Here is a 49627-nt window from a genome sequence, read left to right as displayed (position 1 = left end):
CTCGCGCAGCGGGCCGCCGCCCCCGGTCGGTTCGGGTGCGCCGGAGTCCGCCGCCGAGGCGAGCACCGCGGCCAGTTCGGGCAGCACGGGCAGCCCGGGGTCCGGGGCGGGCGGTCCGTAACGGACCGGTCCCCGGTCCTCGCGTACGGAGCGGTCGTCGGTCCGCCCGGTCCGCCGCCGCACCATCCGGTCCTCCTTCGCCGCCGCGCCGTCATGTCGGGCCCTTTGCACGTCAGGCCCTTTATACGAGGGATCGGGCGAGCGCGCCCGACGGGCGGGCGCCCCGCGGTGTCAGCCCGCGAAGGCCGTCTGGGGCAGTCCGCGCCCCGCGTCCGGCAGCACCAGCAGCGCACCGGAGAGCGGGTGCGGGGCGGTGAGTCCGGTGCGGGCGGTCGAGATGTAGAGGTCGGTCAGGGCGGCACCGCCGAAGGCGCACGCGGTCGGGCGGCGCACCGGCAGCGGGACGATGCGGTCCAGGGTGCCGTCGGGTCCGTACCGGCGCACCGCGGCACCGTCCCACAGGGCGACCCAGACGGCGCCCTCGGCGTCGACGGTCAGCCCGTCGGGGAGGCCCGCGCCCTGCTCGACGGTGGCGAACGGGCGCCGCCGCACGGCCTGTCCGTCCTCGACGTCGAGGACGTCGATCCGGCGTGTGGGGGTGTCGATGAAGTACATCAGCCGCCCGTCCGGGCTCCAGCCCATGCCGTTGCCGCACGACACGGCGGGCAGTATCTCGGTCGCCGTGCCGTCGGCCGCGACGCGGGTGACGTTTCCGCCGCCCTCGGCCCCGTCGTAGCGCATGGTGCCCGCCCACAGCGATCCGTCCGGGGCGACGGCCGCGTCGTTGCCGCGCCGCCCGGGCACCGGGTCGTGGACCAGCCAGCGGAACGTCCCGTCGGGGTCGTAGAGGCCGATGCCGTCGCGCAGGTGGACCGCCAGTCCGCCGCCCTTGCGGGGTTTGGCCGCGCCGACGTGCTGCTCGGTGGCGAGCACCGTACGGCGGTGGTCCACCGGGTCGTAGGTGTGCACGCGCGCGGAGAGGATGTCGACCCAGATCAGCCGGCCGGTGGCGGCGTCCCAGGTCGGGCCCTCGCCGAGCTCGGCCCGCTCGGGCACGGCCACGTCCAGGTGCGGTGCGTTCACTTCTGCCTCTCGTGGGCCCGGGGATGCCCGGGTGGACGGCGGCCGGAAGGCCGAACACAGCGTAATCACGTGCCTTCCGGCCCGGCAACGGCCCCTCGTCCGCATCGCAAGACACCTGTCTCAGAGTGCGACACAGCGGCGTACGGTGGCCGTACCGATCAGCGCTTCGCGACCGGTGCCCCGGCCGACGCGCGCCGGACGCCCGGCCGCGCTCCCGGAAAGGACGCTCCGTCATGCCGAAGGAGACCGCCGTCTACACCCACGGTCACCACGAGTCGGTGCTGCGCTCGCACCGCTGGCGCACCGCCGCCAACTCCGCGGCCTATCTCATCGACCGGCTCGCTCCCGGTCTGTCCGTGCTGGACGTCGGCTGCGGGCCGGGCACGATCACCGCGGACCTGGCCGCCCTGGTCGCCCCCGGCCGGGTGACCGCCGTCGACACCTCGGCCGAGGTGCTGTCCGGGGCTGCCGAGGCGACGGCCGAACGCGGCCTGGACAACGTGGAGTTCACTGTCGCCGATGTCCACGACCTGGATTTCCCGGACGACTCCTTCGACGTCGTCCACGCCCATCAGGTCCTCCAGCATGTGGGCGACCCGGTGCGGGCGCTGCGCGAGATGCGGCGCGTGTGCCGCCCCGGCGGCATCGTCGCGGCCCGTGACAGCGACTACGCGGCGATGGCCTGGTACCCGGAGGTTCCCGGTCTTGACGACTGGCTCGGCCTGTACCGCCGGGTGGCCCGTGGCAACGGCGGCGAGCCGGACGCGGGCCGCCGCCTGCTCTCCTGGGCCCGGCGGGCGGGCTTCACCGACATCACCCCGTCCGCCGGGAGCTGGTGTTTCGCCACCCCGGAGAGCCGGGCCTGGTGGAGCGGACTGTGGGCGGACCGCACGGTCGGCTCGGCGTACGCGGAACGGGCCGTCTCCGGCGGCTTCGCGAGCGCCGGGGACTTGGCGGCGATCGCCGACGTGTGGCGCGAGTGGGGCGCCCGGGAGGACGCCTGGTTCATGGTCCCGCACGGCGAGATCCTCTGCCGGGCCTGAGCCTGCCCGAGCACGCACCGGACCCCGCCGGAACCGATCTCATGGCGCGGGTCCGCCAACTACCCTTGGCGGCATGGACATTCAGGGAACCACTCTCCGGATCTGTGTCGACGACCTGGAGGCCGCCGCGGCCTTCTACCAGGAGCTCACCGGCAGTCCCGCGCTCCGCTTCGAGCGCGGCGGGGTCTCGGTCGCGGCGATCGGCTGCTTCCTGCTGATGAGCGGTCCGGAGCCGGAGCTGGAGATCCTGCGCAAGGTGACGGCGACGATCGCGGTGAAGGACGTCGACGAGGCGTACGCCGATCTCACCCGGGTCGGCGCCCGCATCCTGGCGGGGCCGGTGCCGACCCCGGTCGGCCGCAATCTGATCGCCGTCCACCCGGACGGTTCGGTCTTCGAGTACGCCGACCGGAACCCGGCGCCCGGCACGGGCCACTGAGCCCGGCCGGGCCCGTGTTCAGCGTGTGGGGCGCATCCGGAAGTCGTACGCGTCCGGCAGCGGCTCGTCGGTGATCCGGGCCCACACCTCGCCCAGGATCTCCGCGCCCTCGCGCAGGTCGGCGACCTCGAAGCCGGCGTCGAAGACGGCCCTGGCCGCGGCCCGGTCGCCCTCGGCGATCAGCAGCCGGGCCTCCAGCAGCCGGAAGCGGCCGCGCCGCCGGACCTCCGGGGGCAGCGCGTCCCACACCGTCCGCGCCGCGGCCGCGCGCCCGGCCGCCAGCAGCGCCTCCGCCGCCTCCCGGCCCAGCGCCGCCGCGGCCGCCGTCCACTCCTCGCCGCCCTCGCGCCGCGCGCACAGGTCCTCGAACGCCTCGGCCAGCAGGTCCGCCGCGCGCTCCCGCTGCCGCCCGTCCCCGGCGGCGACGCCCAGGCACCGCAGCAGCGGCCAGCGGGACGGGGCGAGCGCCAGCCCGCGCTCCCAGCTGCGTACCGCCTGGGCGCGGTCACCGGCATGCCACTGGGCGATGCCCAGGTGGTACTCGGTGAGCGGGTCGGCCGGTGCCGTCTCCAGCATGTCGCGCCAGTGCGGGGAGACCAGGGAGGGACCGGGCACGGCAGAACCGTCCGGGGTGGGGAAGGCGCCCTGCTCCAGCAACTCCAGCCAGGGGCCCTGCTGTTCACCGAGGGTGGACGCGTCGAACGGTGTGCCGGGCAGCTCGTGGCCGCCGCGCCGGACCTCCAGCGCGCCCCAGCCCGAGCCGGTGGCGAGCGACTCGCCGGGGGGCGTGTCGGCGCAGCGCCGCCAGGCGGTGTACGCGGCCTCGACGTCGGCGCGCGGCAGCACCCGGGCAAGCTGCTCCTCGGTCTCGGCACGGGCGGCCGCCCAGTCCTCACCGTGCACGGTGTCCGGGTCCGCGGAGAGCGGACCGTACGACTCCAGCCAGCTGAACTCACCGCCCGGTTCGAGCGGGACGTGCTCCAGCTGGGTGCGGGCGAGTCCGGCCTGGATCTCGGCGTAACCGGTGGTGCCGGGCTCGGTGAGCCACTTCTGCCAGCGTCGCCCGCCCGCGCCGGTGCCCCAGACGAACAGCTTCCGGCCGCGCAGCAGATCGGTGGAGGTCTGGACGAGCCCGTGGCCGTGCTCGTCGAGCGAGGCTATCCAGCGGCGGGCGCCGTCGGGCACCTCGTAGAAGTAGTCGGCGGGGAAGTCGCCGCGCAGCGGGTACGTACGGTCCACTGATCCGGAGACGGGGACCGGCACCCGGGCCAGGGTCCGTTCGTACCCGAAGTGCCACGCCTCGTCGGCGGGGGCCAGGACGCGGGTGCGTTCCCCTTCGGGCACGGCGATGTTGGACCACCAGTACACGGGCGCGGTCTGCTCGTGCGGATTGCGGACCCGTACGCCGACGTGCAGGAAGTCGGAGTCCCCGGGCAGCCACAGGTCGACCTGGAACGGCAGGTCGCGCAGCCGCTCCCACTCCCAGAGGCGGACCATCTCACCGCCGTCCGGCGCGGGGACCCGGGCCGCGTGGACGGGGGCGCAGGAGAGGGTGGTGTGGCCGGTGGCGCCGATGTTCCACTCGATGCCGCCGGAGAACCAGGCGCCGTTGAGCGCGAAGTCGGCGGGCTGGAGGACGGGGTTGGTGTAGAGCAGTTCCCGGCCGGTCGGCTTGTGGTGGAGGGAGTGGACACGGCCGCCGAAGCCGGGCAGCACGGTGGCCCGCAGCCGGTCGTTCTCGATGACGATCGTGTCGATCGCGGTGGGGGTGCGCTCGCGGCCGTAGCCGTCGAGGATGCGCACCGGCAGCACGGTGGTCAGGGGCCGGTAGCCGATCTGGCGCGCCATGTCGCGGGGCAGCGCGGCCCGTTCGCGCTCGTCGATCGTGTGCGTCCGATCGAGCGGCCGCAGCGCGGGCAGCGGATTCTCCGGGCCCGGCGGTGCGGCGGGCAGAGTCAGTACGGCACGTCGTACGGTCGTGGCCAAGGCAACCTCGCTCCCTCGCGCGGGCCGCCGGGGGTCCGGACGTCCCGATGACCATGGAACACGCTGGGCAACACCCTGACCAGGGGCACCGCTGTCAGACTTCGGCAAAAGCGGCCACCGCCCCGGCGCCCCGGAAATTCGGATGCGCCGCGCCCGTACCGCCGTAACCTGGCCCCGACCCCGTGCGCGCCACGAGCGGCGCGGCACACGTACCGGAACGCGGAGTGGAAGACGATGAGCACGCAGCACACCTACCGAGTGATCGTGCGCGGCACCTGGGACGGCCTGACGGACGCGGCCCGTGACCGGCTGCTCGCGGAGGTGGACGACCACGGGCTCAGCGCCATGCGGTTCACCGAGGAGGGCACGCTCACCTACGACCGGGTGCTCAAGCACTTCAGCTTCCGCTACGTGGTCGTCTCCGACGCCGCGGACGGCGAGGAGATGGCGGGCGCCATCGCCGAGGACCGTGCGGAGACCTTTCTGGACGGGCAGGGATACGGCCACGGCCCGCTGCGCTCCTCGGTGACGGACATGGACACCATGAAGGTCAACTACAAGGGGCGGTAGGCGTCGGGGCGGCGTGGCAGCGGACCGGGGGCCGCTGAAGGCCGCACCGGACGGGCGTTTCCCTGCTTTCAGCTCTGTCACGGGCCGGGCAGTCGGTTCATCGGCGACCCGTGACCGAGACGCGGGCGACGGAAGCCGTCCGGGCGTGCCGCACGACCGGACGACGTGCGCTTCCATGGGCGGGCTGACAGTGATCAGGCACGGCCCGGACCGAGCGGAGCCTGTCGGGCCCACACGCGGGACGGGCCGATGGCCCGCAAGCCGCCTGCTCGGCCACCCGCATCCGGGCACTCCCGGCTTCCTGGCCACCGGGAACGGATCCGCACCGCGGCGGCGCCCGCGCGAGCGGGGGAAGTTCTCGGACCAGCGTTCGTAGCGATGATGCGGCCGTCGGCATCCGGCGAGCCGGTCCGGGGGGTGCGCGTACGCCCCGCTCCCACGGACAACGACAGAGTTCGCACGATCGGCCACCTGACCGGAATGACGGTCACCGACAGCCGGGTGCCTCCCGGTTGACGCCCCCGTCGGAGCCTTCCTCGGCAGCTGGCCGGCCACCACATACGATATCCGAACCCCGCTCCACGCCTCCGCCGCCCTCCTCCTGGCGATGACCGCCGTCACGGCGTCCATGACCGGCAACCGCCGGGTCGAGGCGGCGCTGCGCGCCGCCGCACCGGCCGACGGTCCGGATCACCCGGAGTCCAAGGGCTCGGCACGGGAGAACGCGCCCGAGTCGTCGTGACGCCTGCCGCGAAGGCGTCACGACAGGTCAGGTGCCGCCCGGCGAAGCAGGACGAACGGCCGGGCGTCCGCGCGCGGGGCGGACGGTCTCGTCCAGTACGCCGGAAAGGCGGTCGAGAACGTGATGCCGGCCCTTGCCCATGCCGTCGTACGCCTGTCGGCCCGTCGGGGGGTCGAGACCGAATCCGGCATGGGTGACAACAAGGAGTGTTCCCCCGCCCTCCGGCCGAAGGGTCCGGGTGAGGCCGACGGGACAAGGACCGACGGCACGGCCGCCCTTCAGTGGGGCTGCCACGGCGCTCCGAACCAGCAGCGGGTCATGGAGCAGGGGGTCCTGGGGACCGCTGCGGTGACCGCAGGACCAGCAGAGTGATCTCGCTGGGCGCGAAGACGCGGAACGGCGGGCCCCAGAAGCCGGTGCCGCGGCTGGTGTAGAGAAGCGTGCGGGCGCCGTGGCGGCAGAGGCCCGCGACGGCCGGCTGGTCCATGCGGACGAGGTGGTGGAAGGGCCAGATCTGGCCGCCGTGGGTATGGCCCGACAGCTGGAGGTCGACGCCGCCCTCGGCGGCCCGGTCGATGAACTTGGGCTGGTGGGCCAGGAGGAGGACGGGCAGGGCGGGATCGGCGCCGTCCAGGGCCCCGGCGAGATGGGCGCGGTGACCGGCAAGGCCGGAGGACTCGGCGGTGACGTCGTCCACTCCGGCGACCACCAGGGTGTCGCCGCCGCGTTCGAGCAGTATGTGGCGGTTGCGCAGCGGCTCCCAGCCCAGCTCGCCCATCAGGTCGACCCAGCCCTGGGCCTCGCTGTAGTACTCGTGGTTGCCGGTGACATAGACGCGGGCGCGGGTGGCTCGTACGGTGCCGAGCGGCGCGGCCTGGGCGCGACGGCGGGCGGCCGTGCCGTCCGCGATGTCGCCGGTGTGGCAGACCAGGTCGGCCTCCAGGGTGTTGACCTTCTCGCAGACCCGTTCCGACCAGCGGGCGCGGTCGAGCGGCCCGTAGTGGGTGTCGGTGACGAGGACGACACGGGTGCCGTCCAGTCCGGCCCCCAGGCGCGGGAGCGGTACGTCGATCCGGCGCACCCGTGGCACCCGGCGGGCCTCGGCGTACCCCCAGGCGAGCAGCGCGGCGGTCACGCCGAGGACCCCCCAGGTGACGATGCGGGACCGGTCCTGTCCGTCGCCCACGTCGGCCGCGCCCAGGGCGGGGTACAGCAGGACGCCGAGCAGGACGGACCAGGTGAACAGCACCCAGCTCGCCCCGAGGAGGGTGTCCCCGACGACCGCCGCCCGGTCCTGCTGCCGCCTGCCGTGGCCGCGGACCATCGCGATCGGCATGACGGCCAGACCGAGGGCGAACAGGGCGCTGCCGCCCACCGCCACGGGGAGCGGCCAGTCCTGGCCGGCGTGCAGCAACACCCAGCAGGGCACGGCCCACAGCAGCACGGGGGCGATCAGAGGGATGTAGCGCATGAGGCTGCGCAGCCGGGTCGCGTGCGCCGCACCGTCCGCGGACCGGGCCTCGCTGGTGTCGGTCACGCTTTCCCTCCCTGGACAACCGGACTCCCGCCGCGCGCACTGTACCCGCTCGCCCCGGCGCCCCGGCGCGGAGCGGTGTCGGGGCCGCGTCGGCTCTCGGAATGCTTCCCCGGCCGGGGCAAGGGTGAAGCCGTCGGTGCCGGCGGCGGTCCGCCGGACCGTCCGGACCGCCGGGAAGACCCGTTGCGGTGCCCCGCGTCGGATGTCCGACGGACCGGCCGCCGTCGGGAGAGGAAACATGCGGACAGCGCCGCCCACCCCCTCGTCGCACACCGCTCGTCTTCGGCTGCGTGCCTTCGAGGACGCGGACGGTCTCTTCGCGCTGCACGGCGGCGCCCATGTTCTGCGCCACCGGGACTCGCCGCCGTGGACCGACCGCGCACGTGCCGGGAAGTTGCTCACGGGGTGCCGGCAACTGTCGCGGGAGGGCGCCGGGGCGCGGCCGGCCGTGGGCCGTGTCCTGGTCAGCCCAGCGGGTAGCCGACGATGCTGTGGGTGGCGGCCGGGCTGTCCTCGGTCGTGTAGTAGTGGCTGACCCGGCCGTCGAAGCGGGCGCTGTCCCCTGCGTGGAGGTCGTAGGGGACCTCGTCGACGACGAGGGTGACCCGGCCGGAGACGACCATGACGTACTCCACGGAGCCCGTGCCGTGCGAGCTGAGCTGGCTCTGGGCGTGCGGGTGGAGGCGGGAGCGGTAGACCTCGAAGCGGCTGTGGCCGTGGGCGGCGAAGAGGAGGTTGACCGCGCTCTCCCCGTCGGGCTCGTCGATCTCGCCGGCGCGCAGGATCTCCGGTTCGCGCAGCGATCCGCGCAGCAGGTCGGCGGGGTCGGTACGGAGCACGGTGGCTATGCGGGTGACGACGTCCAGCGTCGGATTGGCCTCGCCGCGTTCGATCTGGGAGAGCAGCCCCTTGCTGATCCCGGTCTCGGCGGACATCTCGCGCAGGCTCCACCCCCGGGCGAGGCGGCGGCGGTTGAGGTTCACCGACAGGGCGTCCCGTGCGAAGTCGCCGGTCGCCCGGCGGTCCGTCACCGGCTTCGGGCCGGGCGCGGCCGGCAGCGGGCCTTCGGGCACTGGCATCGCGGATGTCTCCTTCTGCCGGGTGGCGGTCCCGGTGAGCGACACCCCTGCTCCTCCGGCTCGTCGGTGCGGTGGCACGGGCCCGTGCGGGCGTCAGTTTAGGACCTGGCGGCGGAGGGGTCCAAGTCCGGTACGGCGTCGAGCATCCGGCGGGTCCACGGGTGCCGGGGGCTGTCCAGGACTTCGGAGACCGTGCCGCGTTCGACCAGCTCGCCGCGGACCATGACCGCGGCCTCGTCGGCGATCTGGCGCACCACCCCCAGGTCATGGGTGATGAACAGCACCGCGAACCCCTCGGCGCGCTGCATGTCGGCCAGCAGGTTGAGCAGTTGGGCCTGTACGGAGACGTCCAGCGCGGCCACCGCCTCGTCGCAGATCAGGAGCCGGGGCCGGACGGCGAATGCCCGGGCCAGGGCGACGCGTTGGCGTTCCCCGCCGGAGAGTCCGGCGGGGCGCCGCCCGGCGTAGGCGCGCTCCAGGCCGACCTGGTCCAGCAACTGCCCGACGAGTTCGGTGCGCCGGGCGCGGCGCTCGGCCCGCGAGTGACCGGGGACGCGTCCGGCGGCGGTCAGCGCCTCGGCCAGGGTGGCTCCGACGGTGCGCAGTGGCGGCAGCGAGGAGAACGGGTCCTGGAAGACGATCTGCACCTGCGAGGCGAGCCGCGCCCGCTCCGCGCGGGTGGGCAGCCGGCCGGCGGTCAGCGGGATGCCTCCGACGTCGACCCGCCCCTCGTCGAAGGTCTCCAGGCCCACGGCGATGCGGGCCAGAGTGGTCTTCCCCGAGCCGGACTCCCCGACGAGCGCGGTGATCCGCCCGGCGGGCACGGTCAGGTCCACGTCCCGGACGGCGGGGTCGCCGTCGTCGCGGAAGCTGCGGCGCACGCCGCGCACCCGCAGCGCCGGTACGGGGTCCTCGGCCGGGGCGGGTGCCGCTTCGGCCACGGCGTCGGCGGTCGCCGCCGGTCCGGGCGGCGGGGCGAGGTCGGCGCCGATCTCGTCCAGCCGTACACAGGCGGAGAGCCGTTCGCCGGTGTCCCGCGTCCCGGCGGGCGTGGGCGGCACCCGGAGCGTCACGGCGGTGGTGCGGCACTCCGGGGCGGCGTGCGGGCAGCGGTCGGCGAACGGGCAGCCGCCGGTGCGCGCGCCCGGCGGGGGTACTGAGCCGGGGACGGTGGGCAGCCTCTCGTACCGGATGTGCGCCGACGGCTCGGCCGCCAGCAGGGCGGCGGTGTACGGGTGGCGGGGCGCCCGGCGCAGATCGGCCGCCGGGCCCTGTTCCAGGACGGCCCCGGCGTACAGCACGTAGACCCGGTCGCAGGTGGCGAAGGCGACGGAGAGGTCGTGCGTGATGAGCAGCAGGCCCATGCCGCGGCGGTCCAGCAGGCCGCGCAGGAGTTCCAGGACGGCCCGCTGGTTGGCGGCGTCCAGGGCGGTGGTGGGTTCGTCGGCGACGAGCAGGTCCGGGTCACCGGCGAGGGCGGCGGCGGTGGCGACGCGCTGGCGCATGCCGCCGGAGAGTTCGTGCGGGTAGCGGTCGGCGACGTCCGGGGCCAGTCCGACCTCGGCGAGCCGTCGTACCGTCTCGGCGCGCAGGGCCGCGCGGTGGGCCCGCCGTCCCCGGGCCGCGGCGAGGGCGGGCAGGTCGGCGCGGAGCCCGTCGGCGATCTGCCGTCCGCAGGTGAGCTGCGGGTGCAGCATCGTGAACGGGTCCTGCATGAGCAGGGAGATCCGGCGCCCGCGCAGGGCGTGCCGTGCGGCCCGGGACAGCTCCCCGGTCTCCTGGCCGGCCAGCCGGACGGTGCCGCCGGTGACGGCGACGCCCTCGGGCAGCAGTCCGGCGACGGCGCGTACGGCGAGGGACTTGCCGCTGCCCGATTCCCCGACGACCGCGACGCACTCCCCCGCCGCGACGGACAGGGCGACCCCGTCCAGGACGGTGGCGGGTCCGGACGCGGCCCCGGTGGCGGCGATCCGCAGGCCGGTGACCTCCAGAAGGGGCGCGGCGTCGGTGTGGACCTCGGTCATCAGGGCCTCCGGTCGGAGAAGTGCTCGAACAGCCGGTCGCCGAGCAGGTTCACCACGACCGCGGAGACGATCACGGCGACGGCCGGTGCCAGGGCGGCGGCCGGGTTGTCGTACAGGAGGGTGCGGTTCTCGGCCAGCATCCGGCCCCAGTCCGGGGCCCCGGGCGGCACGCCCAGGCCGAGGAAGGAGAGCGAGGACAGGGCGACGATCGCACCCGCGAAATTGAGCATCGTGTTGGCCACGACGACCGGCAGGACGGTGGGCCAGATGTGCCGCACCATGATCGTCCGGGCGGGCAGGCCGAGGGTGCGGGCCGCCTCCACGTACGGTCGGTGGCGCTGTTCCAGGACCGCCGAGCGGACCAGCCGGATGTCCCCGGGCGAGGTCAGCACGACCAGGACGCCGACCGCGAGCGCGTACCCGCCGCCGCCGATCCCGGCGACGACGATGGTCACGAGCAGGGCGGGCAGAGCCAGCAGCAGATCGGCCAGGCGGCGTACGACGGTGTCGGCGGGCCCGCCGAAGTAGCCGGCGGTCAGTCCGAGCAGGTTGCCGACGAGCATGGACCCGACGGCGACCAGCGCGGCCCCGGCCAGGGTGCTGCGCGCCCCGGCGACCAGCATGTGCCAGACGTCGCGGCCGAGTTCGTCGGTGCCGAGGAGGTGCCCGTCGCCGGGCATGGCGCCGGTGGCCAGCAGGTCCTGCCGGTTCCAGTCGGGGAACACCCACTGTCCGGCGACGGCGGCGGCCACCAGGAGGGCGGCGAGCACGGCGCAGACAGTGGTGAGCGGGCCGAACAGCCGCCGCCCGGTGCGCTTCGCGGGCGTGGTGGTCACGGTGGCGGTCGGCGTGGTCATGCCTTCACCTCGGCGGGTTCGTCCGGCGTGCTCCGGCCGGGGCGGGGGTGACGGGTGCGGCCGGTGCGCAGCCGCGGGTCGACCAGCGGGTGGGTGAGGTCGGTGACGAGGGTCGCGAGACAGATCAGGGCGGCGAGCAGCAGCGCCTCGGCCTGGACGACGGGCACGTCCTTGAAGGTGACGGACTGCACGAGGAGCTGCCCGAGTCCCGGCAGCGCGAACACCTGCTCGACGAGCACGGTGCCTGCCAGCAGGTAGGCGAGGACGAGCCCGATGCCGGTGGTGACCGGGACGGCGGTGCCCCGCAGCACGTACCGGAAGAGCACGGTGCGGGTGGGTACGCCGCGGGCCAGGGCGAAGGTGACGTGTTCCCGGGCCAGTTCGCGGATGACGGCGGCCCGGACGAGTTTGATCAGCACGGCGGTCACGGCGAGGCCGAGGGTGATGCCGGGCAGCAGCAGATGGAGCAGCCGGTCGGTGCCGCCCGTGCCCGGGCCGTACGCGGGCAGCCAGCCCAGCATCAGCGAGAAGACGTAGATGAGGAGCAGGCCGCCGGCGAAGGCCGGGGTGGACAGGGCGAGGACGCCGAGGCTCTGTACGGCCCGGTCGACGGGCCTGCGGGCGCGCAGGCCGGCCAGTACGCCCAGCGGCAGTCCCAGCAGCAGGGCGACGGCGAATCCGGCCAGCACGAGCTGACCGGTGACCGCCAGCCGCTCGCCGAGCGCGGCGGCGACGCTCTCGCCGGTTCGGATGGAGGTGCCGAGGTCGCCGCCGAACGCGCCGGTCAGCCATCGCGCGTACTGCGTGACGAACGGTTCGTCCAGGTGGTGGGCGGCGCGTACGGAGGCCAGGGCCTCGGGGGTGGCGCTCCGGGTGCCGAGGAGGGTGCGGGCGGGGTCGCCGGGGGCGAACCTCAGCAGGGCGAACACGGCCGGTGAGAGGACCAGCAGCAGAGCGGCGGTGCCCGCGAGCCGTCGGATGACGTAGCGCGGCGGCAGGGCGTCGCCCAGCCGGGTGTGCCAGGGCGGTGGCGGGTCGGCCCGGAGGCGGCCGGGGTCGGTCACGGTGTGTCCTTCGTGCCGTGGTGGGCCGCCGCCCCGGATGCGGCGTACCGGGCGAGCCATCGCTCGGCGCGGGCGGTGGCGTCCAGCAGGTGGGCGGGGTCGGTGAACTCGTGTCCCTCGGCGGGGTAGACATGGAGCTCGACGGGGGCGGTGGCGCGGCGGGCCAGGGCGCGGTACAGCTCGTGCGCCTGGCCGGGCGGGGTGATCCGGTCGTGCTCGCCGTGCAGGACGAGGACGGGGGTCGCGGTGCCGGCGCCTTCGGCGAAGAGCGGGGAGCGGGCCAGGAGGGCGGTGCGTCCCTCGGGGGTGCGGGCGTCGCCGATCGCGTACGTCTCCTCGTAGCCGCCGCCGATCACGGAGGTGTGGGCGAAGCTCAGCCAGTCGGTGGGGGCGGAGACCACGACCGCGGCCCGGAAGGCGTCGGTGCGGGCGGCGGCGAGGGCGGCGAGGAAGCCGCCGTAGCTGTGGCCGAGCACGGCACTCCGGCCGGGCAGTGCCTCGCCCCGGGCGACCAGGTGGGCGACGCCGCCGAGGACGTCGTCGAGGTCGACGTCGCCGCAGGCGCCCACGACGGCGCGGGCGTGGTCCAGGCCGTAGCCGCTGCTGCCGCGCGGGTTGGGCAGCAGCACCAGCCAGCCGGCCGCGGCCAGGGCGGGTGCCAGGCCGAGCACGTCGGCCGGGGCGTATCCGGCGGACCACTGCCAGGAGGGGCCACCGTGCAGCAGTACGGCGAGCGGGCGTGCGCCGGGAGTCGCGGCGGGTTCCGTGTCAGATCCTGCGGCGGGGTCGGTGCCGGGGCCCGTGGCGGGTTCCGTGCCAGATCCTGCGGCGGGGTCGGTGCCGGGGCCCGTGGCGGGTTCCGTGCCGGGGGCGTCGAGCAGCAGGCCGTGCACCGGGGTGCCGTCGGACGCGGTCCAGGCGGTCTCGCGGGTCCTGACCCGGGCGAGGTCGCCGTGGCCCGCCTCCCGGCGAGCGGCGGACGGGTCCGGGGCGGTGACGGGCCGCCAGTTCCAGGCGCCCGGTCCGGAGGTCGCCGCGACGACGGCCCGGGGCGGTTCGCCCGGGGCCTCGCGGACGGTCGCGGCCCTCAGCCCGTCGGCGCTGAGGCTGAGGGCGGGCTGGGCACCGGCCCCGCTGAGCACGGCCCGCTCCTCGTGGAGCACGGCGGGAGCCCCGCCCCGGATCTCGGCGACCCGGCTTCCGGTGCCGCTCCAGCCCGCCGTCAGGAGCCGGTCCCCGTCGCGCGGGTGGAATCCGGTCCAGGTGACGTCCTCGGCGCCCGGGACCTCCGCGACCGTCGCGGCACGGCCGTCCAGGTCCACGAGGAGCGGCCGGCCCGCGACGATGGAGATGCCCTCGCAGACCGCCGCACGGCGTCCGTCCGGGCTGAGCGCGGGCGCCGCGAGCTGGCCGCGGGGCCGGTGGAGCGGGACTGTGCGGCCGTCGGCGAGATCGATGCGGACCAGGCGCGCGTGGTAGTAGCCGGCGGGCAGCGGGTCGTCGGAGACGGTGGCCACGACGGTACGGCCGCCGCGCCAGGCGGCGTTCCAGACGGTCAGCGCGGCGGGCCCGGCGTCCCGCAGTGCGACCGGCGCCGGCAGAACGGAACCGTCCACGCCGTCCGCGGGTCGCAGCGGCGCGTGGAGGAGTCGGCGCCGTCCGGCGTCCGGGCGGTGGGAGACGGGGGCGGGGGCCGGGCCCAGCCGGACCGGCAGCCCCAGGTTCATCCCGTCGCGCTCGGCCCCGTCGTCGGCCGCCAGCACCAGGACCTCGGTGCCGTCGTCGGAGACGTACAGCTCCTCCACCGCGCCGGGGACCACCGCGAGTTCACGGCGGTCGCCGGTACGGGTGTCCCAGGCGGTCAGCACCGGCGGGCCGGGCTCGACCGGTTCGGTGACCAGCAGGACCGTCCGGGAGTCCGGCAGCCAGCGCGGGGTGTGCCGGGTGCGTCCGGCCGGGTCGGACGGGCCGGTGGGCAGCGGGAGTTCGGGGCCGTCGGCCGGTGCGATCACGACGTCGGCGCCCCAGGGCCCGAGGACGGTGACCGCCACGCCGCGCCCGTCGGGGCTGATCCGGCTGTCCGACGGCGCGGTCAGCTCCGACATGGCCGTACGGACCCGGCGGACGGCTGCGGACGGCTCCGCGGCGGCGCCGGGTACCGGAGGGGCGGAGTGCATGGGCGTTCCGTTCGTGCTGCGGGCGTGGGCGGACCGGTGGTCCAGGAGGGGGGCCGAAGGGATGCGTGCCGGGCGGGCTCGGGGGATCGAGGGGGCGTCCGCCCGGCACGCGGTCTCAGGCTGCCGTCTTCTTGACCCTGGTGGCCCAGGGGCCGACGAGGGCGAAGGGGCCCGGCTCCTCGAACACGAGGTCCTTGGTGACGGCCGTCGCGGTCTGCGCCCACCACAGCGGCAGGTACGGCAGATCGGCGGCGGAGGCGGTGACGGCGGTCATCAGGTGCGCGCCGCGCGCGGCCGGGTCGACGGTCTTCCGGGCGGCGGCCAGTGCCCCGTCGACGGCCGCGTTGTCGTAGTGCGGCAGGTTCGTGGGGGTGGCACCGCTGTCCAGATAGGCGTTGGTGAGCTCCGCCGGGTCGCCGGTGACGGGGTAGTACCAGAGGAACTGGAGGGGCTTCTTGCCGGGCACCAGACCGGCGATCCACTGCTCCAGCGTGGCCTCCTTGACGTTCAGCGTGATGCCGAGTTCCTTCAGCGAGGCCGCCAGCACCAGTGCCGCCTTGCCCAGCTGGGGTCCGCTGCTCGGGTACGTGAGGTCGAGGGTGAAGCCGTCCTTGTGGGCGGACTTCGCGAGTTCGGCTCTGGCCAGGTCGAGGTCGAAGTCCCAGGCGGGAAGCTTGTCGTAGGCCGCGTCGACCGCGTCGGCGGTGAGCAGGTCGCCCCACATGTCGGGCGAGACGAGGGTGGACGCCACCTCGGCCCGGCCGTGCAGGATGCCCTTGGTCATACCGGCCCGGTCGGCGGCGTGGGCGAACGCCTTGCGCACGTGTACGTCGTCGAAGGGCGCCCGCGCGGTGTCGAAGGCGAGGGCGACCACGGAGCGGTCGCCCGTGTAGGTGACCCGGGCCTCGCGCTCCCAGCCGCGGGCCTCGTCGGACGGCAGGTTCAGCGCGCCGTCGACGGAGCCGGACTTCATGGCGACGAGCCTGGTTCCGGCGTCGGGGATGAACGACAGCTTCAGCGACCGGACCGAGGGGCGCTCGCCCCACCAGTGGTCGTTGCGCTCCAGGGCCACATGGTCGTCGGCGGCGAAGGACGTGACCCGGTAGGGACCCGATCCCAGCAGCAGCGTCCCGGGGGTGCCGACCTTCCCCTTGTTCCGCGCGAGGAAGGCCTTGCTGCTGATCAGCAGTGTGCCGGGGGTCGGCGTCCAGGCGAAGGCCGCGTCGGGGTGCTTCAGCCGTACGGTGATCTCGCGGGCGCCGGTGGCCTTGACGGAGGCGACGTCGGCCCAGGCGTAGGCCAGCCCGCTGCCGGTGTCCCGGGCGGCCTCGACGGAGGCGAGCACGTCGTCGGTGGTGACCGGGGTGCCGTCGGAGAACTTCGCGTCACGGCGCAGGGTGTAGACGTACGTCCTGGCGTCGGGCTGCTTCCAGCTCTCGGCGAGACCGGGCCCGAGCTTGCCGGTGGGCCCGACGGAGAGCAGCGACTCCTGGGCCAGGCAGGCCACGACGTAGTTCAGGATGCCGGACTCACGGCTCACGTCCAGGGTCGACAGGGACGAGGGCAGGGCCAGGGTCAGCGTGTCGATCGGGGTGTCGGAGCCCCGGGCCGCCGTCCCGTCGGACGCCTCGGCCCCTTCGGGCCGCTGCGGCGCGCAGGCCGAGAGGATCGCCGAGACGGCGAGCACGCCGATGCCAGCTCCCGCCGCGCGGAGTACTCCCCGCCGCCCGATCCGGCCGTACTGCCCGTTTGGTTCCGCATGCATGGGAACGACCCCTTCATCCACCCCGAGCGTCCATTGAGAATGCCCAACTGGGCATGGAAGCTATACGCGAAACTTTGAGAGTGTCAAAGGAGTCCTAGGATTCGGTCACTCCCGATCCCGCTTGGGAAGGTTTTGTCCCTGTATGCCGGGCGCAGTCCGCTCGCCCCGGGCGCCGTCACCGCCTCCGATCCGGCCAAACTCCCGGCGCACCGAGGCCCGCCGGGCCCGTGCTCTGCGACCATGACCGCCGACCACCCCTGCCGAGGAGCGCAGCGTGCCCAAGCCCCACGTGAGTTCGGCCGTCATGACCCATCCCGTGCGCCTGGCCCAGGCCCAGGACCTCGCCGACCGGCTGCGGCTGGACGGCCTCGCCCTCGACCCCGACCCGCAGGGCCCGCCCTCCGCCCTGCGTACGGCGCTGGTCGCCTGGTCGGCCGTGCGCCCGGGGGCCGGCCATCATCTGGTCGTGCAGGACGATGTCGACGCTCCGGCCGAACTGCTGGAGATCGTCGGCCGGTCCGCCGTCCGGTTCCCCGACGAGGCCCTGGTCTTCTACACCAACTGGCACGCCCGCAATGGCGCCGCCGCCCGGCTCGCCGCCCTCGCGGGGGCCTCCTGGGTGCGGGCCGTGCCCGACGAGTTCACGCCGTCCCTCGCCCTCTGCCTGCCGGTCGCGAGCGCGGCCGCGTTCCGCGCGTACGCCCGCGACAGCGCCGAACGCCACGACGACGAACTGCTCTCCGCCTTCTTCCGGGGGCGCGGCCGGATGAGCCTGCTCGCCGTGCCGAACATCGTCGAGCACATCGGCACGACGAGCATCAACGACCACGCCGCCCAGGGCATCCGGCTCGCCGTCTGCCCCACCTCCGCCGCCGACGCCGCACCGCTGCTGGACCGGGGGCGGGTCCTGGAGGAGCCGGGCTGGATCCCGTACATGCGGTACGGGGAGGGCTTCGTCCGGCTCGTCGGGCAGGAGAACGGCGCCGACGGCGGGCGCGGCCACCACCCCTGGCGCGACGCCCTCCCCGCCACCGGCCTGACCGAGGAAGCGGTACGGGCCGCGCGGCTGCCGCGGCACCTCGCGGCGGAGGTGGCCCGGACCTTCGGCGACGCGTTCGCCGAGGAGCTCTGGATCCACTGCCTGCTGCTCGGGCACCAGGCGGCCCGCGCCGCCCGGAGCCTGGGGCCGCTACCCGACGGTGTCCCCCCGGACGCGCTGGACCGGCTGCGGCACTCCGCCGTCGCCACCGCCGGACCGGCCGGACTCCCGCCCGAACGCCGCCCGGAGGCGGGCCCGGACGAGGCCCGCGCGATGACCGCGCTGGCCTGGGCGGCCGTCCGCGCGGGCGGGACCCTCGGCCAGGCCTTTCCGACGGGTCGCGCAACTGTGTCCATGGACGCGGAGTCGTCCCCCGACGGGTCACGACCGCGCGGAAGCTCTTGAGCCGGCCGGCCGGCCGCCGCGTTTCGCCGTGGCCGACCGGCCACCGCGTTTCGCCGCGCCGCCCGCGGCGGTCCCTGCCGAAATCCGCGCGGCCGCCCGCACCGCTCAGGCCAGCTCCCGCAGGAGCACCTCCGGATCCGCGAGCAGGAACAGGTGACCGCCGTCGGGGACGGTACGCAATTCGGCGCCCGGGATCTGTGCGTGCGCCCAGCGCGCCACCTCGACGGGGACGTTGCCGTCCGCCTCGCCGTGGAGGAAGAGGGTCGGTACGGAGACCGAGCCCAGCGGGTCCGGCAGCGGGCGGGAGTAGCCGGCGAGATCGGTGACGGCCGCGTGCACGCCCTGGCGCTGTCCCTCAGACGTGTCCACGTCGGACAGTGCCCGGCAGGCGGGGTCGGTCATGATCAGCCGGTCGGACCGGGGCCAGGCGTCGAGGTTCGGCTCGTTCCTCGCCCTCTTGAAGACGCCCTTCCCCGCAAGCATCCGCCGGGCGACCGCCGGAGCCCGCACGGCGATCAGGTTCACGATCTTGACCAGCGGGATCCGGCGCGCGTACGCCTCGCGGGGAGCTCCGGGAACGGCGGCACAGGCGAGGACCAGTCTCGTCACCCGCCCGGGGAGCCGCTGCGCCGCCGAGAGCGCGTACCCGCCGCCGCCCGAGATCGCCACGAGTGCGGCCCGCTCGTGGCCGAGGTGGTCGAGCAGGGCCACGAAGTCGTCGTTCCAGCGGTGGAAGCCACGACCGGGCACGGGGTCGGTCTCGCCGTACCCGGGACGGTCCGGGAAGACCAGACGCAGGCCCGCCCCCTCCGCCGCCCGCCCCAGCGGGAGGCCCTCGTACCGGCTGCCGGGGGTTCCGTGGAGCACGATCACGGGCGGGGCGGCGGGGTCGCCGTACGAGCAGTACGCGATCCGGCGCCCATCGGGGGCCGTCAGGCGGTGCGTCTCGGGCAGCTCGGTCTCCGGCAGGCCCGTCGGGGAGGGGGTCATCGCCGCACCTCGTGGGATGTGGGGGTTGCGGCAGCGGCGGCGATCCCGCCGATGACGAGGTCAAGACCGAAGGAGAACCGGCGGTCGTAGTCGTGGTGGTCCGCGAACACCGACGCGGCCCGGCGCTCCGGCGGGAGGTGATGGAGTTCCAGATCGCCGCGGCCGAGGCGGATCGCCACGTGGCCGGTGACGAAGTCGTGCACGGTGCCGTACGCGTACGCGGCGGCCTCCTCGTCGAGCCCCGCGCCGCGCAGCGCCGCCACGACCCGGAACGCGGCGTCGTCGGCACCGGGCCCGACCAGCGGGGCGCGGCGGTGCGCCTCGAGGACGACGGGGTGCCGCATGAGCAGGTCGTGGAGCGTGTCCGCGAACAGCCGGACGGTGCCGCGCCAGTCCTCCGGCCATTCCACCGCCCGGGTCGCCTCGCCGACGATGCGGGACACCAGCGCGCGCTGGAGCGCGTCGACGCCTCCCGTCGTGCGATGGATCGCCATGGGTGACACGCCCAGCCGGTCCGCCAGCGCGCGGAAGCTCACGGCGTCCAGCCCCTCGTCGTCGGCCAGCTCGGTCGCCGCGTCCAGGACCGCGTCGAGCGTGACCGCCCGGGGGCGGCCGTTCTTCGGAGTGCTTGCCTTTTCGGTCACCATGCCCGCACCATATCGATACGCGTAACGAAACTTCAACAGGAGTGCGCATGACGGAGCTGCACGACCTCACGGCGCTGGAACTGGCCGCCGCCTACGCATGCGGTGACACGAGTCCCACCGAAGTCGTGGACCATCTGCTGGCCCGGATCGAGGGCGGCGACCGGGTGGGGGCGTTCACCACCGTGTCGGCCGACCGGGCCCGCGCCGCGGCGGCCGGGGCCGAACGCGTCCTGCGGTCGGCGGACCGCGCCGGGCTGCCGCGCCTGTTCGGCGTGCCCACCGCGGTCAAGGACCTGGAAGCCACCGCGGGTGTACGCACCACGCTGGGTTCCGCACTGTTCCGCGACTGGATTCCGGAGCACGACGACGAGATCGTCGACGTCATGGCCGACGCCGGGCTGATCAGCCTCGGCAAGACCACGGTTCCCGAGTTCGGGGCCGCCTGCTACACCGAGCCCGAGGTGTCCGCCCCGGCACGCAGCCCGTTCGAACTCCGCCGCAGCGCGGCGGGCAGCAGCGGCGGGGCGGCGGCCGCGGTCGGTGCCCGGCTGGTACCGATCGCGCAGGGCAGTGACACCGCCGGTTCGATACGTTCACCCGCGAGCGCCTGCGGCGTGGTCGGGCTCAAGCCCAGCCGGGGACTTGTCACCGCGGGCCCGGCGGGCAACGACGGGATGGGGCTCTCGGTACGGGGGCCGATCGCCCGTACGGTGCGCGACGCCGCGGCGTTCCTCGACGCCCTGACCGGCCGCACCGGGGCCGGCACCGTGCATCCGCCCCGGGCCGACGGCTACGAGCGCGCGTGCGGCGCACCCGTGCCACGGCTCCGGGTCGCGCTCGCCCAGGGCTCGGTCTCCGGCGGCCCCGTGGATCCCGAGGTCGCCGCGGCCGCGGAGCTCACCGCCCGCACGCTGGCCGGGCTCGGCCATGACGTGTTCGCCCGGGACCAGGCGCCGGACCCCGAGCTGACCGAGGGCTTCCAGGTGATGTTCACGGCACTGGTCGGGTCGAGGACCATGGCACTCGACGAGTCGCCCCTGCGGCCGATCGTCCGCCATCTCCGGTCCCGCTCGCGGAAGTTCACCTCGGCCGAGCTGGCCGCCTCGATCGGTGTCGTCCAGGCCCGCGCCCGCGCCTGGGCACTCCGCCACGCGGACGCGGACGTGGTGATCACTCCGACCGTGACGAACCCGCCGACGCCCGTCGGCAAGCTCCGCAACGATGCGGACCCGGCGGCCGAGCTGGCCGCGATGACCGCGTTCACGGGCAACACCGTACTGGCGAACGCCACCGGCTTCCCGGCCATCAGCCTTCCGCTGGGCTGGAGTTCGCAAGGGCTGCCGCTCGGGGTCTCGCTGACGGCCGGATGGGGGCGCGAGGACCTTCTGCTCGGCGTATCGGCCTCACTGGAGGAGGCCCTGCCCTGGGCCCACCGCTACGGCGAGCAGGGCGGGGCATGAACCTGGTGCCGCTCCCGGCAGCGCTTGCCCCGTCACACAGTCCGGCACACACGCTCGCGGCGTTGGCCAAAAGCCCACGTATCACGTTCTTGTTTCCCCGAGCGTTGTCCACCAGGCACCTCTCGGTGGACAACGCTCGGGCAGACTGCTTCGTGGGGCGGAAACGAGATACGTTACGGACTGCGGGAACTCCCGAAGCCCCCGATTCTTCTGTCGAGGGTTCGCCCGCAGGTCAGGAACGCGGGACAGCTTTCGTGAAACCCTGAGCAGGGCAACGAGGTTGGACGACCACCGGTCAGCCGCCGCAGAAGTCGCGCACAGCCCTGGGCCGCGTACCGGACGCTTGCCCGCTACTTGAGGGGGAGAGATTATGGCACCCATGTCCCGTATGCCGGATTCAACGAAGTTGGACCAGAACAGCATCCTCGCTCGATAAACTCGCAGGTCACGAAGAGTGTTCCCCGCGCGTGCGGGGGTGGTCCCGTGTACCAGCGGCCCTTGTAGGTGCTCAGGACGTGTTCCCCGCGCGTGCGGGGGTGGTCCCCGACACGGTGGCCCCGCCCCTGCACCACGGGGGTGTTCCCCGCGCGTGCGGGGGTGGTCCCGAACGGCACCACGGCGCCGGGCGCCGAAGTCGGTGTTCCCCGCGCGTGCGGGGGTGGTCCCATCAGCCACGGGTGCGTGTACCCGTCGCCGAGGTGTTCCCCGCGCGTGCGGGGGTGGTCCCGCGCGCGGCCCACCGCGCGGTTGCCACGACAGGTGTTCCCCGCGCGTGCGGGGGTGGTCCCGCGCGGACTCAACTTGGCATTGATGCCAGCAGGTGTTCCCCGCGCGTGCGGGGGTGGTCCCCGTCGGTCCCGTAATGGGCTCGCAGCAGGTCGGTGTTCCCCGCGCGTGCGGGGGTGGTCCCGCAAGGCACATACCAACCTTGGCTAGACAGGGGTGTTCCCCGCGCGTGCGGGGGTGGTCCTCCGGATCGATGGTGCGGACTGCGGCGCCGAGTGTGTTCCCCGCGCGTGCGGGGGTGGTCCCAACGGGAGCGCGCAGCACCCGGACAAGCGCAAGTGTTCCCCGCGCGTGCGGGGGTGGTCCCTGTTTGCTGTGGTCGGCGTCGTACCCGACGACCTCGTAGCCGTGTTCCCCGCGCGTGCGGGGGTGGTCCCAGGCCGCTGCCCTTGATCTCGCGACCGTCAGCGTGTTCCCCGCGCGTGCGGGGGTGGTCCCTCAGCTCTCCGGCGGGTCTCTCGTCGCGGCCGGTGTTCCCCGCGCGTGCGGGGGTGGTCCCCGGCAGGCCCTGCGGACGCTGCTGCGCGTCGCGCGTTCCCCGCGCGTGCGGGGGTGGTCCCCCGGGCCCCGACGTTGCGATGCTCGTCGGCCGGTGTTCCCCGCGCGTGCGGGGGTGGTCCCCGCAGAGCAGCAGCGGCCGAGGGGAACGGGGGGTGTTCCCTGCGTGTGCGGGGGGTGGTCCCTCGTCGTCGCCGTGGTGGTCGCAGTACGCCGTGTGTTCCCCGCGCGTGCGAGGGCGGCCCGGCCGCACAGGTAGGCCTGCTGAGGGCCGGTGAGTGTTCCCCGCGCGTGCGGGGGGGGTAGCCCCGGGCCGCCGGCGTTGCATCGTGGCCCCGCCGGATTGCCGCGGCCTCGCGGGGCCACCCCCGGTGCCCGCCTACCGGACGGCGTGCGTGATCCACACGCCCGGTTCCCAGTACGCGGCCACGTCCCGCGCCCGGTCGACGCGGAGGGGCGCGAGGCCGCCGGGGAAGACGTACTCCCCGTCCTCCGGGAGGGCCAGGCCCGTCCAGCTCTCCCACTCGGCGACCGTGCCGGTGATCCGCGAGGAGTGCGCGGAGGCCGCCGCGAGGGTGCCGCCCGCGCCCACCTGGGTCCGGATCCACGGGTCGAAGGGGGCCCCGTCGTCCCGGGTCCACGCCGCGTACCGCTCGATCGGCACCAGGGGGTAACGGTCCTTCCAGGTGGGGCGCACCGGCACCAGGACCGTCCCGAGCCCGGCCCGTCGCGCCGTGTCCGTCATCGCGTCGAGCAACACCTTGGACAGGCCCCGGCCCTGGTGGTCCTCGGCCACCTCGATGCCGAGCGCGACGAGCGCGTCCGGGGCGCACCCGGCGTCGCGGTCGGCGAAGGCCCGCGCGATCGAGTCGTCCAGCCCGGGGCCGAGGTCCGCCGCGGTGCCGTCCCAGGTGCGCGGCAGCGAGCGGCCCGCACCGGCGATCACCTCGTCCTCGTCGTCGTACAGCAGGAACTGGTACTCCGGGAAGTCCTCGAACAGCCGGTTCCAGTAGTCGCCGTTGATGTCGCCGTGCAGGTTGTACTCGGGCACCACTCCGGCGAACCGCTCGGGGATGCGGTCCCACAGCTCGGGCCGCTGCGAGTGGCGTACCAGGTCCAGGGGCATGGTTTCTCCTCAGGAAGCGGGGACCTCGACGTCCCAGACGACGACGATCGGGAGTCCGTCCCAGGCGGCGCGGGCCGCGTCCGCGATGAACTCCTCGTAACCCCCGGGCGCCAGGCTCCCGTTGAACAGGGGTTCGTGGCAGCCGCGCACCCGCAGCCCGGCCCGGCCGAAGGCGTCCAGATAGTGGCTCGGCAGGTGGACGTGGTTGCGGACGAAGGCCAGTTCCTCGGCGCCGTGCACGAAGAGGCACTGGCCCTGGAGCGCGATCACGAAGGGGTGCATGTCCGTGACGACGATCCGCCCGCCCGGCCGGACCACCCGGGCCAGTTCCGCCACGGCGGGCGCGGTGTCCGGAAGGTGTGTCATGGCCAGCGAGCAGACGGCGAGGTCCACGGAGTCGTCGTCGAGCGGCAGCCGCTCCAGACGGCCCACGCGGTAGTCGGCGTCCGGGGTGTGCTCGCGGGCCTTCTCGATCATGTGGGGCGACTGGTCGACGCCGATGACGCGGTGTCCGCGCGCGGCCAGCGCCCGGGTCTGGCGGCCGGTGCCGCAGGCGGCGTCGAGCGCGGTGCCCGGGGCGAGGCCGTCGAGGATCGCGGCGACGACCGGCTCCTCCACCTCGATGTACGAGCTGGGCAGCGAGTCGTACACCGCCGACCACGACGCGTAGCCCGCAGCCGCGTCCAGTTCGCTGACCTGGGCACCGCCGTCCGGAAGCTTCTCCTCGTCGAGGACGAAGCGGCGGATGTCGGCGACCCGCTCGCTCAGGAATGCCTCGTCGCCGTCCACGGCTCGGCGCAGCAGTGCCAGCCCCTCGATCCCCAGCACCAGTTCCCGTACACGGAATTCACCGCGGAATTCTTCACTCATGCAAGCCTCTCACCGGTCGTCGGACGGCCCGTGCCATTTCCGGATTCCGCCCTACCCAGAAGGAACGACGGAAAGTCCCGCCCGGCCACGTGTGGCCGAAAACAGCGGACCGGATGGCCTGTTGATGGTGGCGTTGTCGTCTCCGGGGCGGCTGCCTAGCATGTGCGGCATGATTGAGGGATATCTCGGCCGCGAAAGTGTCACCGTCGGCGACGAAGTGACGTTCCATCTCTCCACCGATGCCCCCCGTTTCCGTCTTCGTTTCTACCGGCTCGGCAGTGAACTCGCTCTCGTCGGGGAATCCGAGGAATTCCCGGGCACCTTGCATCAGCCACCTGTCCATCCCGACGGAATACCAGGCCTCGTCTCACCCTCCGACGACTGGGGATGGCCACCGCTCACCCTCCCGGTGCCCGAGGACTGGGAGCCGGGAATCCATCTGGCCGAATTCATCGAATGCGGGCCCGGCCGTCCGGAAAACCCTCCCCCGCTCACGACCGAGCGGCTGGAGGGGAACGCCCGGGAGTTCTTCGTCGTACGCCCCCGGGTGCCCGGCAGCCGCTCCCGCATCCTCTACAAGAAGTCGACGTTCACCCGGCACGCCTACAACCGCTCCGACCGGCCGGGGACCGACCGGGGCGCCAGCCTCTACGACCACCCCGTCCACCGGTCCGGCGGCGGTGAACCCCGAGGTCACAGGGTCAGTCTGCACCGCCCGGGAGGCGTGATCGACCTCGCCTACTGGGACGCGCCGTTCATCGCCTGGCTGGAGCGCAGCGGCTACCCCGTGGAGTACTGCACCGACCTCGACCTGCACGAGGACCCCGCCCTGCTCGACCCGTACCACCTGCTGCTCAGCGTCGGCCACGACGAGTACTGGAGCGCGGCCATGCGCGAGCACGCCGAGCGCTTCGTCCGCGACGGCGGGAACATCGCCTTCCTCAGCGCCAACACCTGCTGGTGGCGGGTGCATCCGACGGACGGGAACACCGCTTTCGTCTCCGACACCGATCACCACGTCGGCGAGGAATACCCCCATCTGCCGGCCACCGACCAGTGGTGGACGCCCGAGCCGGACGGAGTCGGCCATCCGGAGAACACGCTGACCGGGGTGAGTTTCCGCAACGGCGGAATGTGGCCCGCCACCGAATGGCCGGGCGACCGCCCCCGTGCCGGATACACCGTCCAGCACGCCGATCACTGGATCTACGAAGGAACCGGCCTGCGGGACAATTCCGGCGGCGGAACGGCGGACCGGCTCGGTGCCGGAACACCGCTCATCGGATATGAATGCGACGGGGCCGCCTTCTCCTACGACCCGGACGGAACAGCCCGTGCCACCGGCGAGGACGGGACTCCGGATTCCTTCCTCATTCTCGGGATATACGTCCTCGACCCGGTGCACGAGAATTTCCACGACGCCAAGTGGGGGCACTGGAACGTTCCGGTGCGTGAGCCGTCCATCAGCAGCCCCCGGGCCGCCACCATGGGCCTCTTCACCGCGGGCGGCACCGTCTTCACCGCGGGCACCACGGACTGGCCCGTGGTCTGCGGGCACGAACAGGACCCCGGCGTCGTCCGCGTCACCCGCAATCTCCTGGACCGGCTGCGTCACCGCGGTCCAGGAGCCGGATGAGCCCGGGAAGTCCGGTGATCCGCGCCGCCCCCTCGGGAAGGGGCGGCGCGGCCCCCCGTACCGCCCGGTCGGGCCGGTGCAGATGGACCGCGCGCATCCCCGCCGCCAGTGGACCGAGCACATCGGGCGTCCACATGTCACCGACGAACAGCACCCGGTCCGCGGGCAGCCCGCACTTCTCGGTCACGGCACGGTAGATCAGCGGATGCGGCTTGCGGACGCCCGTCCGCGCGGAGCCCACCACCACGTCCACCGCCCCGCCGATGCCGGTCTCCGCGAGGCAGTCCTCCAGGTTCCAGAACCAGTTGGAGCACACCCCGACCAGCAGCCCCCGCTCCCGCAGCCGCGCGAGAACGCCGGGCACGTCCGGGTAGAGGGCGAGGCGGACCGCCTTCATCGCCCGGTCCAGCTCGGCGACCAGCCCGTCCAGCTCGGCCTCCGGCACTCCGCAGCCCCGCGCCCGCCGCCGCAGCCGGTCCCGCTCCCAGGTGACGTAGGCGGTCTCGTCCGCCGAGTGCGCCAGGTGCTCCTCGCCCTCGGCGGGGCCCACCGACCACTGGTCGCCCCAGAGTTCGCCCTGGGCCGCCAGGCCCCGGCGGGCGAAGACCGCGCGGTGGTCCGGGGGCAGCGGCTCGACCATCCGCACCAGCGTCCCGTAGAAGTCGAGGACGACCGCACCGATCCCGCCCACCGCTCCCACCGCTAGAACCGACCGTAGCGGCGCGGGAAGTAGTCCTGGAGGCCGCCGTCGCGTTCGATGTCGACGGTCGCGCAGTGCAGCCCGCCGCCGAACGGTCCGACCGCCCGGAACGGCACCGGCACGATCTCGAATCCGTAGGAGGACAGCTGGTCGGCGAGGCGCACCTCCTTCTCCTCCACGCACAGGGTGTTCTCGTCGAGGTTCAGCATGTTCCCGGCGAGCCACGGGCTGCAGAACGACAGCTTCGGCGGGTGGTCCCAGCTGGCCGGCTGCACCGCCTCCACGATCTCCCAGTCGTTCAGTTTGAAGAACTCCATCAGCTCGGCGTCGGCGAGCCGCTCCCCGCAGTGCAGCACGAGACCGGGCCGCAGCGGCACCCAGGTCGCGTCGATGTGCAGCGGGTGGGTGTTGGTAGAGGTCACCGCGTGCACCCGGTGGTCGGGGAAGTGGCGGCGCAGCCAGTCGTAGCCGCTCCGGTTGGTGACGAACGACAGCTGCACGAAGAGGTCCTTGCCGAACCGGGCCACGTCCGCCGCGTCGAAGAGCGGCTCCGCCTCGGTGAGCACCAGGTCGTAGTCGCGGACCCGGGCCAGCTGCACATCGGTCGGCAGGTCGTTGTACGTGTCCCAGAACCCGGTCTTGTACGAGGCGTCCGTGAGCCGCGGCTTGGGCGCCGCCTCCCAGCGCATCCGGTCGTCGGCGTCGAACAGGTTCTGGAGCAGCGGCCGGTAGCAGAGGTATTCGAACCAGCGGCTGCGGTACGACATGGTCGCTTCGAGGACCTCGTTGCCGACGGTCAGCAGCAGGTCCCTCGGCGGCATGCAGCCGAACATCGAGTCGTGGGTCCACTCCGGCGTGGACACCGCCCGGTCGAAGTCGACGGGGGTGGGGCGGTCCACCCGGATGCCGCGCCGCCGCAGCATCTCGGCGAAGTCGTCGAGCTGCTGGTCGGCCTCGGCCACCATGTCGTCCGGCATGGGCCCGTACGTGCCCAGCGGGAAGCCGTCGTCGGGGTAGTCGCGGCGCACCGCGTGCTCGGGGGCCTGCACCACGGTGCCCTCCGCGCGGCCGACGATCACATGGCGCAGGGGGTCCCAGCCGTTCCAGGCGTTGACCCGGACGGGGCGTTCGGCGCCGTCCGGGGCAGCGGCGCCAGAGGCGGGGGTGGCGGACGCGGTGGTGCTCTGCTCGGTCACGTACAAGCCCTTCGATCGGGGTCGTGGGGTGCCGCAGGGGCCAACCTGCGGGCAGGGCGCCGTCACCGTCAAGAGCCGTCCGGCTACCGAACGTGCCATTCGCGTCAACGTGGCCGGAGTGCGGCTACCGCCTCCGGGGCATGAGCGGGCATCGGCGCAGCACAGCCGGGAAACGCTCGGCTCTTCGTGGGAATCGCACCGTTGTCTTCCGGCCGAAACTCCGTGCCGTGGCGGGGAGCGGCGGTCCCCGGGGTAGTGATGAAGACCGTCGCAGCAGTCCCGTACGTCCCCCACGAACCCCGCACGGAGGAACTCATGACAGCTCGTCTGCCCCGCCGAACCGGGATTCTGGGTGCTCTGTTGCTGCTGACCCTGGCGGGCTGCTCGGGCGGGGGCGACTCCTCGGGCGGGCCGGAGGGCGGCGGCGATCTGACGGTGTGGCTGACCGTGGACGCCCGCGAGAGCTGGCCGGGGATGGTCGCGTCCGCCAACAAGCGGTTCACGGCGAAGCACCCGGGCGTGAAGGTGAAGGTCCAGTACCAGCAGTGGACGACGAAGAACCAGAAGCTCGACGCCGTCCTCGCGGGACGAAACGTTCCGGACGTGGTCGAGATGGGCAACAGCGAGACCACCAACTACCTGGTGAACGGGGCGTTCGCGCCGCTGGACCCGAAGAAGTTCGAGCGGTCCGGGCAGTGGCTGCCCGCACTGGCCGACGCCTGTCGTCTCGACGGCCGGACGTACTGCGTGCCGTACTACGCGGGGGCGCGCGTCGGGGTCTACCGCACCGACTACTTCAAGGCCGCCGGCATCACCGGCGCCCCGCGCACCTACCCCGAGCTGGTCTCCGCCCTCGACCGGCTGAAGGCGAAGTACGGGGCCGACGACCCCCGCTTCTCGGCACTGTACCTGCCCGGCCGCTACTGGTCGGCGGCGATGGCCTTCGTGAAGGACGCGGGCGGCGAGATGGCCGTGGAGAAGAACGGGCGCTGGCAGGGGGCGCTCTCCTCGCCGAAGTCCGTCGCCGGGCTGACCACCTGGAAGAAGCTGATGGACGACTACTACGTCGGCGACCGGTCCAAGGACAACGGTGACGAGCCGGCCGTGGTCGGGCAGGGGAAGGTCGGGGTCTTCTACGGCAACACCTGGGAGGCCCAGGCCGCCACCGATCCGCGCTCCGGCGGCGATCCGGCGCTGAAGGGCAAGTTCGCCACCTTCGCCTTCCCCGGCCCGTCCGGGAAGCTGCTCCCGCCGTTCCTCGGGGGCTCCACGCTGGCCGTGCCCGCCAAGTCGAAGAACCAGGAGCTGGCGACCGAGTGGATCCGGCTCTTCACCGACAGCGATTCGCAGAAGAAGCTGATCGCCGCCAACACGCTCCCCAACAACACCGTGCAGCTGGCCGACGTCGCCGCCGGGGGCGTCAACGGCCCGGCCGCCCAGGCCGCCACCCGCGGCTGGGTCACCCCGCTCGCCCCCGGCTGGACCTCGGCGGAGAAGTCCAACGTCCTGCCCGAGATGCTGGAACGCATCGCCACCGGGAAGGCGTCCGTGCAGGACGCGACGCGCGAGGCGGACCGCAGGATCGACGCGGTGATCAATGAGCACTGATCCGGGCGGGCGAAGGCCGCGCCGCCACCTTCCCTATCTGCTGATCGCTCCTTCCTTCCTGGCCCTGCTGGTGGTCCTGGCCTATCCGCTCGCCGACATGGTGACGCTGGCCTTCCAGGACATGACCCGCAAGGAGCTGTTCAGCGGCCAGGCACCGCCGTGGGCCGGTCTCGACCAGTTCCGGAGCATCCTCGGCGACGGGTTCTTCTGGACGGTGGTGGCCCGCACCGCCCTGTTCACCGTCGTCTGCGTCACCCTCACGATGGTGTTCGGGCTGCTCGTGGCGCTGCTGATGCGGCGTACGTCGTCCTGGGTGCGGGCGGTGCTCGCCGGGGTGCTGGTCGCCGTGTGGGCGATGCCGGTGATGGTCGCGGCGGCCGTCTTCCGCTGGCTCTTCGACGCGGACTACGGGGTGGTCAACTGGCTGCTGTCGGCGCTGCCCGGCGTGGATCTCGCCCGGCACAACTGGTTCACCGACCCGTGGCAGGGCTTCGCGGTGATCGCCGCGGTCGTCGTCTGGGGTGCGCTGCCGTTCGCCTCGGTCAGTCTGCACGCGGCGCTCACCCAGATCCCGGCGGAGCTGGAGGAGGCCGCCGTGATCGACGGCGCCCGGCCGTCGCAGGTCTTCAGGTTCGTCACCTTCCCCGCGGTCAAACCCCTCTTCGTGATGGTCACCACGCTGATGGCGATCTGGGACTTCGGGGTCTTCAACCAGATCTGGCTGATGCGCGGCGGGCAGCCGGAGCGGGAGTACTACCTGCTCGGCGTCTACTCCTTCATCGAGTCGTTCGCCGTCAACCGCTACAGCGCCGGAGCGGCGATCGCGCTGGTCACCGTCGTCCTGCTGCTCGCGGGCGCGGTCGTGTACCTGCGTCAGATGCTGCGACTGGGGGAGGTCGAATGAGCCGGGCGCGCACCGGGCGACGGGCTGCGGGGGTACGGCGGCGCCGCCTGCGCTACGACCTGCTCGGCCTGTTCACGGCCGCCGTCCTCGGTTTCCCCGTCTACTGGATGGTGCTGACCGCGTTCCGGCCGGCGACGGAGATCCTCAGCCTGCCGCCCGAGTTCTGGCCGAGCCGTCCCACGCTCGGCAACTTCGCCCGTGCGATGGGCACCGAGACCTTCTGGCCCAACGTACGCTCCAGCGTCGTCATCGGCGTCGGCACCGTCCTGGTCTCGCTGCTGGTCGGCACCCTCGCCGCGTTCGCCCTCGCCCGCTTCCGCTTCGCCGGGCGCAAGGCGTTCGTCGTGGTGATCCTCACCGTCCAGATGATCCCGCTCGCCGCCCTCATCATCCCCGTCTACCTGCTGCTCAACGACGCCGGGCTCACCGACAGCCTGGCCGGCGTGATCCTCGTCTACCTCGTCTTCACCCTGCCGTTCACCGTGTGGATGCTGCACGGGTTCATCGTCGCGATCCCGGCCGAGCTGGAGGAGGCGGCGATGGTCGACGGCTGCGGACGGCTCGGCGCCTTCACCCGGGTCGTCCTGCCGCTGCTCGCCCCCGGGCTCGTCGCCACCTCCGTCTTCGCGATGGTGCAGGCGTGGAACGAGTACGTACTCGTCTACGTCCTGCTGTCCACCCCGGAGAAACAGACCCTCAGCATCTGGCTGGTCTCCTTCCAGACCAGTTTCGGCACCGACTACGGCGGGCTGATGGCGGGCGCCACGCTCACCGCGCTGCCCGTCGTCGTCTTCTTCCTGGCCGTCCAGCGCAAGATCGCCGCGGGGCTGGCCACCGGAGCGGTCAAGGGATGAGCGAGGGGACGCCGCCGACAGGCGGCGGACACCCCGAGGCCCTGCCGGGACCGGTGCGCGCCGCGACGACCCCCGTACATCCCACAGAGGAGAACCCTGTGACGCACGACCGCCTCGATCTCGTCTCCAAGCTGTACCAGCCCACCGACTGGCCCCGGGTCGTCCGGGCCGCCTCGGGCGAACCGTCGGCCGCGCCGCTCGTCGTGGACCTCGACCCGACCACGTTCTGCGACCTGGCCTGCCCCGAATGCATCAGCGGGAAGCTCCTCAACCAGGGCCGGTTCACCCCGGAACGGCTGGCCGCGCTCGCCGAGGAGCTGGTCGCCCTGTCCGTGCGGGCGGTGGTCCTCATAGGCGGCGGGGAGCCGCTCGCCCACCGCGGCACCCGCAAGGTGTTACGCATCCTCGGCGAGGCGGGCCTGGCCGTCGGGGTCGTCACCAACGGCACGATGATCCAGCAGAACCTCACCGAGCTCGCCCGGTACGCCACCTGGGTCCGGGTCTCCGTCGACGCGGGCAGCGCCGGGACGTACGGGCTGTTCCGGCCCGACCGCAAGGGGCGCAGCGTCTTCGACAAGGTGATCGGGAACATGCGGCTGCTGGCCGCCGAGAAGAAGGGCGCCCTCGGCTACTCCTTCCTGGTGATGTCGCGCCAGGACCCGGGCGGGCCGGCCGTGACCAACCACCACGAGGTGCTGCAGGCGGCCGAGCTCGCCCACGACATCGGCTGCGACTACTTCGAGACCAAGGCGATGTTCGACGACGACCACCACATCGTGCAGGTCCCCGAGGAGATCCTCGCCTCGGTGGACCGCCAGCTCGCCGAGGCAGCCCGGCTGGAGAGCGACCGCTTCCAGCTCGTCAACTCCTCCACGCTCACCTCGCTGCGCGGCCAGGCCGGTGCCGTACAGCCCAAGGAGTACGACCGCTGCCGGGTCGCCGAGCTCCGCACGCTGATCACCCCGTCCGGGGTGTACGTGTGCTCCTACCACCGGGGCAATCCGCTGGCGAAGATCGGTGACGCGGTCACCGACGACCTCGCCGACATCTGGCAGGACGCGAACCGCCGGGGCATCGTCGACCCGAGCCGGGACTGCCGGTTCCACTGCGCACGGCACCGCTCCAACCTGGAGCTGGACCGCATCGCCGGCGGAACCGGCGAGCCCCCGCTCGCGGAGGACTACGACCCCTTCATCTGACCTCCCGCCGTCACCGGCTCCGGGTGCCGCCGAATGCCCGGAGCCGCCGACGCGGGCACCACCCGGGCCCCCGGGTGCGCGGTGCGCAGCGCCCCCGCGAGGCGGTTCACCGTCTCCTCGAGCGCGTCCGCCCGGCAGACGCCGACCAGCGCACCGCCCCCGCCGGCCCCGCTGAGCTTCAGCGGCAGGCCGGCGGAGCGCCGGGCGAGGGCCCGCAGCTCCTCCAGGAGCGGTGTCGACATCCGCTGGTGGTCACGCATGGCCGCGTGGGCGTCGGACATCGCGGCCCCGAGCGCCGCCAGGTCCCGGCCGCGCAGCGCCTCCCACACCCGGCCGGACGCCGCGTCGGCGGCGGCCCGGTAGGCGGCCAGCGCCGGATCGCCGGAGGCGAGCTGCGCCCGTACGTCGCGGATGTGGTGCCGGGTGTCCTTGCGGGTGCCGGAGTCCACGACGACCACCCGCCACTCCGCGGGCAGGTCGAGGCGGTCCCGCACGGCGGGGAGCCCTCGCTCGCGGCCGTCGAGGAGGAGCGCACCGCCCTCGACGACCGCGAGGTGGTCCATGCCGCCGCCGTTGAAGACGGCGAACTCGAACTCGTACGCCCATCGTGTGATCGTGGCGTCCGGGACGCGCTCGCCGCGTACGGCGTGGTCGGTGAACGCCCGGAACAGGGCCACGATCCGGGCCGTGGACGAGGACAGCCCGCTCGCGGCGGGCGCCTGGCTGCGTACGGTGACGGCGGGCGGGCGCGGGGCGAGCCCGGCCAGCCGCTCGCGCAGGAACGCCCACACCTCCCGCTGCCAGCCGTCCTCGGGCCCGCCGCCGGGCACGGGTCCCGGCTCCGCCGCCACGGTCACGGTCGTCGTCAGGGAGAGCGCGAGGCTCACCGAGCGGCCCCCGCCGAGCCAGTCCAGGTCCTCGCCGGACAGACAGGCCCGGCAGGGCACCTCGGCACGTATCGGATGTGTGGGGTTCACCTGGCCTGGAACCTTCCTTCCGCGCGGTAGGCCGCGTACATGGACAGCACCACCTCCGTGGGCGGGTGCAGGGGGCGGGGCGGGTCGTCGAGCGGCCGGAGGACGGCCCGGCGCACCTCGTCGGCGCCGGGGGCGAGCTCCCCCGACCAGCGCCGGGCGGTGAAGCAGAGCGCGAAGCAGTGCGTCACGTCCCCGTTGGGGTAGGTGAGGGTGTGCACCCGGGGGTCGGAGAGTGTCCCGAAGGCCTCCAGGTCCTCCCGCGCCACCCGCAGGCCGGTCTCCTCGGCGAGTTCACGGACGGCGGCGTCGGCGAAGTCGCCGTCCTCCTCGCAGGCCCCGGCCGGCAGCTCCCAGACCCCGGTGTCCGCGCGCTGCTGGAACAGCCCGCGCCCCTCGGCGTCGATGAGCAGCACCTGCGCGCCGGGCACCAGCAGCTTGCGGGAGCCGACCTGCCGGCGCAGCGACCAGATGTGGGAACCGGTGTAGCCCATGGTGTGCGTGTCGCCTCCGTCGCCTGCGGTGCGCCCTCGGGGGCGCGTCGGTGCGCAGCGTGTCACGCCCGTTCCGCTTCCCCGTACTCATCGGCCAGCCAGCGTGGCGTGGCCTGCGGTGTCGCCAGGAGCCAGCGCACGTACCGGTCCACGCCCTCCTTGACGCCGATCCGGGCCTGCCAGCGCAGGAGCTCGCGGGAGCGTGCGGTGTCCGCGTAGCCGCCGAGCGGGTCGCCCTCGGGGCGCGGGGTGACGATCCGTCGGGCGCCGGGGAAGTACGGGGCGATCAGGTCGGCGACCTCACGGACCGAGGTGGGACGGCCGGTGCCGACGTTCACGGTCCGTTCGGCCATCTGCTCCTCGATCAGGGCGAGCGCGGTGGCCTCGGCGACGTCGTCGACGTGGACGAGGTCGCGGACCTGGTTGCCGCCGCCGTTGAGACGCATGGGGCGGCCGAGGCGGGCCTGGAGCGAGAGCCAGGGCACCATCCAGGAGTGGCTGCCCGGCTTGGGTATCTGGGGGTCGCCGTAGACGGAGAAGTAGCGCACCACCGCGTACTCGGTGCCGCCCGCGGCGCCGAGCATCAGCCGGGTCTGGTGTTCCGCCCAGAGCTTGCCGTTGGCGTAGACGGAGACCGGGCTGAGCGGCATGTCCTCGTGGAAGACCTGCGGCCCCTCGATGTCCGGGTCGCCGTTGCCGTACACGGACGCGGAGGAGACCAGCACCAGGCGCCGGACGGGGTGGCGGGCGGCCTGTTCCAGGACGACCTGGGTTCCCTCGACATTGGCGCGGAAGGCGATGTCGGGGCGGCGGGTGCAGGCCGCGACGTCCGCGTAGGCGGCCGCGTGGACCACGAAGTCGGCGTCCTTCAGCAGCGCCCCCACCGTGTCGGCGTCCCGGACGTCCCCGACCACCAGCCGGGCCCCGCTGCGCGCGGTGCCGAAGGTCTCGTGGCCGGAGTCGGGGTAGGCGTCCATGCGGTCCAGGGCGGTGACTTGGGCTCCGGCGCCGTGCAGCAGGGCGACCAGCCTGCTGCCGACGAGTCCGCCGCCGCCGGTCACGACGATCCGGGCGTCGCAGAGCTTGCCGAGGCGGGAGCGGACGGACTCGTCGCCGTCGGTGCGGGTCGAACGGGGTAACGCAGGCATGACAAGCCTCTTTCAGCGTCGGGGAGAGCGGTACGCGGTGCCCGGGCGGGGCTCCGGCACATACCGACCCCAGCATTCACGGGCCCGTCGCCCGTCTGCCAGAGGGCCATTTCGGCACTCTTGCGGGCCGTCCTCGCCGCCCGTACTGTCCGAATCCGGCTGGCGGAACCGGGCTCCGGAGGGGTGCCCGGCGCGGACCGGGCCGATCCGGACCCAGGGAGGACGTATGGCACGCCCACGCCTCAGCGCGGTGGTCATGACCCACCCCAGACGCCGGGCAGCGGCCGAGGAACTGGCCCGGAGCGTGCCCGGCGGCCTGTTGCGGGTCGTCATGGACCCCGACCCCACGGGCACTCCGTCGGTGCTGCGCACCGCGCTCGCGGCGTGGTCCTCGATCGAGGAGGGGGCCACACATCAATTGGTGGTCCAGGACGACATGGTGTTGTCCGAATCCTTCCTGGACCGGGTGCGGTGTGCGATCGAGGAGTTGCCGGACGCGGCGCTGGCCCTGTTCGCGCTCTGGGACTCGCGCAACGGGGCGGCGGTGCGGATGGGGGCGATGGCGGGTGCCCGCTGGGTCGGCGCGGTCAACGAGTACTTCCCGTGCGTGGCGATCGTGCTGCCGCGCCGGGTCGCCGAGGGCTTCGTCGCGTACGGGCGCCGGCGGCTCGGCGGCTGGCCCGACGACATCCTGATGCACCGCTATCTCGGCGCCCGCGGCGTGCCGCGCTATGTCGCCGTGCCCAATCTCGCCGAGCACGAGGACCGCGGCTCCATCTCCGGCAACGCCTTCCGGGGCCCGCGCCGCTCGGTCTGCTTCGTGCCCGGCGACCGGCCCGGCCAGGAGGGCCGGACGCTGACCGGGCAGACGGTGCTGCCGTTCTTCAAGCACGGTGTGGCGCAGTGCGCGGTACGGGTCACGGGCCCCGGCCCCGAGCGGTGGCTGCATCTGGACGCCGAGCAGTACCTGCGGGGTGCCGGACTGCCCGACGCGCTGCTGCGCCCGCCGGGTGCCGGTGCGTGCGGGCCGGACGTGCGGGGGACCTGGCTGACGGCCCTGGCCATGGGCTTCGAGGCCGCCCGCGGCGGTTTCGAAGCCCCGTCCGGGGCGTCGCGGACGTACGCGGAGGCGGTGGCGACGATCGGCACCGGCGGCATCAGCAACGCCAGCACGGAGGAACATCTCGCGCTCCGTCGCGCGCCCCTGGCCGAGGTGGCGCACCGGGCGCTCGCGGCCGGACGGGAGGCCGCCGCCGAGCCGCGGACGCGCCCCCGGCGGCCCGGCGGCCCCGTCTGGCACGGGGCGGCGAACCCGTTGGGCGAGCATCTCGTGCGCAGGCTGGCCGATCTGGGCGAGCGGTCCGCCGCGGTGATCGACCTGGCTCCGCTCGGCTCCCCCGACCCCCGGGTCACGGTCCGCCCACCGGGCGAGCCGGTCCCGTACACGCTGCGCGTGGGCGAGCTGTACGGTCCCGGCTGTTCGCGCCGCTCCCCGGTCGGCCGGATGGTGTGGGACGCGCTGCGCAGCCGGCCGGTGGTGGCCGGGGGCGATCCGGACGCGGAGGTGTGCCCGGTGTACGTGAACGACCTCGCCGACGCGATCGCGGCGGTGCTGCGCGCCCGGCCGGAGGGCCGCGCGTTCGCGGTCGTCCCCGAGAAGCCGTGCACGGCGGCGGAGCTGGCGCGGGCGGTGCACGACGCCGTGCGGCCCGTGCCGGTGCAACCCGCGCCCGGCGCCGATCCCGGATGGCACCGCCCGGCCGATGCGCCGCCGCCCCCGGGCTGGTCACCCGCCACGGGCCTGGCGCGCGGGCTGCACGCCTTCGCCCAGTGGCTCGCCTACGAGGAGGTGCCCGAGGATTCCGGCTCCGGCTGACCGTCACCGGCCGGGGCCGCCCCGGCCGGTTCGTCCAGGACCAGCTCGGGGTCGTACAGCTCCATCCACACGGCCAGGTCCAGGGCGCGTTCCAGGCCGCGCCGGGAGGCGGAGGTGATCTGCGGGGCGTGGCACTCGGCGGCCCTGCGGAGCCGGTCGCGGTCGACGAGTTCGAAGACGCGGTGGTCCGGGTCGGCAAGGAGCGCGCGGGCGTGTTCCTGGAGGGCGACGGCGTACTGGGGGTCCTGGGTCGAGGGGTAGGGGCTCTTGACCCTGTCGTACACCGAGCGGGGCAGCACGTCCGCGGCGGCCTCGCGCAGCAGGCTCTTCTCCCGGCCGTCGAAGGACTTGAGGGACCAGGGCGCGTTGTAGACGTACTCGACGAGCCGGTGGTCGCAGAACGGCACCCGGACCTCCAGGCCGACCGCCATGCTCGCACGGTCCTTGCGGTCGAGCAGGACACGGACGAAGCGGGTGAGGTGGAGGTGGCAGATCCGGCGCATCCGGTACTCGAAGTCGCTCTCGCCGTCGAGCCGTTCGATGCCCGAGACGGCGTCGCGGTAGCTGTCGTGGATGTACCCGCCGAGGTCCAGGGCGTTCTTGAGGTCGGCGCGGAGCACGTCGGCGTCGTCGCCGAACTGCTCGGCCATCCGCACCAGCCAGGGGAAGGTGTCGGCGGTGCGGGCCTTCTCGTCGAAGAACTGGAGGTAGCCGCCGAAGACCTCGTCGGCGGACTCGCCGGACAGGGCGACCGTGGAGTGCTCGCGGATGGACCGGAAGAGCAGGTAGAGCGAGGAGTCCATGTCGCCCATGCCCATGGGCAGGTCCCGGGCCCGGATCATCCTGGCCCGTACCTCCGGGTCGGCGAGGGTGTCGGGGTCGAGCACGATGTCCTGGTGGAGGGTGCCCGACTGCCGGGCCACGTCGTGGACGAACGGGGTGTCCGGGGTGGTGCGCAGTTCGTCGGCGACGAAGTTCTCGGTGCGGCCGACGAAGTCGACGGCGAAGGTGCGGACCTTCTCTCCGGTCTCGGCGAGCTGCCGGGCGGCGAGCGCGGTGACGGTCGAGGAATCGAGCCCGCCGGAGAGCAGGACGCAGCGCGGCACGTCGGAGACCAGCTGGCGGCGCACGATGTCGTCGAGGAGCGCGCGGACGGTGGCGACGGTGGTGTCCCGGTCGTCGGTGTGCGGGCGGGTCTCCAGCCGCCAGTAGGTGCGGGTGTGCCGTCCGGTGCGGTCCACGGTGACGACCGTGCCGGGCTCCACCTCGTACATGCCGTCCCACACGGCGTGGCCGGGGGTCTTGACCATGGTGAACAGCTCGCGCAGCCCGTCGAGGGTCACCCGGGGCCGGGCCACCGGGTTGGCGAGGATCGCCTTGGGTTCCGAGCCGAAGAGCACTCCGTCGGGCGTCGGCCAGTAGTAGAAGGGCTTGACGCCCATCCGGTCGCGGATCATGACGAGCCGGTCGTGACGGCCGTCCCAGATCGCGAAGGCGTACATGCCGTTCAGCCGCTCGGCGAGGGCGTCGCCCCACTCCAGGTAGCCGCGCAGCACCACCTCGGTGTCCGAGTCGGTGGTGAACCGGTGGCCACGGGCGGTGAGCTCCTCGCGGAGCTCGGTGTAGTTGTACGCCTCGCCGGAGTAGACCAGCGCGACCGCGCCCTCGGGGGTGCCGACGCTCATGGGCTGGCGCCCGCCGGGCAGGTCGATGATCGCGAGCCGCCGGTGGCCGAGCGAGGCGTGCGGGGCGTTCCAGGTCCCCCGGTCGTCGGGGCCCCGGCAGGCCATGGTCTCCGTCATCGCTTCCACTGCCGTGACCTGCTCGGCCGCCCGTAGATCGCGGTCGAAGGAGACCCAGCCGACTATGCCGCACATGCGCGTCCTCCAGATCCGGCCCCGCTTCGGGGCCACTGCCTGCGGTGCCGCCCACCCGTGGGCGTTCCGGACGGCAGTGGCCCGGCGGAACCAGTTGTATTCAGCAGCTATATGACGAGCGTCTGCCTGTGTCCGCGTGCGGTCAACACGAACGGGACCGGCCCGCACGGTCGGGGCGGCTGCTTTCGGCCGCGGTTTTCCGCTTCGTAGAACTTCGTGTACGGAACGTCGGCCCCCGGGCACCCCGCCGAACACGGCTTTCGCGCCTGGCGGGCAGCGGTATCCGGCCACGGGCAAATTCTTGCCCAACCGCCTCGGCAGGCCCGGGTGCGCCGCTGTGCGCCGGGGCCCTCGGGAGGGCGACCCCGCCCTCCCCCAGTATGCGACCGGAGGGCGGGGTCGGCAGCGGGCACGCTCCGGACCGGCGAGGGCGGGGGCGCGACCGGGCGGCCCGGGCCCCTACCGTTCCGTCGCCTCCGCCGTGATGGCCCATCGCTCGTGGTCGCGCCAGGCGCCGTCGATGAACAGGAAGTCCGGCGAGAAGCCTTCGAGGCGGAAGCCGGCCCGCCGGACGAGCGCGATCGATGCCGTGTTGCCGGGCTGGACGTTGGCTTCGAGACGGTGCAGTCCGAGCGGCCCGAAGGCCCGCTTCAGGACCAGGCCCAGCCCCTCGCCCATCAGTCCGCGTCCCGCCGCGTGGGCGAATGCCCCGTAGCCGAGCGCGCCGCAGCGAAACGCCCCGGCGACGATGTTGTTGATGTTGATGAACCCGGCGATGGCACCCGGCCGCCCGCCGTCGCCGTCACCGCCGCGTTCGCAGACGAGGAAACCCGCCCGGGCCGGGTCACCGGTCAGCCGGTCCGCGTAGGCGGCGTACGCGGCGGCGTCCTCGGGCGGGAAGAGCCAGGGCCGGTGCAGTTCCCGGCTCTCCCGGGCCCGGGCGGTGAACTCCTCGGCGTCCTGCATGGTGAAGGGGCGGATCGCCACCCGCTGCCCCTCGGCCAGATACTCGCGGTCGGTCATCCGGCCACCCTAGGTGCTGCCCCGTCCGCCCGGCGGCGCCCGGCCCACACGCCCGCCGCGTTGTCGGGGTCACCCCGGTACATCCGGTATCGGGGCGACCCTCCGCCCTGCGATCGCACGCACCGGACATCCCCCGGGCCCGCCCCGGGCGGACGGCATCACTTCCGGAGCACGCCCTGGATGCCCCCTCAGCCGATCCGGCCGCCGACCACCGGAAGCTCCAGCACCCCGGTGTCCTGCGGGGCGCTGACCACCGTGACCGGCTTGATCCCCCGGTTTCCGGCGTACGCGCCGTCGCTCGCCGCGATCACGAACTCGAGGCGGTGGCCCTTCTCGTAGCGGTGGACGATGCCCGGGAGCCGTACGGTGAACGGGCGGGTGACGTCGGGCACCCGCACCGGCGCGACCAGCCGGTTGACCAGGTTCCTGGTGCCGTCCGGGGCCACGTCGTAGATCTTGGCGAACAGGACGAGCTTGTCGGCGGCGTCGCCGCTGTTCTGGACCCGTTCCGTCGTCGGCGAGACGACCTTCAAGGTGGCCTGCGGGGCGCCGACGACGTCGACGGGGGCCGTCAGCGGGGCGCTGGTCCAGCCGAGGTAGGTGCCCTTGGTGTCGTAGGGTGCGGGGTCGGGCAGCCCGAGCGTTCCGGCGAGGGAACTCTCCGAGTGACTGGTGGGAATCAGCCAGTTGACGTACTGGCGGCTGCCGCGGACGACCTCGGACCGGTCACCGACGAGCTTCCCGTCGCCGGACAGGTACACCTTCCGCGAGAGGGCCGGCACCGCGCCCGCCGTGCCGTATCCGCTCTGCCAGTCGCGGTAGTAGGCGAAGGCGGGTCCGGTGTCGGCGCCCCGGTCGTCCCGGAGGTAGCGGTCGAACCAGGCGAGGACGCGCCGTCCGACGTAGCTGCTCTCCAGATCGCCCCGACCCAGGTCGAGTTCGCCGGGCGCCTGGCCGCCGCTGTGGCCCCAGGACTGCCAGATCATCCTGGCCGTGGTGCCCTGTGCCCTGAGCTTCTCGTAGGTGGCGGTGGCCTCGTTGAGGTTGAACAGGCTGTCGGTCTGGCCCTGGACGAGCAGGGTGGGGGCCTTCACCTTGTCCAGATAGCCGACCGGGGAGACGCCGCGCGCGTAGTCGAGCATCGCGGCGGTGCGGTCGGCCGGGAAGCGGCCGGAGTTGAGCAGCCGGACGGTGTCGCAGGCGGAGCTCGCGAAGTGCAGGCAGCCGAGGCTGTTGAACCGGGACGGGTCGAGACTCGCGTTGAGGAGGGTCTGCCCCTCCCCCATCAGGTAGAAGCCGTTGGTCCACTGCCACTTGAAGACCCCGGCGGTGTCGGAGGACACGCCGGTGCGGGCGTCGGCGCCGTTCGGGGCGAGCGCGTACGCCAGGTCGTTCCAGGTGATCAGCGGGACGAGCGCGTCGACCCGCCGGTCGGTGGAGGCGGTGGCCAGCTGCACGGCGCCGCCGTACGAGCCGCCGATCATGCCGACCCGTGGGTCCCCCTCGCCGTCCTGGACGACGTAGTCGGCCCGGGTGCCGTCGTCGGCGGCGCGGGTCCCGGCGAGGAAGTCGATGAGCCCGGCGGCCGCCCGGCCGTCAACCGCCGGGTCGTCGAGGGTGATGAGGCAGCCGGACCTGCCGAAGCCGAGTCCGGAGTAGACCAGGCCGACGTAGCCGCGCGAGGCGAAGGCCTTGCCGATGGCGTCGGTCGTGCCGTCCGACTTGCTGCCGCCGAAGCCGTTGGTGGCGAGTACGGCGGGGGCCGGGTGACCGGCGTCGGCCCCGGCCGGGCGGTACAGGTCCGCGTCCACGGTGCAGGCACGGTCGCCCGCCCGGACGGTGAACTTCAGCGGGGTGACGGTGTACCGGCCCGCCTCGGCGGCGGTCGCCCGCGCCGCACCGGCGAGCATCAGCGGTGCGACGAGGGCGGCCGCGGCCACCTGGGCGAGCGATCTGCGGGAGAGCATCCGGTAGCCGGACCGGGGACGGGACACAGCACGCGACACGAGGACCTCCACACCCAGAGCGCCCTACCGACCGGTAGGCACAGGATCGCGCTCATGCTGTGACGCGTGTCATAGGGCTGTCAATGTTCCGGGCGGCGATTCCTGAACACTGCTCAACTTCTTTACGAGCCACCGTCGTTCAGCACAGGGCCGGCCCCTCGACGGTGAGCGTGGCGGGCCCGCCGTCCGCCGGGGCGTCCAGCACCGCGGGCACCCCAAGCGGAACGGTGAGCGCCGTCGGCCCGTGCCCGAAGCCCAGCTCCTCGACGACCGGCACCCCCAGCGGGCCCAGCCGGTCGGCGAGCACGGCCCGCACCTGCTCGTACGGACCGCAACCCGACCACGATCCGCAGACCACCCCGGCGATCCCGCTCAGCGCCCCGGCCCGCAGCAGCTGGGTGAGGATGCGGTCGAGGCTGTACGGGGCCTCGCCGGTGTCCTCGATCACCAGCAGCCCGCCCCGCGCCGGGGGACGGGCGGACGGCGTGCCGAGGTCGGCGGCGAGCAGGCTCACACAGCCGCCGTAGGTGATGCCGCGGGCCCGGCCGGGCACCAGCGCCCGCGCGGCGGGCAGGCCGAGGGTCCGCACCGATTCGGGCGCGAACAGGGTGGCCCGCAGCGACTCCCGGGTGTCCGGGTCCTTGAGGAAGGTCTCCGTCGCGGCCATCGGGCCGTGCAGGGTGACGATCCCCAGATGCCGGGCGAACGCCTCGTGGAGCACGGTGACGTCGCTGTAGCCGACGAACACCTTCGGCCCCGCCGCACGCATCGCCTCCCAGTCGACCAGGTCGGCCATCCGGTGCGCGCCGTACCCGCCCCGGGCACAGATCACCGCGTCCACGGCCGGGTCGCACCAGGCGTCCTGGAGGTCGGCGGCGCGCGCCTCGTCGGTGCCCGCGAGGTAATCGAGCCGGGGGTGGACCGCGCGGGCGTGCGGGGCCTCGACGACCTCCAGGCCCCAGCCGCGCAGCACGTCCAGACCCGCGTCCAGCCGGTCGGCGGGGACCGGGCCGCACGGTGACACGACGGCGACCCGGGACCCGGGGCGCAGCCGGGCCGGGCGGGTCAGCGGGGCGAGGGTCACCGCTTCAGCTCCAACCGGGGGACGTCGCCGCGCTCGGCCCCGAAGACCTGGCCGTACAGGGAGAGTTCGGCCTCCAGGGCGCGGATCATGGTGTCGGCGCGGCGGAATCCGTGCCCCTCACCCTCGAAGGTGAGGTAGGCGTGCGGGATGCCGCGTCCGTCGAGCGCGGCGAGGAAGCGTTCGCACTGGACGGGCGGGCAGATCGGGTCGTCCAGCCCCTGGAGCAGCAGGAAGGGGGTGGCGAGCCGGTCGACGCGGCCCACCGGGGAGCGGTCGCGGTAGCGGTCGGGGACCTCGGCGATCGGGCCCACCAGGGACTCCAGGTACCGGGACTCGAAGTCGTGGGTCTCATCCATCCCCCAGCCGGTCAGGTCGAGGATCGGGTAGATGATCGTCCCGCAGGCGTAGACGTCGGTGCCGGTCAGCGAGGCCGCGGTGGTCCAGCCTCCGGCGCTGCCGCCGCGGATGGCGAGCCGCTGCCGGTCGGCCGTGCCCTCCTTCGCCAGAGCCTCGGCGACGGCGGCGCAGTCCTCGACGTCGACGACGCCCCACTGTTCGCGCAGCCGGTTGCGGTAGTCCCTGCCGTAGCCGGTGGAGCCGCCGTAGTTGACCTCGGCGACGCCGATGCCGCGCGAGGTGAAGTAGGCGATCTCCAGGTCGAGGACGAGGGCGGCGTGGCCGGTGGGGCCGCCGTGCGCCCAGACCACGTAGGGCGGCAGTTCACCGGCGGGGCCGGTGCGGTCGGGGTTGCGCGGCGGGTAGAGGTGGACGTGGATCTCGCGTCCGCCGGGGCCGGTGACGGCGCGCTGCTCGGGCCGCGGGTAGTACGCGGGGTCCACGGCGTCCCGGTGCGGCGCCCCGATCACCCGGGTGCGGCCGGTCGCGGTGTCCAGCTCGACCACCTCGTACGCGCTGTACGGGCTCGCCGCCACGCCGACGACCCGGCTGCCGTGCACGGCGAGTGTCTCGGCCCACTCGGTCCAGGGTCCGGCGACGTCGACGAGTTCGCCGGTCCGGGGGTCGAGGATGCCGAGCGTGGTGGTGCCCTTGCCGTGGATGGTGGCGATCAGCCCGTTGTCCAGCGGCCGGAACCAGCCGAGGCCGATCTTCCAGAGGGGGCCGGCGAACTCCTGCTCGCGGGGGCAGAGCGCGAGCGGGCCCCGGTCCGGGTCGTCGCGGTACAGGTTCCACCAGCCGCCGCGGTCGCTGGCGAACAGCAGCCGCCCGTCGGTGTCCCACTCGATCTGCGGCACCGATTCCTCGGGGCCGCCGAGGTGGGAGCGGGTGTTGCGGAAGGTGCCGTCCTCGGCCACGTCCGCGAGCATCACCTCGGTGCCGTCCCACGGCATCCGGGGGTGGTCCCAGGCGATCCAGGCCGCCTGCCGGCCGTCCGGCGAGAGCTTCGGCCCGGTGACGAACCGGTGGCTGTCGTCGGTGAGTTCGCGTACGGCCGTGCGGTCGTCGGCGGCCGAGCCGTCCAGCGGGACGGCCGCGATCACCCGGCGCAGTGCGGTGGGGCCCTCGCCGGTGAACTCCTCCAGGACGCACCAGACCTCGCCCCGTTCGACGTGGAGCCGCGGGTCGGCCCAGCGCAGTCCGCCGCCGGTGGCCGAGAGCGGGGTGAGGGGACGGGGCCCGTCCGGCCCGTCGGGGGCGTAGGCGTAGAGCCGCTGGTCGGCGAAGTGGACGAAGACGATCAGCGGACCGCCCTCGGCGCGGGCGGTCCCGGCCCAGGGCACTCCGCCGTACTCGATGACCCGGCTCCGTACGTTCCACGGGGCGGGCAGGACGGACTCGGCCCCGCCGTCCGCCCGGCGGCGGACCAGGGCGCGCCGGCCCGCCTCGGCGGGGCGCGGTTCGGTCCACCACACCTCGTCGCCGACGGTGGCGACGTACTCCGGACGCCCGTCGTGGGAGGCGGCGAGCGCGGCATCGATGGGCGAGGGCCAGGTTCCGTAGGACCCGGTGGGCTGCATGTGTCGATTCCCCCTTGGCCGGTCAGGCCGTACGCAGGTAGTGGTCGAGGACGCGGACGCCGAAGTGCAGGGCCTCGACGGGGACGCGTTCGTCGACGCCGTGGAAGAGCGCCTGGTAGTCGAAACCGACGGGCAGCTTCAGCGGCGAGAACCCGTAGCCGGTGATGCCGAGCCGGGAGAACTGCTTGGCGTCGGTGCCGCCCGACATGCAGTACGGCACGACGTGGCCGTCCGGGTCGAAGCGTTCGATCGCGGCGCGCAGTTTCGCGAACGTGGGCGAGTCGACGGGGGCCTGGAGCGGGACCTCCCGGTGGTGGAACTCCCAGTCGACGTCGGGGCCGGTCAGCCGGTCCAGGGTGGCGTGGAACTCGTCCTCGCCGCCGGGCACCATCCGGCCGTCGACGAAGGCGGTGGCGTGGCCCGGGATCACGTTGACCTTGTAACCGGCCTCCAGCATCGTCGGGTTGGAGCTGTTGCGGACGGTGGGCGCGACGAGGTCGGCGGCGGGGCCGAGCTTGCCGAGCAGTTCGTCCACGTCGAAGCCGGGTGCGTCGAGGTCGGGGTGGATGTCGTGCAGCGCGGCGATCTCGGTGAGCGCGGCACGGACCGTCGGGGTGAGCCGGACGGGCCACTCGTGGGCGCCGATCCGGGAGACGGCGGCGGCGAGCGCGCTGACCGCGTTGTTCCGGTTGACCTTGGAGCCGTGCCCGGCCTTGCCGTGCGCGGTGAGCTTCAGCCAGGCGGTGCCGCGTTCCCCGGCGGCGATCGGATAGAGCGGCATGCCGGGCCCGGCGTGGAAGGTGAAGGCGCCGGATTCGCTGATGCCCTCGGTGCAGCCCTCGAAGAGTTCGGCGTGCCGGTCGGCGAGGAAACCGGAGCCGTCGTCGGCGCTGGCCTCCTCGTCCGCGGTGTACGCGATGACGATGTCGCGGCGGGGCCGGATGCCGGCCCGTGCCCAGCCGCGTACGACGGCCAGGACCATCGCGTCCATGTTCTTCATGTCGATGGCGCCGCGCCCCCAGACGACCCCGTCGCGGACCTCGCCGGAGAAGGGGTGCACGGTCCAGTCGGCGGCCTCGGCCGGGACCACGTCGAGGTGGCCGTGGACGAGGAGGGCGTCGGCCGAGGGGTCGGTGCCGGGGATGCGGGCGACCACGTTGGTGCGTCCGGGGGTCCGTTCCAGCAGGGTCGGCTCGATCCCGGCGGCGGCCAGCCGTTCGGCGACGTACTCGGCGGCCGGGCGTTCCCGGCACTCGCCGTCGCCGCGGTTGGTGGTGTCGATCCGGATCAGCTCGGAGGTGAAGGTCACCGATTCGTCGAGCGCCTGCCGGTCGACGCCGTCCCGGGTGCCGGTCGCCTCAGCCATACTGTTCCTCCACGGCGGACGACACGATCGTCGTCACGGCCTTGAACGTGCGGATTCCTTCGTACATCGTCGCGCTGGTGTAGGCGACGCGCCGTTCGCCGCTGGGCGCCACGCCGGGGACGACGGTGGCGGCCTGGGCCAGGTGCTCGGCGTCGAACTCCAGCTCCACGGTGAAGGGGCCGCCCGCCACGGGCTCGTACCGTCCGGCGAGCGCGGCGGCCTCCTTGGCGGCGGCCCGGATGTCGGCCGCGGTACGGGCCGGGGTGCGGCAGACCGCCGCGTACCGCGACACGTAGTCCTTGACCGCGACCTTGCGGGCCGCCGGGGCGTACCCCTGCGCGTCCACGCAGGTCAGGTCGTCGCCGGTGACGAGGACGACGGGGATTCCGTACTCGGCGACGACATGGGCGTTGAGCAGGCCCTCACTGGCGCGGGCGCCGTTCAGCCAGACCCCGGTGATGGAGTTCGCCAGATACGTGTGGGCGAGGACCCCTTCCGCACCGGCGCCGGTGTGGTAGCCGACGAAGGCGATGGCGTCGACGTCACCGTGCTGGATGCCCTCGACCATGGAGAGGGACTTGTGCCGTCCGGTGAGCATCTGGACCCGGTCGTCGAGCCGCTCCAGCAGGAGGTTCCGCATGGACCAGTGGGCCTCGTTGACGAGCACCTCGTCCGCGCCGCCGTCGTAGAAACCGAGCACCGCCGCGTTCACGTCGGAGGTGAACATGGCGCGGCACCGCTCCCACTGGGGCGTGCCCGGCAGCACATCGGCCGGCCAGGTCACACCGGTGGCGCCTTCCATGTCCGCGCTGATCAGGATCTTCATGCCGGGCCACGGTACGCGCCCGGGAACCGCCAGGCCAGAGCCACGGGCACGTTCAATGGTCCAGTCCTCCGAAGGGCGGCCGACGCACTCCGCGAACGGGCGCATCACGGACACCGCACCGGCCGCGCCGCGTCGCGCCGGGGCCGCCGGAGCCGCGGAAGCGGCTTGACACATTCCACTACGCCAGACCATGATTCCATTAATTGACTAATGGAATTGAGGGAAGTGCATGGCAGACGCATTGACCCCGACCGGCTCGTCCGGCGCCTGGGCCCTGGAGGCCCGCGGCCTGGGTAAGCGCTACCGTCGAGGCCGGGCGCTGGAAGACGTCTCCTTCCGGCTGCCGGCCGGCCGGATCTGCGGCCTGGTCGGTCCCAACGGGGCCGGGAAGAGCACCCTGCTGGGAATCGCCACCCGTCAGGTGCAGCCCACGGAAGGCAGCCTGAGCATCTTCGGCGTGCCGGTGGACGACTCCCGCGCGATGCCGAGATTCGCGTTCCTCGGACAGGACAAGCCGCTGTTCAAGCGGTTCACCGTGGCGGAGACGCTGCGCATGGGCAGCGAGCTGAACCCCGGCTGGGACCAGGTGGCGGCGGAGCGGATCGTCCGGGCCGGCCAGGTGCCGATGGAGGCCCGGGTCGGCACGCTCTCCGGCGGCCAGCGCACCCGCGTCGCGTTCGCCCTGGCCTTCGGCAAGCGGCCCGATCTGCTGCTGCTCGACGAGCCGATGTCGGACCTCGACCCGCTCGCCCGCCACGACATGAGCACGCTGCTGATGTCGGAGGCCGTCCAGCACGGCACCACGGTCGTCATGTCCTCCCACATGCTCTCCGAGCTGGAGGACATGTGCGACTACCTGCTCGTGCTCGCGGGCGGCCGGATCCGGATGGCGGGGGACGCGGACGCGCTCGTCCCGGCCCACGCACTGGTGACCGGGCTCGCCCCGGACGGTGACCCGGCCACCGCGCTGGCCCCCCACACCGTGATCGAGTACCGCGTCCAGGGCCGGCAGTTCCACGCGCTGGTGCGGCCCAACGGCCCCCTCTCGGGCGACTGGGTGGTCGCCGAACCCAGCCTGGAGGAAGTACTGCTGGCGCATCTGCGCTCGCCGGACGCGCCCCCCTTGTTCACACCCGGTGCCCGTATCGAGGCCGAAGGGAGCCACGCCGCATGAGCACCACCCTCACCGAAACCCCCCGGACCGGCGACACCCCCAAGCGCCGCCTGCTGCGCGGGCCGAGCTGGCTCGTCACCCGCCAGCACCGGGGCGCCCTGCTCACCCTGCTCGGCGCGGCGGTCCTCGGCCCGATCTGGATCGTGTACGAGCGCAGCCGCATGAAGGACGTTCTGGAGGCCGCGGGCTGGCCGGACAAGAACGTGATGTCGATGGACTTCGACTCCGACGGCGTGAACCTGATCATCAGCGCGCTCGGAGCGCTGCCGCTGCTGCTCGCCGTCTTCGTCGGCGCCCCGCTGATCGCCGGGGACAAGGAGCACGGCACCGCGCAGCTGGTCACCACCCAGTCCGTGTCACGCGGGCGCTGGGTGGCGGCGAAGCTCGCCTGGATCTACGGCGCGGTGCTCGTGACCGCCGTGGTGCTGTCCGCGGTCTTCACCTGGTGGTGGAAGCCCCTCCGCCCGGTGTTCCCGTACGACTGGTCGAGCGGGTCGATCTTCGACATCACCGGCCCGGTGCTCCCCGCGCTCTGCCTCTTCCTGACCGCCGCCGGCATCACCATGGGTGTACTGGTGCGCCGGGTCCTCCCGGCCATGGCCGCCACGCTGTTCCTCTCCTGGGCCTTCGGGGTGTTCTGGGACGAGATGATCGTCAAGCTCGCCTCGACCCGCACGCTCGTCTACCCGCTCCAGGACGACATGCCCGCCCGGCTGAACGACGCCCTGGAGGTGGACCGCTGGGTCGGCTCCGCCGACGGGCACCTCTACGGCTGGGGTCTGTGCGCCAAGACCACCGAGAAGGCGTCGGACGCGTGCATCAAGGAGCACGGGATCGTGAACAATGTCTACGAGTACCTGGAATACAACCAGATGGCGGGCATGCAGTGGCTCGGCGCGGGCCTGCTGCTCGCGGGCACCGCGGTCCTCACCGCGTTCGTGCTGTTGCGGGTGTCCCGTCGCCCGCTCTAGAGCGTCTTCGGCCGTGACGGAGGGAAGAGGAGGTGTAGGCGGTGGTCGTGTTCCGGATCGACCGGCGCAGCGGAGTGGCGACGTACCTCCAGATCGTGCGCCAGGTCGAGCAGGCGCTGCGCATGGGCGCCCTGGAGGAGGGTGACCGGCTGCCCACGGCCGCGCAGGTGGCGGCCGACACCAAGGTCAACCCGAACACCACGCTCAAGGCGTACCGGGAGCTGGAGCGCGCCGGTCTCGCCGAGGTCCGGCAGGGGGCGGGCACCTTCATCACCCGCACCCTCGTCCCGCCCCAGGCGGGCGCCGACTCACCGCTGCGCGCCTCGCTCACCGAGTGGCTGAACGAGGCGCGGGCCCAGGGACTCAGCGGCCAGGAGGCCGAGGCCCTCTTCCGCGCGGCGCACGCGACGGTGTACCCGCCCGGGCCGGACACCGGCTGACCACGCGTACCAGGGCGGACGGCCGCTCCGGTCCCGACGGGGCCGGAG

At 73.5% G+C, this 49627-nt stretch carries 39 protein-coding genes, 2 pseudogenes and 1 CRISPR repeat array; of the genes and pseudogenes, 15 read left to right on the top strand and 26 right to left on the bottom strand.

Translation table 11 applies throughout. From position 1 onward, the window contains the following. A pseudogene (locus tag ACFCV8_RS11820) lies at positions 1–186 on the bottom strand (pyridoxal phosphate-dependent aminotransferase); the annotation flags it as partial. A 105-nt stretch (positions 187–291) separates the two neighbouring features. Then, positions 292–1143, bottom strand: a complete 852-nt coding sequence (locus tag ACFCV8_RS11815; protein ID WP_376685148.1) for an SMP-30/gluconolactonase/LRE family protein — start codon at positions 1141–1143, stop codon at positions 292–294. Between the two features lie 233 nt (positions 1144–1376). Here ACFCV8_RS11815 and ACFCV8_RS11810 point away from each other — a divergent pair, with 233 nt between their 5' ends. Next, positions 1377–2186 (top strand): methyltransferase domain-containing protein, encoded by an 810-nt coding sequence (locus ACFCV8_RS11810; RefSeq protein ID WP_376685147.1) that lies wholly within the window; start codon positions 1377–1379, stop codon positions 2184–2186. A gap of 73 nt (positions 2187–2259) precedes the next feature. Then, positions 2260–2625 carry a VOC family protein gene (locus ACFCV8_RS11805; protein ID WP_376685146.1) on the top strand — a complete coding sequence of 122 codons (366 nt, stop codon included), beginning with the start codon at positions 2260–2262 and terminating at the stop codon, positions 2623–2625. A gap of 18 nt (positions 2626–2643) precedes the next feature. Here ACFCV8_RS11805 and ACFCV8_RS11800 read toward each other — a convergent pair whose 3' ends face one another. After that, positions 2644–4611 carry a DUF5107 domain-containing protein gene (locus ACFCV8_RS11800; RefSeq protein ID WP_376685145.1) on the bottom strand — a complete coding sequence of 656 codons (1968 nt, stop codon included), beginning with the start codon at positions 4609–4611 and terminating at the stop codon, positions 2644–2646. Positions 4612–4845: 234 nt separating this feature from the next. Here ACFCV8_RS11800 and ACFCV8_RS11795 point away from each other — a divergent pair, with 234 nt between their 5' ends. Then, positions 4846–5181, top strand: coding sequence for a DUF6204 family protein (locus tag ACFCV8_RS11795; RefSeq protein WP_376685144.1), 336 nt, complete (start codon positions 4846–4848; stop codon positions 5179–5181). 517 nt (positions 5182–5698) lie between these two features. Beyond that, positions 5699–5923 (top strand): annotated as a pseudogene (locus tag ACFCV8_RS11790) (MFS transporter); the annotation flags it as partial. A gap of 316 nt (positions 5924–6239) precedes the next feature. Here ACFCV8_RS11790 and ACFCV8_RS11785 read toward each other — a convergent pair. The 7 genes from ACFCV8_RS11785 to ACFCV8_RS11755 form a co-directional block, all read right to left on the bottom strand. Further along, a complete protein-coding gene (locus ACFCV8_RS11785) occupies positions 6240–7460 on the bottom strand; it encodes a metallophosphoesterase (RefSeq protein WP_376685143.1) in 1221 nt (406 codons plus the stop codon). Between the two features lie 464 nt (positions 7461–7924). Continuing rightward, a complete protein-coding gene (locus ACFCV8_RS11780) occupies positions 7925–8539 on the bottom strand; it encodes a helix-turn-helix domain-containing protein (protein ID WP_376685142.1) in 615 nt (204 codons plus the stop codon). A gap of 98 nt (positions 8540–8637) precedes the next feature. Beyond that, positions 8638–10563, bottom strand: coding sequence for an ABC transporter ATP-binding protein (locus ACFCV8_RS11775; protein ID WP_376685141.1), 1926 nt, complete (start codon positions 10561–10563; stop codon positions 8638–8640). Beyond that, positions 10563–11420 carry an ABC transporter permease gene (locus tag ACFCV8_RS11770; RefSeq protein WP_376685140.1) on the bottom strand — a complete coding sequence of 286 codons (858 nt, stop codon included), beginning with the start codon at positions 11418–11420 and terminating at the stop codon, positions 10563–10565. The genes ACFCV8_RS11775 and ACFCV8_RS11770 overlap by 1 nt, the downstream gene beginning before the upstream one ends. Continuing rightward, positions 11417–12484 carry an ABC transporter permease gene (locus ACFCV8_RS11765; protein ID WP_376685139.1) on the bottom strand — a complete coding sequence of 356 codons (1068 nt, stop codon included), beginning with the start codon at positions 12482–12484 and terminating at the stop codon, positions 11417–11419. The genes ACFCV8_RS11770 and ACFCV8_RS11765 overlap by 4 nt, the downstream gene beginning before the upstream one ends. Then, a complete protein-coding gene (locus ACFCV8_RS11760) occupies positions 12481–14661 on the bottom strand; it encodes an alpha/beta fold hydrolase (RefSeq protein WP_376685138.1) in 2181 nt (726 codons plus the stop codon). Before ACFCV8_RS11760 ends, ACFCV8_RS11765 begins: the two co-directional genes overlap by 4 nt. A 115-nt stretch (positions 14662–14776) precedes the next feature. After that, on the bottom strand, positions 14777–16426 hold the full coding sequence (locus ACFCV8_RS11755) for an ABC transporter substrate-binding protein (protein WP_376685137.1): 1650 nt from the start codon (positions 16424–16426) through the stop codon (positions 14777–14779). A gap of 274 nt (positions 16427–16700) precedes the next feature. Between ACFCV8_RS11755 and ACFCV8_RS11750 the strand changes: the two genes are divergently transcribed. Continuing rightward, a complete protein-coding gene (locus tag ACFCV8_RS11750) occupies positions 16701–17870 on the top strand; it encodes a hypothetical protein (RefSeq protein ID WP_376685136.1) in 1170 nt (389 codons plus the stop codon). A 105-nt stretch (positions 17871–17975) separates the two neighbouring features. Here ACFCV8_RS11750 and ACFCV8_RS11745 read toward each other — a convergent pair whose 3' ends face one another. Both ACFCV8_RS11745 and ACFCV8_RS11740 read right to left on the bottom strand, forming a co-directional pair. Beyond that, positions 17976–18860, bottom strand: a complete 885-nt coding sequence (locus ACFCV8_RS11745; RefSeq protein ID WP_376685135.1) for an alpha/beta fold hydrolase — start codon at positions 18858–18860, stop codon at positions 17976–17978. After that, positions 18857–19507, bottom strand: coding sequence for a TetR/AcrR family transcriptional regulator (locus ACFCV8_RS11740; RefSeq protein WP_376685134.1), 651 nt, complete (start codon positions 19505–19507; stop codon positions 18857–18859). The genes ACFCV8_RS11745 and ACFCV8_RS11740 overlap by 4 nt, the downstream gene beginning before the upstream one ends. Before the next feature lie 47 nt (positions 19508–19554). Here ACFCV8_RS11740 and ACFCV8_RS11735 point away from each other — a divergent pair, with 47 nt between their 5' ends. After that, positions 19555–20967, top strand: coding sequence for an amidase (locus ACFCV8_RS11735; protein ID WP_376685133.1), 1413 nt, complete (start codon positions 19555–19557; stop codon positions 20965–20967). A 454-nt stretch (positions 20968–21421) separates the two neighbouring features. Further along, positions 21422–22559: a CRISPR direct-repeat array (repeat unit 29 nt; unit sequence GTGTTCCCCGCGCGTGCGGGGGTGGTCCC). 71 nt (positions 22560–22630) lie between these two features. On the opposite strand, the gene ACFCV8_RS11730 is transcribed toward ACFCV8_RS11735, so the two are convergent. Further along, a complete protein-coding gene (locus ACFCV8_RS11730) occupies positions 22631–23377 on the bottom strand; it encodes a GNAT family N-acetyltransferase (RefSeq protein WP_376685132.1) in 747 nt (248 codons plus the stop codon). A 9-nt stretch (positions 23378–23386) separates the two neighbouring features. After that, positions 23387–24247: a class I SAM-dependent methyltransferase gene (locus ACFCV8_RS11725; RefSeq protein ID WP_376685131.1), complete on the bottom strand. Its 861-nt coding sequence runs from the start codon at positions 24245–24247 to the stop codon at positions 23387–23389. Between the two features lie 169 nt (positions 24248–24416). On the opposite strand from ACFCV8_RS11725, the gene ACFCV8_RS11720 reads away from it, so the two are divergent. After that, positions 24417–25883, top strand: a complete 1467-nt coding sequence (locus tag ACFCV8_RS11720; protein WP_376685130.1) for a N,N-dimethylformamidase beta subunit family domain-containing protein — start codon at positions 24417–24419, stop codon at positions 25881–25883. On the opposite strand, the gene ACFCV8_RS11715 is transcribed toward ACFCV8_RS11720, so the two are convergent. Next, on the bottom strand, positions 25831–26574 hold the full coding sequence (locus tag ACFCV8_RS11715; protein ID WP_376685129.1) for an HAD family hydrolase: 744 nt from the start codon (positions 26572–26574) through the stop codon (positions 25831–25833). The two genes, ACFCV8_RS11720 and ACFCV8_RS11715, sit on opposite strands and share 53 nt — an antisense overlap. An 11-nt stretch (positions 26575–26585) precedes the next feature. Next, positions 26586–27779: a serine/threonine protein kinase gene (locus tag ACFCV8_RS11710; RefSeq protein WP_376685128.1), complete on the bottom strand. Its 1194-nt coding sequence runs from the start codon at positions 27777–27779 to the stop codon at positions 26586–26588. A gap of 315 nt (positions 27780–28094) precedes the next feature. Here ACFCV8_RS11710 and ACFCV8_RS11705 point away from each other — a divergent pair, with 315 nt between their 5' ends. The 4 genes from ACFCV8_RS11705 to ACFCV8_RS11690 all read left to right on the top strand — a co-directional run bounded on the left by ACFCV8_RS11705 (position 28095) and on the right by ACFCV8_RS11690 (position 32344). Then, positions 28095–29387: an extracellular solute-binding protein gene (locus ACFCV8_RS11705; protein ID WP_376685127.1), complete on the top strand. Its 1293-nt coding sequence runs from the start codon at positions 28095–28097 to the stop codon at positions 29385–29387. Further along, entirely contained in the window at positions 29377–30291 is a 915-nt protein-coding gene (locus ACFCV8_RS11700) for a carbohydrate ABC transporter permease (RefSeq protein WP_376685126.1), read from the top strand. The genes ACFCV8_RS11705 and ACFCV8_RS11700 overlap by 11 nt, the downstream gene beginning before the upstream one ends. Continuing rightward, positions 30288–31145, top strand: coding sequence for a carbohydrate ABC transporter permease (locus tag ACFCV8_RS11695; RefSeq protein ID WP_376685125.1), 858 nt, complete (start codon positions 30288–30290; stop codon positions 31143–31145). Before ACFCV8_RS11700 ends, ACFCV8_RS11695 begins: the two co-directional genes overlap by 4 nt. 98 nt (positions 31146–31243) lie before the next feature. Next, on the top strand, positions 31244–32344 hold the full coding sequence (locus ACFCV8_RS11690) for a radical SAM protein (RefSeq protein WP_376685124.1): 1101 nt from the start codon (positions 31244–31246) through the stop codon (positions 32342–32344). On the opposite strand, the gene ACFCV8_RS11685 is transcribed toward ACFCV8_RS11690, so the two are convergent. From ACFCV8_RS11685 to ACFCV8_RS11675, 3 genes are all read right to left on the bottom strand, one after another. After that, entirely contained in the window at positions 32326–33321 is a 996-nt protein-coding gene (locus ACFCV8_RS11685) for a mevalonate kinase (protein WP_376685123.1), read from the bottom strand. The two genes, ACFCV8_RS11690 and ACFCV8_RS11685, sit on opposite strands and share 19 nt — an antisense overlap. Next, positions 33318–33812, bottom strand: a complete 495-nt coding sequence (locus ACFCV8_RS11680; protein WP_376685122.1) for an NUDIX domain-containing protein — start codon at positions 33810–33812, stop codon at positions 33318–33320. The genes ACFCV8_RS11685 and ACFCV8_RS11680 overlap by 4 nt, the downstream gene beginning before the upstream one ends. Before the next feature lie 62 nt (positions 33813–33874). Beyond that, on the bottom strand, positions 33875–34960 hold the full coding sequence (locus ACFCV8_RS11675) for an NAD-dependent epimerase/dehydratase family protein (protein ID WP_376685121.1): 1086 nt from the start codon (positions 34958–34960) through the stop codon (positions 33875–33877). 226 nt (positions 34961–35186) lie between these two features. On the opposite strand from ACFCV8_RS11675, the gene ACFCV8_RS11670 reads away from it, so the two are divergent. Further along, positions 35187–36836: an NAD-dependent epimerase/dehydratase family protein gene (locus tag ACFCV8_RS11670; RefSeq protein WP_376685120.1), complete on the top strand. Its 1650-nt coding sequence runs from the start codon at positions 35187–35189 to the stop codon at positions 36834–36836. Here the strand turns inward: ACFCV8_RS11670 and asnB are convergent. The 7 genes from asnB to ACFCV8_RS11635 all read right to left on the bottom strand — a co-directional run bounded on the left by asnB (position 36800) and on the right by ACFCV8_RS11635 (position 46994). Further along, positions 36800–38713 (bottom strand): asparagine synthase (glutamine-hydrolyzing), encoded by a 1914-nt coding sequence (asnB, locus tag ACFCV8_RS11665; RefSeq protein WP_376685119.1) that lies wholly within the window; start codon positions 38711–38713, stop codon positions 36800–36802. The two genes, ACFCV8_RS11670 and asnB, sit on opposite strands and share 37 nt — an antisense overlap. A 459-nt stretch (positions 38714–39172) precedes the next feature. After that, positions 39173–39736 carry a GNAT family N-acetyltransferase gene (locus ACFCV8_RS11660; RefSeq protein ID WP_376685118.1) on the bottom strand — a complete coding sequence of 188 codons (564 nt, stop codon included), beginning with the start codon at positions 39734–39736 and terminating at the stop codon, positions 39173–39175. Positions 39737–39924: 188 nt separating this feature from the next. Beyond that, the gene (locus ACFCV8_RS11655) at positions 39925–41703 is read right to left on the bottom strand and encodes a CocE/NonD family hydrolase (RefSeq protein WP_376685149.1); all 1779 of its coding nucleotides are present in this window, start codon (positions 41701–41703) and stop codon (positions 39925–39927) included. Between the two features lie 178 nt (positions 41704–41881). Beyond that, positions 41882–42826, bottom strand: coding sequence for an LD-carboxypeptidase (locus ACFCV8_RS11650; protein WP_376685117.1), 945 nt, complete (start codon positions 42824–42826; stop codon positions 41882–41884). Continuing rightward, entirely contained in the window at positions 42823–44802 is a 1980-nt protein-coding gene (locus ACFCV8_RS11645) for a prolyl oligopeptidase family serine peptidase (RefSeq protein ID WP_376685116.1), read from the bottom strand. The genes ACFCV8_RS11650 and ACFCV8_RS11645 overlap by 4 nt, the downstream gene beginning before the upstream one ends. 22 nt (positions 44803–44824) lie before the next feature. Continuing rightward, a complete protein-coding gene (locus ACFCV8_RS11640) occupies positions 44825–46168 on the bottom strand; it encodes a M20/M25/M40 family metallo-hydrolase (RefSeq protein WP_376685115.1) in 1344 nt (447 codons plus the stop codon). Further along, on the bottom strand, positions 46161–46994 hold the full coding sequence (locus ACFCV8_RS11635; RefSeq protein WP_376685114.1) for a M55 family metallopeptidase: 834 nt from the start codon (positions 46992–46994) through the stop codon (positions 46161–46163). Before ACFCV8_RS11635 ends, ACFCV8_RS11640 begins: the two co-directional genes overlap by 8 nt. Before the next feature lie 229 nt (positions 46995–47223). On the opposite strand from ACFCV8_RS11635, the gene ACFCV8_RS11630 reads away from it, so the two are divergent. Genes ACFCV8_RS11630 through ACFCV8_RS11620 form a run of 3 tightly spaced genes read left to right on the top strand, consistent with a single transcriptional unit; the run spans position 47224 to position 49579 of the window. Further along, positions 47224–48168 carry an ABC transporter ATP-binding protein gene (locus tag ACFCV8_RS11630; RefSeq protein WP_376685113.1) on the top strand — a complete coding sequence of 315 codons (945 nt, stop codon included), beginning with the start codon at positions 47224–47226 and terminating at the stop codon, positions 48166–48168. After that, positions 48165–49139, top strand: coding sequence for an ABC transporter permease (locus tag ACFCV8_RS11625; protein ID WP_376685112.1), 975 nt, complete (start codon positions 48165–48167; stop codon positions 49137–49139). The genes ACFCV8_RS11630 and ACFCV8_RS11625 overlap by 4 nt, the downstream gene beginning before the upstream one ends. Before the next feature lie 41 nt (positions 49140–49180). Beyond that, positions 49181–49579, top strand: a complete 399-nt coding sequence (locus ACFCV8_RS11620) for a GntR family transcriptional regulator (protein ID WP_376685111.1) — start codon at positions 49181–49183, stop codon at positions 49577–49579. The last annotated feature ends 48 nt before the right edge of the window (positions 49580–49627 follow it).

The sequence above is a fragment of the Streptomyces sp. NPDC056347 genome, from assembly GCF_042262625.1.
In the GTDB taxonomy this organism is placed as follows: Bacteria; Actinomycetota; Actinomycetes; order Streptomycetales; family Streptomycetaceae; genus Streptomyces.
This window is presented reverse-complemented; position numbering and strand designations above follow the sequence as displayed.

Coding starts and splice junctions, on each gene's coding strand:
- ACFCV8_RS11810 (WP_376685147.1), top strand. CDS start 1,377: ATGCCGAAGGAGACCGCCGTCTACACCCACGGTCACCACGAGTCGGTG.
- ACFCV8_RS11805 (WP_376685146.1), top strand. CDS start 2,260: ATGGACATTCAGGGAACCACTCTCCGGATCTGTGTCGACGACCTGGAG.
- ACFCV8_RS11795 (WP_376685144.1), top strand. CDS start 4,846: ATGAGCACGCAGCACACCTACCGAGTGATCGTGCGCGGCACCTGGGAC.
- ACFCV8_RS11780 (WP_376685142.1), bottom strand. CDS start 8,539: ATGCCAGTGCCCGAAGGCCCGCTGCCGGCCGCGCCCGGCCCGAAGCCG.
- ACFCV8_RS11775 (WP_376685141.1), bottom strand. CDS start 10,563: ATGACCGAGGTCCACACCGACGCCGCGCCCCTTCTGGAGGTCACCGGC.
- ACFCV8_RS11770 (WP_376685140.1), bottom strand. CDS start 11,420: ATGACCACGCCGACCGCCACCGTGACCACCACGCCCGCGAAGCGCACC.
- ACFCV8_RS11760 (WP_376685138.1), bottom strand. CDS start 14,661: ATGCACTCCGCCCCTCCGGTACCCGGCGCCGCCGCGGAGCCGTCCGCA.
- ACFCV8_RS11755 (WP_376685137.1), bottom strand. CDS start 16,426: ATGCATGCGGAACCAAACGGGCAGTACGGCCGGATCGGGCGGCGGGGA.
- ACFCV8_RS11745 (WP_376685135.1), bottom strand. CDS start 18,860: ATGACCCCCTCCCCGACGGGCCTGCCGGAGACCGAGCTGCCCGAGACG.
- ACFCV8_RS11740 (WP_376685134.1), bottom strand. CDS start 19,507: ATGGTGACCGAAAAGGCAAGCACTCCGAAGAACGGCCGCCCCCGGGCG.
- ACFCV8_RS11735 (WP_376685133.1), top strand. CDS start 19,555: ATGACGGAGCTGCACGACCTCACGGCGCTGGAACTGGCCGCCGCCTAC.
- ACFCV8_RS11730 (WP_376685132.1), bottom strand. CDS start 23,377: ATGCCCCTGGACCTGGTACGCCACTCGCAGCGGCCCGAGCTGTGGGAC.
- ACFCV8_RS11725 (WP_376685131.1), bottom strand. CDS start 24,247: ATGAGTGAAGAATTCCGCGGTGAATTCCGTGTACGGGAACTGGTGCTG.
- ACFCV8_RS11720 (WP_376685130.1), top strand. CDS start 24,417: ATGATTGAGGGATATCTCGGCCGCGAAAGTGTCACCGTCGGCGACGAA.
- ACFCV8_RS11705 (WP_376685127.1), top strand. CDS start 28,095: ATGACAGCTCGTCTGCCCCGCCGAACCGGGATTCTGGGTGCTCTGTTG.
- ACFCV8_RS11700 (WP_376685126.1), top strand. CDS start 29,377: ATGAGCACTGATCCGGGCGGGCGAAGGCCGCGCCGCCACCTTCCCTAT.
- ACFCV8_RS11695 (WP_376685125.1), top strand. CDS start 30,288: ATGAGCCGGGCGCGCACCGGGCGACGGGCTGCGGGGGTACGGCGGCGC.
- ACFCV8_RS11680 (WP_376685122.1), bottom strand. CDS start 33,812: ATGGGCTACACCGGTTCCCACATCTGGTCGCTGCGCCGGCAGGTCGGC.
- ACFCV8_RS11675 (WP_376685121.1), bottom strand. CDS start 34,960: ATGCCTGCGTTACCCCGTTCGACCCGCACCGACGGCGACGAGTCCGTC.
- ACFCV8_RS11670 (WP_376685120.1), top strand. CDS start 35,187: ATGGCACGCCCACGCCTCAGCGCGGTGGTCATGACCCACCCCAGACGC.
- asnB (WP_376685119.1), bottom strand. CDS start 38,713: ATGTGCGGCATAGTCGGCTGGGTCTCCTTCGACCGCGATCTACGGGCG.
- ACFCV8_RS11660 (WP_376685118.1), bottom strand. CDS start 39,736: ATGACCGACCGCGAGTATCTGGCCGAGGGGCAGCGGGTGGCGATCCGC.
- ACFCV8_RS11655 (WP_376685149.1), bottom strand. CDS start 41,703: ATGCTCTCCCGCAGATCGCTCGCCCAGGTGGCCGCGGCCGCCCTCGTC.
- ACFCV8_RS11645 (WP_376685116.1), bottom strand. CDS start 44,802: ATGCAGCCCACCGGGTCCTACGGAACCTGGCCCTCGCCCATCGATGCC.
- ACFCV8_RS11640 (WP_376685115.1), bottom strand. CDS start 46,168: ATGGCTGAGGCGACCGGCACCCGGGACGGCGTCGACCGGCAGGCGCTC.
- ACFCV8_RS11635 (WP_376685114.1), bottom strand. CDS start 46,994: ATGAAGATCCTGATCAGCGCGGACATGGAAGGCGCCACCGGTGTGACC.
- ACFCV8_RS11630 (WP_376685113.1), top strand. CDS start 47,224: ATGGCAGACGCATTGACCCCGACCGGCTCGTCCGGCGCCTGGGCCCTG.
- ACFCV8_RS11625 (WP_376685112.1), top strand. CDS start 48,165: ATGAGCACCACCCTCACCGAAACCCCCCGGACCGGCGACACCCCCAAG.